General features: G+C 66.6%; 49 protein-coding genes and 2 tRNA genes (1 of these 51 cut by a window edge). 28 read left to right on the top strand and 23 right to left on the bottom strand.

Translation table 11 applies throughout. The annotated features are described in order from the left end of the window. Nucleotides 1–917, bottom strand: partial view of a methionine ABC transporter ATP-binding protein gene (locus CGK74_RS00255; protein WP_094266426.1) — the 5' portion only. It extends 112 nt beyond the left edge of the window; 917 of the gene's 1,029 nt are visible here — the first part of the coding sequence; it begins with the start codon at nt 915–917; the stop codon falls past the left edge of the window. Between the two features lie 217 nt (nt 918–1,134). On the opposite strand from CGK74_RS00255, the gene dusB reads away from it, so the two are divergent. The 6 genes from dusB to hemF all read left to right on the top strand — a co-directional run bounded on the left by dusB (nt 1,135) and on the right by hemF (nt 6,789). Then, nucleotides 1,135–2,169: a tRNA dihydrouridine synthase DusB gene (gene dusB, locus CGK74_RS00250; protein WP_094266362.1), complete on the top strand. Its 1,035-nt coding sequence runs from the start codon at nt 1,135–1,137 to the stop codon at nt 2,167–2,169. Further along, nucleotides 2,166–2,405: a helix-turn-helix domain-containing protein gene (locus tag CGK74_RS00245; RefSeq protein WP_004262710.1), complete on the top strand. Its 240-nt coding sequence runs from the start codon at nt 2,166–2,168 to the stop codon at nt 2,403–2,405. The genes dusB and CGK74_RS00245 overlap by 4 nt, the downstream gene beginning before the upstream one ends. A gap of 114 nt (nt 2,406–2,519) precedes the next feature. Continuing rightward, on the top strand, nt 2,520–4,109 hold the full coding sequence (gene purH, locus CGK74_RS00240; protein WP_094266360.1) for a bifunctional phosphoribosylaminoimidazolecarboxamide formyltransferase/IMP cyclohydrolase: 1,590 nt from the start codon (nt 2,520–2,522) through the stop codon (nt 4,107–4,109). Between the two features lie 31 nt (nt 4,110–4,140). Then, nucleotides 4,141–5,418 (top strand): phosphoribosylamine--glycine ligase, encoded by a 1,278-nt coding sequence (gene purD, locus CGK74_RS00235; RefSeq protein ID WP_094266358.1) that lies wholly within the window; start codon nt 4,141–4,143, stop codon nt 5,416–5,418. Between the two features lie 123 nt (nt 5,419–5,541). Further along, complete coding sequence (locus tag CGK74_RS00230) at nt 5,542–5,874, top strand: YegP family protein (RefSeq protein WP_240498578.1); 333 nt, start codon at nt 5,542–5,544, stop codon at nt 5,872–5,874. A gap of 6 nt (nt 5,875–5,880) precedes the next feature. Then, nucleotides 5,881–6,789: an oxygen-dependent coproporphyrinogen oxidase gene (hemF, locus tag CGK74_RS00225; protein ID WP_094266354.1), complete on the top strand. Its 909-nt coding sequence runs from the start codon at nt 5,881–5,883 to the stop codon at nt 6,787–6,789. A gap of 100 nt (nt 6,790–6,889) precedes the next feature. Here the strand turns inward: hemF and CGK74_RS00220 are convergent, their stop codons facing one another. From CGK74_RS00220 to hemC, 4 genes are read right to left on the bottom strand one after another with little or no spacing between them, the layout of a single operon-like run. Then, nucleotides 6,890–8,104: a heme biosynthesis HemY N-terminal domain-containing protein gene (locus CGK74_RS00220; protein WP_094266352.1), complete on the bottom strand. Its 1,215-nt coding sequence runs from the start codon at nt 8,102–8,104 to the stop codon at nt 6,890–6,892. Nucleotides 8,105–8,114: 10 nt separating this feature from the next. Further along, nucleotides 8,115–9,353, bottom strand: a complete 1,239-nt coding sequence (locus CGK74_RS00215) for a uroporphyrinogen-III C-methyltransferase (RefSeq protein WP_094266350.1) — start codon at nt 9,351–9,353, stop codon at nt 8,115–8,117. A gap of 9 nt (nt 9,354–9,362) precedes the next feature. Beyond that, complete coding sequence (locus CGK74_RS00210) at nt 9,363–10,166, bottom strand: uroporphyrinogen-III synthase (protein WP_094266348.1); 804 nt, start codon at nt 10,164–10,166, stop codon at nt 9,363–9,365. Between the two features lie 21 nt (nt 10,167–10,187). Next, nucleotides 10,188–11,120 carry a hydroxymethylbilane synthase gene (hemC, locus tag CGK74_RS00205; protein ID WP_094266347.1) on the bottom strand — a complete coding sequence of 311 codons (933 nt, stop codon included), beginning with the start codon at nt 11,118–11,120 and terminating at the stop codon, nt 10,188–10,190. Between the two features lie 94 nt (nt 11,121–11,214). On the opposite strand from hemC, the gene CGK74_RS00200 reads away from it, so the two are divergent. Further along, on the top strand, nt 11,215–11,670 hold the full coding sequence (locus CGK74_RS00200; RefSeq protein ID WP_094266345.1) for a thioredoxin domain-containing protein: 456 nt from the start codon (nt 11,215–11,217) through the stop codon (nt 11,668–11,670). A gap of 60 nt (nt 11,671–11,730) precedes the next feature. Continuing rightward, nucleotides 11,731–14,481 carry a phosphoenolpyruvate carboxylase gene (ppc, locus tag CGK74_RS00195; protein WP_094266343.1) on the top strand — a complete coding sequence of 917 codons (2,751 nt, stop codon included), beginning with the start codon at nt 11,731–11,733 and terminating at the stop codon, nt 14,479–14,481. Here ppc and CGK74_RS00190 read toward each other — a convergent pair whose 3' ends face one another. After that, a complete protein-coding gene (locus tag CGK74_RS00190; RefSeq protein WP_094266341.1) occupies nt 14,482–15,255 on the bottom strand; it encodes a LytR/AlgR family response regulator transcription factor in 774 nt (257 codons plus the stop codon). Next, nucleotides 15,252–16,280, bottom strand: coding sequence for a sensor histidine kinase (locus CGK74_RS00185; RefSeq protein ID WP_094266339.1), 1,029 nt, complete (start codon nt 16,278–16,280; stop codon nt 15,252–15,254). The genes CGK74_RS00190 and CGK74_RS00185 overlap by 4 nt, the downstream gene beginning before the upstream one ends. Before the next feature lie 87 nt (nt 16,281–16,367). Here CGK74_RS00185 and argH point away from each other — a divergent pair, with 87 nt between their 5' ends. From argH to CGK74_RS00150, 7 genes are all read left to right on the top strand, one after another. Then, nucleotides 16,368–17,801 (top strand): argininosuccinate lyase, encoded by a 1,434-nt coding sequence (argH, locus tag CGK74_RS00180; RefSeq protein ID WP_094266337.1) that lies wholly within the window; start codon nt 16,368–16,370, stop codon nt 17,799–17,801. 11 nt (nt 17,802–17,812) lie between these two features. Continuing rightward, a complete protein-coding gene (locus CGK74_RS00175) occupies nt 17,813–19,099 on the top strand; it encodes a serine/threonine protein kinase (RefSeq protein WP_094266335.1) in 1,287 nt (428 codons plus the stop codon). After that, nucleotides 19,096–20,001 carry a fructosamine kinase family protein gene (locus CGK74_RS00170; RefSeq protein WP_094266333.1) on the top strand — a complete coding sequence of 302 codons (906 nt, stop codon included), beginning with the start codon at nt 19,096–19,098 and terminating at the stop codon, nt 19,999–20,001. Before CGK74_RS00175 ends, CGK74_RS00170 begins: the two co-directional genes overlap by 4 nt. Nucleotides 20,002–20,213: 212 nt before the next feature. Further along, a complete protein-coding gene (locus CGK74_RS00165) occupies nt 20,214–20,834 on the top strand; it encodes a hypothetical protein (protein ID WP_133091744.1) in 621 nt (206 codons plus the stop codon). Nucleotides 20,835–20,897: 63 nt separating this feature from the next. Next, the gene (locus CGK74_RS00160) at nt 20,898–21,131 is read left to right on the top strand and encodes a hypothetical protein (RefSeq protein WP_240498577.1); all 234 of its coding nucleotides are present in this window, start codon (nt 20,898–20,900) and stop codon (nt 21,129–21,131) included. Further along, on the top strand, nt 21,128–21,994 hold the full coding sequence (locus CGK74_RS00155; protein WP_338056354.1) for an HprK-related kinase A: 867 nt from the start codon (nt 21,128–21,130) through the stop codon (nt 21,992–21,994). Before CGK74_RS00160 ends, CGK74_RS00155 begins: the two co-directional genes overlap by 4 nt. Continuing rightward, nucleotides 21,991–23,094 (top strand): nucleotidyltransferase domain-containing protein, encoded by a 1,104-nt coding sequence (locus CGK74_RS00150; RefSeq protein ID WP_094266325.1) that lies wholly within the window; start codon nt 21,991–21,993, stop codon nt 23,092–23,094. Before CGK74_RS00155 ends, CGK74_RS00150 begins: the two co-directional genes overlap by 4 nt. Nucleotides 23,095–23,166: 72 nt before the next feature. Here the strand turns inward: CGK74_RS00150 and grxD are convergent, their stop codons facing one another. The 5 genes from grxD to CGK74_RS00125 form a co-directional block, all read right to left on the bottom strand. Next, a complete protein-coding gene (gene grxD / locus CGK74_RS00145; RefSeq protein ID WP_094266323.1) occupies nt 23,167–23,496 on the bottom strand; it encodes a Grx4 family monothiol glutaredoxin in 330 nt (109 codons plus the stop codon). 90 nt (nt 23,497–23,586) lie between these two features. After that, nucleotides 23,587–24,447, bottom strand: coding sequence for a peptide chain release factor N(5)-glutamine methyltransferase (gene prmC, locus CGK74_RS00140; RefSeq protein ID WP_094266321.1), 861 nt, complete (start codon nt 24,445–24,447; stop codon nt 23,587–23,589). Then, the gene (gene prfA / locus CGK74_RS00135) at nt 24,447–25,526 is read right to left on the bottom strand and encodes a peptide chain release factor 1 (RefSeq protein ID WP_094266319.1); all 1,080 of its coding nucleotides are present in this window, start codon (nt 25,524–25,526) and stop codon (nt 24,447–24,449) included. The genes prmC and prfA overlap by 1 nt, the downstream gene beginning before the upstream one ends. Nucleotides 25,527–25,584: 58 nt before the next feature. Continuing rightward, on the bottom strand, nt 25,585–26,838 hold the full coding sequence (hemA, locus tag CGK74_RS00130; protein WP_094266317.1) for a glutamyl-tRNA reductase: 1,254 nt from the start codon (nt 26,836–26,838) through the stop codon (nt 25,585–25,587). A 159-nt stretch (nt 26,839–26,997) separates the two neighbouring features. Further along, nucleotides 26,998–27,073, bottom strand: a tRNA-Phe gene (locus CGK74_RS00125). A 170-nt stretch (nt 27,074–27,243) separates the two neighbouring features. Between CGK74_RS00125 and CGK74_RS00120 the strand changes: the two genes are divergently transcribed. Then, nucleotides 27,244–27,912, top strand: coding sequence for a response regulator transcription factor (locus CGK74_RS00120; RefSeq protein ID WP_094266315.1), 669 nt, complete (start codon nt 27,244–27,246; stop codon nt 27,910–27,912). Continuing rightward, complete coding sequence (locus tag CGK74_RS00115) at nt 27,902–29,341, top strand: sensor histidine kinase (protein WP_094266313.1); 1,440 nt, start codon at nt 27,902–27,904, stop codon at nt 29,339–29,341. Before CGK74_RS00120 ends, CGK74_RS00115 begins: the two co-directional genes overlap by 11 nt. A gap of 75 nt (nt 29,342–29,416) precedes the next feature. Here the strand turns inward: CGK74_RS00115 and CGK74_RS00110 are convergent, their stop codons facing one another. From CGK74_RS00110 to CGK74_RS00080, 7 genes are all read right to left on the bottom strand, one after another. Next, nucleotides 29,417–31,135 (bottom strand): cation acetate symporter, encoded by a 1,719-nt coding sequence (locus tag CGK74_RS00110; RefSeq protein WP_094266311.1) that lies wholly within the window; start codon nt 31,133–31,135, stop codon nt 29,417–29,419. Continuing rightward, the gene (locus tag CGK74_RS00105; protein WP_094266310.1) at nt 31,132–31,440 is read right to left on the bottom strand and encodes a DUF485 domain-containing protein; all 309 of its coding nucleotides are present in this window, start codon (nt 31,438–31,440) and stop codon (nt 31,132–31,134) included. The genes CGK74_RS00110 and CGK74_RS00105 overlap by 4 nt, the downstream gene beginning before the upstream one ends. 150 nt (nt 31,441–31,590) lie before the next feature. After that, the gene (locus tag CGK74_RS00100) at nt 31,591–33,075 is read right to left on the bottom strand and encodes a sensor histidine kinase (RefSeq protein WP_094266308.1); all 1,485 of its coding nucleotides are present in this window, start codon (nt 33,073–33,075) and stop codon (nt 31,591–31,593) included. Beyond that, complete coding sequence (locus CGK74_RS00095) at nt 33,050–33,736, bottom strand: response regulator transcription factor (RefSeq protein WP_094266306.1); 687 nt, start codon at nt 33,734–33,736, stop codon at nt 33,050–33,052. Before CGK74_RS00095 ends, CGK74_RS00100 begins: the two co-directional genes overlap by 26 nt. 384 nt (nt 33,737–34,120) lie before the next feature. After that, nucleotides 34,121–35,764, bottom strand: coding sequence for a chaperonin GroEL (gene groL, locus CGK74_RS00090; RefSeq protein WP_094266304.1), 1,644 nt, complete (start codon nt 35,762–35,764; stop codon nt 34,121–34,123). A 53-nt stretch (nt 35,765–35,817) separates the two neighbouring features. After that, a complete protein-coding gene (gene groES, locus CGK74_RS00085) occupies nt 35,818–36,108 on the bottom strand; it encodes a co-chaperone GroES (RefSeq protein ID WP_004262792.1) in 291 nt (96 codons plus the stop codon). 289 nt (nt 36,109–36,397) lie between these two features. Beyond that, nucleotides 36,398–37,042, bottom strand: coding sequence for a DUF5610 domain-containing protein (locus CGK74_RS00080; RefSeq protein ID WP_094266302.1), 645 nt, complete (start codon nt 37,040–37,042; stop codon nt 36,398–36,400). A 201-nt stretch (nt 37,043–37,243) separates the two neighbouring features. On the opposite strand from CGK74_RS00080, the gene CGK74_RS00075 reads away from it, so the two are divergent. The 4 genes from CGK74_RS00075 (at nt 37,244) to CGK74_RS00060 (ending at nt 43,329) form a co-directional block, all read left to right on the top strand. Further along, complete coding sequence (locus CGK74_RS00075) at nt 37,244–38,470, top strand: glycoside hydrolase family 2 TIM barrel-domain containing protein (protein WP_133091741.1); 1,227 nt, start codon at nt 37,244–37,246, stop codon at nt 38,468–38,470. Nucleotides 38,471–38,536: 66 nt separating this feature from the next. Next, on the top strand, nt 38,537–40,969 hold the full coding sequence (locus CGK74_RS00070) for a Lon protease family protein (protein ID WP_094266422.1): 2,433 nt from the start codon (nt 38,537–38,539) through the stop codon (nt 40,967–40,969). 72 nt (nt 40,970–41,041) lie between these two features. After that, the gene (locus CGK74_RS00065) at nt 41,042–41,371 is read left to right on the top strand and encodes a YMGG-like glycine zipper-containing protein (RefSeq protein ID WP_094266300.1); all 330 of its coding nucleotides are present in this window, start codon (nt 41,042–41,044) and stop codon (nt 41,369–41,371) included. 155 nt (nt 41,372–41,526) lie between these two features. Continuing rightward, nucleotides 41,527–43,329 (top strand): SLC13 family permease, encoded by a 1,803-nt coding sequence (locus tag CGK74_RS00060; protein WP_094266298.1) that lies wholly within the window; start codon nt 41,527–41,529, stop codon nt 43,327–43,329. Between the two features lie 113 nt (nt 43,330–43,442). Here CGK74_RS00060 and CGK74_RS00055 read toward each other — a convergent pair whose 3' ends face one another. The 3 genes from CGK74_RS00055 to CGK74_RS00045 form a co-directional block, all read right to left on the bottom strand. After that, nucleotides 43,443–45,335, bottom strand: a complete 1,893-nt coding sequence (locus tag CGK74_RS00055; RefSeq protein WP_094266296.1) for a propionate--CoA ligase — start codon at nt 45,333–45,335, stop codon at nt 43,443–43,445. 97 nt (nt 45,336–45,432) lie between these two features. Continuing rightward, entirely contained in the window at nt 45,433–46,632 is a 1,200-nt protein-coding gene (locus CGK74_RS00050; RefSeq protein ID WP_094266294.1) for a GGDEF domain-containing response regulator, read from the bottom strand. Between the two features lie 12 nt (nt 46,633–46,644). Then, the gene (locus CGK74_RS00045) at nt 46,645–47,640 is read right to left on the bottom strand and encodes an oxidoreductase (protein WP_094266420.1); all 996 of its coding nucleotides are present in this window, start codon (nt 47,638–47,640) and stop codon (nt 46,645–46,647) included. Nucleotides 47,641–47,804: 164 nt separating this feature from the next. Here CGK74_RS00045 and CGK74_RS00040 point away from each other — a divergent pair, with 164 nt between their 5' ends. The 3 genes from CGK74_RS00040 (at nt 47,805) to CGK74_RS00030 (ending at nt 50,267) form a co-directional block, all read left to right on the top strand. After that, complete coding sequence (locus CGK74_RS00040; protein ID WP_094266292.1) at nt 47,805–48,668, top strand: HDOD domain-containing protein; 864 nt, start codon at nt 47,805–47,807, stop codon at nt 48,666–48,668. A gap of 92 nt (nt 48,669–48,760) precedes the next feature. Then, nucleotides 48,761–49,336 carry a LemA family protein gene (locus CGK74_RS00035; RefSeq protein WP_094266290.1) on the top strand — a complete coding sequence of 192 codons (576 nt, stop codon included), beginning with the start codon at nt 48,761–48,763 and terminating at the stop codon, nt 49,334–49,336. A 28-nt stretch (nt 49,337–49,364) separates the two neighbouring features. Beyond that, nucleotides 49,365–50,267 (top strand): hypothetical protein, encoded by a 903-nt coding sequence (locus CGK74_RS00030; protein WP_094266288.1) that lies wholly within the window; start codon nt 49,365–49,367, stop codon nt 50,265–50,267. Nucleotides 50,268–50,273: 6 nt separating this feature from the next. Here CGK74_RS00030 and CGK74_RS00025 read toward each other — a convergent pair whose 3' ends face one another. Continuing rightward, the gene (locus tag CGK74_RS00025) at nt 50,274–52,193 is read right to left on the bottom strand and encodes an ATP-binding cassette domain-containing protein (protein ID WP_094266286.1); all 1,920 of its coding nucleotides are present in this window, start codon (nt 52,191–52,193) and stop codon (nt 50,274–50,276) included. 141 nt (nt 52,194–52,334) lie between these two features. Between CGK74_RS00025 and CGK74_RS00020 the strand changes: the two genes are divergently transcribed. The 4 genes from CGK74_RS00020 to CGK74_RS00005 all read left to right on the top strand — a co-directional run bounded on the left by CGK74_RS00020 (nt 52,335) and on the right by CGK74_RS00005 (nt 56,591). Continuing rightward, nucleotides 52,335–54,473 (top strand): site-specific recombinase, encoded by a 2,139-nt coding sequence (locus CGK74_RS00020; protein WP_094266284.1) that lies wholly within the window; start codon nt 52,335–52,337, stop codon nt 54,471–54,473. Between the two features lie 17 nt (nt 54,474–54,490). Beyond that, nucleotides 54,491–54,565 (top strand) — tRNA-Arg (locus CGK74_RS00015). A gap of 188 nt (nt 54,566–54,753) precedes the next feature. After that, nucleotides 54,754–55,998: a tyrosine-type recombinase/integrase gene (locus CGK74_RS00010; protein WP_094266282.1), complete on the top strand. Its 1,245-nt coding sequence runs from the start codon at nt 54,754–54,756 to the stop codon at nt 55,996–55,998. A gap of 101 nt (nt 55,999–56,099) precedes the next feature. Continuing rightward, the gene (locus CGK74_RS00005) at nt 56,100–56,591 is read left to right on the top strand and encodes a hypothetical protein (protein ID WP_094266280.1); all 492 of its coding nucleotides are present in this window, start codon (nt 56,100–56,102) and stop codon (nt 56,589–56,591) included. Nucleotides 56,592–56,758 lie beyond the last annotated feature (167 nt).

Genomic DNA, 56,758 nt, shown 5'->3' with positions numbered 1-56,758 from the left:
TTGATGCTGGAGACCTCACCCTGAAGGATCGTCACCTGCACCTTGGCGCCGGCCATGATGCGGCTGAGGATGGGCTGGTAGGTCACGTCGCCGATGTAGGTCAGGCGCACCAGCGTGCCGCGCAGCTTGTCGCTCATGTAGGCGTGGGCAGGAGCGAAGCTCGCCGCAGCGAGCGCGTCGCTCTGCGCCACCATACTGCGCGTGACCGGATGCTGCGGATGCAGGAAGACGTCGACGACCTTGCCGGACTCGACGATGCGCCCACCGTCGATCACCGCGACGCGGTCGCAGATCGTGCGGATGACCTGCATCTCGTGGGTGATGAGCACGATGGTCAGCCCCAGCTGGCGGTTGATGTCGAGCAGCAGGCGCAGGATGGACTGCGTTGTCTCGGGATCGAGCGCCGAGGTCGCCTCGTCGCACAGCAGCAACTGCGGGCGGTTGGCCAGCGCACGCGCGATGCCCACGCGCTGCTTCTGCCCGCCGGACAGCTGCGAGGGGTACTTGTGACCCTGCTCGGACAGGCCGACCAGCGCCAGCAGCTCCTTCACGCGCGCGGCACGCTCGGCGGCATTGCCCTGCCCGGTCGCCTTCAGCGGCCAGTCGATGTTGTCGGCGACGGTCTTGGCGTTGAGCAGGTTGAAGTGCTGGAAGATCATGCCGACCCGGCGGCGCAGCGCGTAGAGGCCTTCGCTGTCGAGCGTGGTGATGTCCTCGCCATCGACCAGCACGCGCCCGGCCGAGGGACGCTCGAGCAGGTTCAGGGTGCGGATCAGGGTGCTCTTGCCCGCGCCCGAGCGGCCGATGATGCCGAACACCTCGCCGGTACCGATCTCGAGGTTGATGTCGGTGAGCGCCTCGACCTCGCGGCCGTCAGCCGCGCGATAGGTCTTGCGCAGGTTTTCGATACGGATCACGGCAACCACGTCCCGAACGGGAAAAAGGCGCGGATTTTACCTGCGCGCGGAATTCGGCACCATGTTTGCGCGCAAGGCGGCGACACAGCCGTTCGTGCTTTCCGGCCCTGCGGCGGGCCGGTTAACGAACTCGGGGTTGTACCGGCGCAACGGCAAGCGCGCCCAAGCACTTGAGCTATGAGGTAAAATGCCGCCTTTTCCCTCGCCTGACCCGCCCATGCAGTTCGCCGGCTTCACCTTGCGCAATAACCTTTTCGTCGCTCCCATGGCGGGCGTGACGGATCGCCCTTTCCGACAGTTGTGCAAGAAGCTGGGGGCAGGCGTGGCCGTGTCCGAGATGGTCACGTCCAACTCGCTGCTCTACGGCAGCGAGAAGACCCGTCGCCGTGCCGACCACACCGGCGAGGTCGATCCGATCTCGGTGCAGATCGCCGGCGCCGACCCGGCGATGATGGCCGAGGCCGCCAGGTACAACGCCGACAACGGCGCGCAGATCATCGACATCAACATGGGCTGCCCGGCCAAGAAGGTGTGCAACGTGATGGCCGGATCGGCGCTGATGCAGGACGAACCGCTGGTCGCCCGCATCCTCGAGGCGGTGGTCAAGGCCGTGCCCGATACCCCGGTTACGCTCAAGTTCCGCACCGGCTGGAACCGCGCCAACAAGAACGCACCGACGATCGCCCGCATCGCCGAAGAGTCCGGCATCCGCGCCATCGCCATCCATGGCCGCACCCGCGCCGACCAGTACATGGGCGAAGCCGAGTACGACACCATCGCCCACGTCAAGACGCTGGTGAAGATCCCGGTGATCGCCAACGGCGACATCACGAGCCCGCAGAAGGCCAAGCACGTGCTCGACTACACCGGCGCCGACGGCGTCATGATCGGCCGCGCCGCACAGGGCCGGCCGTGGATCTTCCGCGAGATCGAGCACTACCTCGCCACCGGCGAGCTGATGCCCCCGCCGCTGGTCAGCGAGATCCATCAGGTCTGCCGCGAGCACCTCGCCGACCTGTATGGTTTCTACGGCGACGAGCGCGGCGTCAAGATCGCACGCAAGCACATCTCCTGGTACACCAAGGGCCTGGTGGGCTCGGCGGCCTTCCGCCGCGCGATGAACCAGATTCCCGACATTCCCGCCCAGCTCGCCGCAGTGGACGAATTCTTCGGCCTGCTCGCCGAGGCCGACGCCCGCCTGAGCTACGAGACGGACCCGCAAGCCGAATACCCGCAGGAACTCGCAGCATGACCAGCCGCAGCAACGAGATCGCGGACGCCGTCGTCCGCACGCTGGACCAGTACTTCCGCGACCTCGACGGCGAAAAGCCGGCCGCCATCCACGACATGGTGATCCGCAACGTCGAGCGCCCGATGCTGCAGTTCGTGCTTGAGCAGGCCAAGGGCAACCAGACGGTCGCCGCCGAAATGCTGGGCATCAACCGCAACACGCTGCGCCGCAAGCTGACCGACTACGAACTGCTGTAAGCACGGGCGTCGCGGCGCTCGCTCGCGCCGCGCCCCCGCAAGCGCGGGCAAACTCGTGCAACTCGCAGCCAAAGACTTTTTCGCTTCTCCTTCAATCTCGCTTCCGGTCCCACGATGAACGTCACCCAAGCCCTGATCAGTGTTTCCGACAAACGCGGCGTGCTCGACTTCGCGCGCGAACTCTCCGCCCTCGGCATCAAGCTGCTGTCTACTGGCGGCACTGCCAGCCTGCTGCGCGAAGCCGGCCTGCCGGTGACGGACGTGTCGGAGCACACCGGCTTCCCCGAGATGCTCGACGGCCGCGTCAAGACCCTGCACCCGAAGGTGCACGGCGGCATCCTCGCCCGTCGTGACCTCGCCGAGCACATGGACACGATCGCCGCGCATGACATCGGCCGCATCGACCTGGTGGTGGTGAACCTCTACCCCTTCCAGCAGACCGTGGCCAAGCCCGATTGCACGCTGGAAGACGCCATCGAGAACATCGACATCGGCGGCCCGACCATGGTGCGTGCCGCGGCCAAGAACCACGGTAATGAGGACGGCGGCGTCGGCATCGTCACCGACCCGGACGACTACGCTGGCATCGTCGCCGAGCTCAAGGCCAACGCCGGCAAGCTCAGCAACAAGACCCGCTTCGCCTTGGCGGTGAAGGCCTTCACCCACACCGCGCGCTACGACTCGGCGATCTCCAACTACCTCACCGCGCTGGTCACCAACGAGGCCGGCGACGTCTCGCTGCAGACCTACCCCGAGCGCCTGCAGCTGGCTTTCGACAAGGTGCAGGACCTGCGCTACGGCGAGAACCCGCACCAGACCGCGGCCTTCTACCGCCAGCCCGGTGCAGCCGAGGGCGGCATCGCTGGCTACGCCCAGCTGCAGGGCAAGGAGCTGTCGTACAACAACATCGCCGACGCCGATGCGGCATGGGAATGCGTCAAGGCCTTCGACGCCACGGCCGCGGCCTGTGTCATCGTCAAGCACGCCAACCCCTGTGGCGTGGCCCTCGGCGCAACCCCGCTGGAAGCCTACAAGAAGGCCTTCTCCACCGACCCGACTTCGGCCTTCGGCGGCATCATCGCCTTCAACGGCGAAGTCGACCGCGCTGCCGCCGAGGCCGTCTCCGCCCAGTTCCTCGAAGTGCTGATCGCGCCGGCCTACACCGCCGACGCGCTCGAACTGCTGCGCGCCAAGCAGAACGTGCGCGTGCTCACCTGTGCGCTCGGCCAGCCCGCCGGCGCCTTCGACTACAAGCGCGTAGGCGGCGGCCTGCTTGTGCAGAGCGCCGACGAAGCCCGCATCCAGATCGCCGACCTCAAGGTCGTCACCAAGCGCGCACCGACGGAAGCCGAGATGCGCGACATGCTGTTCGCCTGGCGCGTGGCCAAGTACGTCAAGTCGAACGCCATCGTGTATTGCAAGGACGGCATGACCGTCGGCGTCGGCGCCGGCCAGATGAGCCGCGTCGACTCCGCCCGCATCGCCAAGATCAAGGCAGAGAACGCCGGCCTGCAGATCGCCGGCTGCGTGGTCGCCTCGGACGCCTTCTTCCCGTTCCGCGACGGCCTCGATGTGCTCGCCCAAGCCGGTGCCACCGCAGTGATCCAGCCCGGCGGCTCGATGCGCGACGCCGAAGTGATCGCCGCCGCCGACGAGCAGAACATCGCCATGGTGTTCACCGGCTTCCGCCATTTCCGCCACTGAGCATCGACCCCGCAGCAACACGGAGCGCCCCATGAAAGTCCTCGTCATCGGTTCCGGCGGCCGCGAACACGCGCTGGCCTGGAAACTCGCCCAGTCGCCCAAGGTCACCCGCGTGCTGGTCGCGCCGGGCAACCCAGGCACGGCGCGCGAGCCCAAGCTGCACAATGTCGCCGTCACCGCGGTGCCTGACCTGGTCGAACTCGCCCGCAACGAGCAGGTTGCGTTCACCGTGGTCGGCCCCGAGGCGCCGCTCGCGGCCGGTGTGGTCGATGCCTTCCGCACCGCTGGCCTGCCGATCTTCGGCCCGACCAAGGCCGCAGCCCAGCTCGAAAGCTCGAAGGACTTCGCCAAGCAGTTCCTGGTCCGCCACCACATCCCGACCGCCAAGTACCGCACCTTCTCCGACGCAGCAGCTGCGCACGCCTACATCGACGCCGAGGGCGCGCCGATCGTCATCAAGGCCGACGGCCTTGCCGCCGGCAAGGGCGTGGTCGTGGCAATGAACGCCGAAGAGGCGCACGCCGCGATCGACATGATGCTGCTCGACAACAAGATGGGCGATGCCGGCGCACGCGTCGTCATCGAAGAGTTCATGGAAGGCGAGGAGGCCAGCTTCATCGTCATGGCCGACGGCCGCCACGCGATGGCCCTGGCCACCAGCCAGGACCACAAGCGCCTGAAGGACGGTGACGAAGGCCCCAACACCGGCGGCATGGGCGCCTACTCGCCTGCCCCCGTGGTGACGCCCGACGTGCATGCGCGCGTGATGCGCGAGATCATCAATCCGACGCTCGCCGGCATGGCGGCTGACGGCCTGCCCTACACCGGTTTCCTTTACGCCGGCCTGATGATCGACGCCGCAGGTCATCCGCGCGTTGTCGAGTTCAACTGCCGCATGGGCGACCCCGAAACGCAGCCGATCATGATGCGCCTCAAGACCGACCTCGCCGACCTCGTCGAAGCCGCGATCGCCGGCAAGCTCGACCAGACCGAAGCCGAATGGGACCGCCGTTTCGCCCTCGGCGTGGTACTGGCTGCCGCAGGCTACCCCGACAGCCCGCGCAAGGGCGATGTCATCACCGGCCTGCCCGGTGGCGAGCTCGAGGACGCGCACGTGTTCCACGCGGGTACCGCCGAACAGGACGGCCAGATCGTCACCGCGGGCGGTCGCGTGCTGTGCGTTACCGCGCTGGGCGACAACGTGCGCACCGCGCAGAAGCGCGCCTACGAGGTGGCCGACGGCATCAGCTTCGACGGTCGCCAGTATCGGCGCGACATCGGCCATCGGGCGCTATCTCGCAAGAACTGAGCACTCCGGACCACCGGCAACGATCGGCGCAGGCATCCGCCAGCGCTGACATCCTCCGCTGTCACGACTATCCTATGGCCGTGCGCATATCCCGTGCGCACATTCACAGTCATGGAGGCGCGGATGTCCGTCAAATTCGAGATCACGAAGAACGACAAGGGCGAGTTCTATTTCAAGCTGCTCAATGGCGACGGTAAGACCCTGCTGCGCAGCGAGGGCTACAACGCCAAGACGAGTTGCACGAACGGTGTCGAATCGGTGCGCAAGAATGCCGGCGACGACAAGCGCTACGACATGAAGACGGCCTCCGACGGTCGTCCTTACTTCAACCTCAAGGCGAGCAATGGCCAGATCATCGGCACCAGTCCGATGTTCGCCGATGCCGCCGCCTGCGAAGCGGCGGTCGCCGCCACCAAGGCCGGCGCAGCCGATGCGCCGGTCGATGACAAGAGCTGATCCACGATGAACCCTGCCACCGTCAAACCCTGGTTTACCGACCTTCAGCAACGCATTGTCAGCCGTCTCGAAGCCTTCGACGGCATGGCCTTCAAGGCCGATGGCTGGGAACGTCCGGGAGGCGGTGGCGGGCTCACCCGCGTGATCGAGGACGGCAACTTCTTCGAACGCGGCGGCGTCAATTTCTCGCATGTGATGGGCGACGGCATGCCGGCGTCCGCCACGGCCCACCGACCGGAACTCGCCGGCCGGCGTTTCGAGGCAATGGGTGTGTCCCTGGTGCTGCACCCGAGAAACCCCTATTGCCCCACGGTGCACATGAACGTGCGCTGCTTCGTCGCAATTGCCGAAGGCAAGCCGCCCGTCTGGTGGTTCGGCGGCGGCATGGACCTGACGCCCTATTACCCGTTCGAAGAGGACGTGCGCCACTTCCACGCGACCTGCAAGGCGGCGGTGCTGCCGTTCGGCGGGGAAGCGGAATATGCGCGCCTGAAGGACTGGTGCGACCGCTATTTCTTCCTCAAGCACCGCAACGAACCGCGCGGCGTTGGCGGGCTGTTCTTCGACGACCTCGGCGCCGACGGCAACACGGACTACGACACTGCCTTCGGCCTGACGCAGTCGGTGGGCAATGCCTTCCTCGATGCCTATCTGCCGATCATCGAACGCCGCAAGGATGTTCCCTACGGCGAACGCGAGCGCGACTTCCAGGCCTATCGGCGCGGACGCTACGTGGAGTTCAACCTGGTATTCGACCGCGGCACGCTGTTCGGCCTGCAGTCGGGCGGGCGCACCGAGTCGATCCTGATGTCGATGCCGCCGATCGTGAAGTGGCGCTACGACTGGCACCCCGAGCCGGGTTCACCCGAAGCCCGGCTCTACGACGAGTTCCTGAAACCGCGCGACTGGGCCTGAAACTTCGGCTCGATTCCCGGCGCTGAATCCGGGCTCTGCCGCACCGGGGGCGCTCGCGCCACGCTAGGCGCGCGCCCCGTCCGGGCAAAGCTCGGCAGGCTTACGCCGGCAACAGCGCCACAGCGGACCTTTGCTTGCCGGCCACGATCTCGGCGGCTGCACGGTAGTGCTCTTGAGCATCGCCGGTTCGCTCCAGTTTCTCAAGCAGGTGCGCAAGCGCCAGATGCGCATCGACCGTTGCCCCGTGCTGGACCGACGCTTCCAGATAGCTCTGCGCCTTGCCCCACAACTGCGCGTTCAGGCAGAGCTGACCCAGCGCAAACAGCAGGCCGGCATCGCGCGGCTGCTTCGGCAACCAGCCTTCGGCTTTCTGCAGGCAGGCGCGCACATCGCCTTCACCCACCGCGCAGCAGGCGTACTGGCGCGCAAGCCCCGAATCCCAGCGTTCGTCGAGCAAGCGCTCGACCTGCTTGCGGGCCAGCTCGCCCCGGCCGACTGCGGCCAGCAGCGGCAACACGCGCTCGATCAGCCCTCGATCCTGCAACTCGATCGAGGGAATGCCCTTCCAGTAAGCGACCAGCGCATTGCCGTCGCCCGCCAGCTCGCGCATGCGCTCGACGTGACCTCGGCGCAACATGGGCGCGGCCTGCTCGTCGGTCAGCGCCTTGTGCTTGCGCAGTTGGCGCACCGTCTGCACCAGTTCTTCCCAGCGCCCCAATGCCGAAGCCACTTGTGCCTCCAGCCGCAGCATGGCGATGTGGCGGTTCCCGCTCGCGCGCAACGCGGCCAGCTTGGCCGCCGCCTCATCAAACTGACGCGCCTCGATCGCGAGCTCGGCCTCGGTCATCAACCGCGCGACCTCGCCCTGCGCACCATGCTCAGCCGCATGCCCCAGCCATTCGCGGTAGCGCGGTTCGTCCTGCAGCGCATGCGCGGCGCGGGCCGCGATCAACGCGGCCATCGACGAGCCCTCGCCCGTCTCATAGGCGCGTGAGGCCGACTTCAGCGACTGCGAGAAGCGCCCCTCGAACAGCGCATTGATCGAATCGTTCAGCGCACGGCCGGCCCGGGCGCGGCGACGGCGTTCGCGCCACTGCGCCACACGGCCGGGCAACTGGAGGGTGCGACTGAAGATGCGGACAAGGGCATACACCAGCGCAAAGCCCACGACCACGATGACCACGAGCAGATTGAGCGACAACTGCACGCGCCACGGCGGCGCCACAAGCAGCACATAACCGTCGTTAAGCCCGGCAACCATGGCCACGCCGACGGCAACGGCGAAGATGCCGATCAGCCAGATCAGGGTACGCATCTTCGCCCCCTCAACGCGCCGGCGCGTCAGACGCGCCTGTCGACGCCTCGTCCGCCGCAGGCCCGCTCGGCTCGGCAAGCGGCGCGGCCGGCTGAAGCGGACGGTCCGCACGCACCTGCATGGTCCGCAGCGCGGCAAAACTGTCGGTCAGCGTCGGCAGTTCGGTGCGGATCGCGACCGCCTCGAGTTCCTTCAACTCCTGCAGCGCCATCTGCACACGTTCGTCACGCAGGTCGAAGAAGCGCTCGATCCACCCCCTGGCCTGGGCGAGGTCAGCCGAGTAGGTCCGGCCGTCCCGCGCGAGCAACGCGAGGCGCGCCGTGAGCAGGCGGATCTTCAGGTTCTCGCGCAGGAAGGTGTTCTGCGCCGGCGCGAGCAGGACCGGGTCGCTCTGATCCAGCCGCTCCATGCGCACCAGCCCGCGCACCTCGCGCCACACATCGTCGAACAGCTCACGCGCGTACCCGAGCGTCCTGGCCGTCCAGTCTCCGGCCGTCGCATCAACCTGAGCCGTCGGTGCCGGCGTCTCAACCTCCGTCGCGGGGAGCTGCCCCTCAAATGCAAGCGGCATCGCGTCGGCACGCTCGAGCAAGCGCTCGAGCCGCAGACCCAGGCCGGGCACGTCGAGCACCGGCTGCAGCTTGAGGGCCTCGATGTCGCGCGCAAGCGCACGCCGCAAGGTCGCGTACTGTCCACGGTCGTACGCGGCAAGGCGCGCCTCCGCCTGCTGCAGGGCAATCAATGCGGCCTCGAGATTCCCCGCCAACTGCAACTGCTGGGCCGCGAGCGCAACCGCCTGTTCGACTTCGGCAACCACACTGTCCTCGCGCGAACGCGAGAACTCCTGGTACATCGCTTCCAGTGCCGAAGCCTGACCTTCGGTCGCCTCCACCTTCGACTCCAGCGCACCAAGCTTGCCCTGCAGCAAGGCGATCGTTTCCTGCTGCTGGCGCACGATGCCGCGCGCCTCGGTGGCTACGCTCTCTCCTTCGGCAAGGCGGCTGGCGAGCGTCTCGCGCAACTGCGCCGCCTGTGCGTGGGTATCGCGCGCCTGCCAGGCAGACCATGCCGCGGCGCCACCGGCCGCGAGCGCAACCAGCAGGGCCCACCAGGCCACCGTCTGGCGTGCCGACGCGGGTGCGGAAGGCGCGGCGGCCTTCGCGGTCGATTGGTCGGACATTGCTTCGTCCTTGCGGGAAGTTTGGGCAGCGCCCGGCGGCTGGGTCAGTGCGGGGATTTCGTCGTTCATGGCCAGAGTTTAACCAAAGTGCCTCGTCAGTGCCTGCAGCAGCCCGTCATCACCGGCAGGCGTCTCGATGACCACGGCAAAGCCCGCCTCCCGCGCTTCGGCGGCGATGCGGGCATGGGATGCAAACACCGGCACCCCATGCAGGGCACGTAAACCTTCGGCGCCAAGCATGCCGCCAAGATTGCGTACTCCCTCGCTGCTGGTCAGCAGCAGGGCGTCAAGCTCGCCGCGCGCTGCCGGTTGCAGCAGGAGTCCAGGATCGAGCGGCGGGCAGTAGCGCCGGTAGCAGGTGACATATTCGACGTGAGCGCCCCGTTCGCGCAAGGTGTCGCGAATCAGGTCGCGTCCGCCGTCACCACGAAAGATGACTACCCTACGACCACGGACCGCCTCGGCGGAAAACTCGGGCAGGGCGAGCACCGACTCGCTGTCGAAGCCGTCCTGCGGCACCACCGGATCGCGAAAGCCGCGCTGCAGCAGGACCCGCTCGCTGCCCTTGCCCACCGTCGCCACGCGCAGACCGGCAGGCCATGCCCGGCGAGCCAGCACGAACTCGAGCGCATGGTGTATCGCGTTCGGACTGACGAAGAAGGCCAGATCGAATTCGTCGAGGCGCGGAACGATTGCCTCGAGCTGAGCAGGATCGGGCGCGGGCGCAATCGCCAGCACCGGGAAGCGAATTGCCTTTCCGCCCGCTGCCTCGATGCGCCGGCACAGGCTGTCGGCCTGCTCCAGCGGTCGCGTCACGACCAGAGTGCGCCCCACAAGCGGGGCGGACTTCTCATGGGAAGCCGACGGTTTGTCGATGCGCATGCCGGAGGCTGGCACCAACGCTCAGCCGAGGTCGGCGAGGATCGCCTCGGCGCCCTGCGCGCGCAGGTCTTCTGCCAGCGCCCGGCCCAGGGCTTCGGCCTCGGCCGGCGAGCCCTCGCGCTCGGCGCGCACGATCTCGCTGCCATCGGGACGGGCGACGAAGCCGCGCAGCCAGACCTTGCCCTCGCGCATCAGCGCATAGGCGCCGAGCGGCACCTCGCAGCTGCCCGCAAGCGCGCGCGCCACGGCGCGTTCGGCCAGCACGCAGGCGGTGGTGTCGGCGTCGACCAGCGGCTGCAGCCAGCCGATCACGTCCTTGCGCGCGGCCAGGCACTCGATACCGAGCGCGCCCTGCCCGGCCGCCGGTAGCGACACTTCGGCCGGCATCACCGAGCGGATACGTTCGCCCAGCCCCAAACGGGTCAGGCCCGCTGCGGCCAGGATGATGGCGTCGTACTGGCCCTCATCGAGCTTGCGCAGGCGGGTATCGAGGTTTCCGCGCAGGCTGGTGACGCCAAGGAAGGGGTACTGAGCATGGATCTGCGATTCGCGGCGCAGCGACGAAGTGCCCACCACCGCCCCCGGCGGCATGTCGGCAAGACTCTCGTAGCGGCTCGAGACGAAGGCGTCGAGCGGTACTTCGCGCTCGGTGATGCAGGGCAGCGCGAACTCCTCGCCCATCACCATCGGCACGTCCTTCATCGAATGCACGGCGATGTCGGCACGGCCGTCGAGCAGCGCGGTCTCGAGCTCCTTGACGAACAGTCCCTTGCCGCCCACCTTGGCCAGCGGCCGGTCGAGGATCTGGTCTCCACGGGTGGTCATGCCGAGCAGTTCGACACGGCAGCCGGGATACAATCCCTCGAGGCGGGCCTTGATGTGCTCGGCCTGCCACAGGGCGAGGCGGCTTTCACGGGTAGCAATGACGATGCGCTCGGGATTCGCTTGGCTCACGATTGGGATCACTCAGGAACAGGATTCGATCATGCCGGGGAGGCTCGACTTTCGCCGCACCGCAGCATCAGGGTTCGCACCAATGGTGCGCAGGATGGCCGCGATTCTAGCATGCGTGCCGATCGCACTTTCGGCTGCACCACCGGCCTTGCCCAAGGCCAGCGACCTTGCAAGCGACGCGGCAACGATGCGCAGCGAGCGAGTGCCGATGGTGGTGCTCTACAGTCAGGCCGGCTGCAGCTACTGCGACACGGCGCGAAGCTATCTGGTGCCCATGTCGGCACCCGAGGCGCAAGGCCGGCGCGCCCTGTTCCGCCAGATCGACATCGACTCCGATGCCGCACTGGTCGATTTTTCGGGCGCCCGGTCGACGCACCGCGCCGTGGCGAGGACGCAGAAGGCACGCTTCACGCCGACCGTGCGCGTGTTCGACGCCTACGGTCGCGCCGTAGGTGACGACATCGTCGGCATGCGGCTCGAGGATTTCTACGGCCAGTATGTCGAGAACGCGATCGACGAGGCGCGCCGCCGCATGGGCGCCACCGACTGAACACTCCGTCAGGTCCCCGATGGGCGCCTGCGGCCAACCAACCTCACAGCCCCATTCGAGATGACCCAGGACAAAGACGCACCGCTGCGTGAAGATATCCGCCTGCTCGGCCGCCTGCTCGGCGACACCGTACGCGACCAGCAAGGCGCAGCCGCATTCGAGCTGATCGAGCGCATCCGACAGAACTCCGTGCGTTTCCGCCGCGACGACGACATCGTCGCGCGGCGCGAACTCGAGGACATGCTCGACGCCCTGTCGCGCGACCAGACCATCCAGGTCGTGCGCGCCTTCAGCTACTTCTCGCACCTGGCCAACATCGCCGAGGACCAGCACCACATCCGCCGCTCGCGCGCGCACCTGATCGCCGGCTCCGCCCCGCGCGAGGGCAGCCTCGCGCACGCGCTCGAGGCGGCGCTCGCCAGCGGCACGACCGACGCCGCGGGGCTGGTCGACTTTTTCGACACCGCCCGCGTTTCGCCCGTGCTCACCGCCCACCCCACCGAGGTGCAGAGGAAGAGCATCCTCAACTGCGAGACGGTGATCGCCCGCCTGCTCGACGAGCGCGACCGCATGCAGCTCACCCCCGAGGAGTCCGAGGCCAACCTCGAGGCGCTGCGCCGCGCGGTGCTCACGCTGTGGCAGACGCGCATCCTGCGCACGGCCAAGCTGTCGGTGATCGACGAGGTCAACAACGGCCTGTCGTACTTCGACACCACCTTCCTGCGCGAGCTGCCGCGGCTTTACGCCAGCCTGGAGGACCGCCTCACCGCTGCCGCGCCGGGTCTGGCCGGCGCCGAGCTGGCCAATTTCCTGCAGGTCGGCAGTTGGATCGGCGGCGACCGCGACGGCAACCCCTTCGTCACCGCCGAGGTACTCGACAAGGCGCTGGCGATGCACGCTGCCGTGGCGCTCGAGTACTACCTCAACGAGCTGCACACGCTGGGCTCGCAGCTGTCGATGAGCCAGGGCTTCGTCAGTGCCTCGGACGCGCTGCTGGCGCTGGCCGAGCGCTCGGGCGACCACTCCCCGCACCGCAGCGACGAGCCCTACCGCCGCGCGGTGTCCGGCCTCTACGCCCGGCTGGCCGCCACCTACCGCGCACTGCTCGGTCACGAGCCCGCGCGCCACGCGGTCGCCCGCGCCGAACCCTATGCCGATGCGGCTGCGCTGTCCGAGGATCTCGACACCCTGCACCGCTCGCTGGTAGCCAACGGTTCGGCCGCGCTCAGCCGCGGGCGGCTCCGCCAGCTGCGCCGCGCGGTGAAGGTGTTCGGCTTTCATCTGGCGCCGATCGACCTGCGCCAGAACTCGGACGTGCATGAGCGCGTGGTGGCCGAGCTGCTCGAGATCGCCCGCCCCGGCACCGATTACCGTGCTCAGGACGAGGCCGGCCGCTGCGCGCTGCTGCTCGAGGAACTGGCCACCGCGCGCCCGCTCGCCTCGCCCCACGTGCGCTACTCGGACGAGACCGAAGGCGAACTGGCGATCTTCCGCACGGCGCGCCGCGCGCACCAGCGCTATGGCAAGGCGGCGATTCGCCACTGCATCATCTCCAAGACCGACGACGTCTCCGACCTGCTCGAGCTGGCGGTGCTGCTGAAGGAAGCGGGCCTGTTGCGCCCGCTGGAGAACGCGCTCGACGTCGACATCGTGCCGCTGTTCGAGACCATCGGCGACCTGGAGAACGCCGCCGGGGTCATGGAGCGCCTGTTCTCGCTGCCCATCTACCGGAACCTGCTGGCCGCCCGCGACCAGACCCAGGAGGTGATGCTGGGCTACTCGGACAGCAACAAGGACGGCGGCTTCCTCACCTCGGGCTGGGCGCTGTACAAGGCCGAGGGCGAGCTGGTGGCGACCTTCGCGCGTCATGGCGTGCGCCTGCGTCTCTTTCACGGCCGCGGCGGCTCGGTGGGCCGCGGCGGCGGGCCGAGCTACCAGGCCATCCTCGCCCAGCCCGACGGCGCGGTGCAGGGCCAGATCCGCCTCACCGAGCAGGGCGAAGTCATCGGCGCCAAGTACGGCAACCCGGAAGTCGGCCGGCGCAACCTGGAGGTGCTGGTCGCGGCCACGCTCGAGACCAGCCTGCGCCCGGCCGGCGCCGAGCCCACGCCGCCCGCGTTCATGGACGCGATGCAGGCGCTGTCGGACGCCGCCTTCACCACTTACCGCGGCCTAGTGTACGACACCGAGGGCTTCGAGCGCTACTTCTGGGAATCGACGGTGATCAGCGAGATCGCCGCGCTCAACATCGGCAGCCGCCCGGCCTCGCGCAAGAAGAGCACCGCGATCGAGGACCTGCGCGCCATCCCCTGGGTCTTCAGCTGGTCGCAGTGCCGGGTGATGCTGCCGGGCTGGTACGGCTTCGGCAGCGCGGTCAGTACCTTCCTCGCCCAACACCCGAAGGACGGCCTGGCGCTGCTGCAGCGCATGTACCGCGAGTGGTCCTTCTTCGCCACGCTGCTCTCGAACATGGACATGGTGCTCGCGAAGAGCGACCTGGCGATTGCCAGCCGCTACGCCGACCTGGTCAAGGACGTGGCCCTGCGCGAGGCGATCTTCGGGCGCATCCGCGCCGAGCACCAGGCCACGGTCGAAGCGCTGCTGCAGATCACCGGCCAGCGCGAGCTGCTCGAGGCCAACCCGCTGCTCAAGCGCTCGATCCGCAACCGCTTCCCCTACCTCGACCCGCTCAACCACGTGCAGGTCGAGCTGCTGCGCCGCCACCGCGAGCACGGCGACGATCCGCGCATCCGCAACGGCATCCACATCTCGATCAACGGGATTGCCGCGGGACTGCGCAACAGCGGCTGATCAGAGACCGAGCGCCTGCCTCACCACCGGCCACTGCCGGCGGCTGACCGGCAGGCGCTCGTCGAGGCCCTTCAGCAGCACCTCCCAGTGACCCTCGCCGTCGCCTTCGCCGACACGCTCCACGCCCTGCACCGCATCGCGCGCCACCAGACAGTTGCGATGTACGCGCAGAAGGCGCTGCGGGAATTCCTGCTCCAGTTGCACCAGTGATTCGTCGAGCAGGTAGTCGCGCTCGGCCGTGCGCGCAGTCACGTACTTCAGTTCGGCCTTCAGGTAGATGACGTCGGCCACCGGTAGCAGCAGGATTCGTCCGCGCTCGCTGACACTGAAGTGCCTGCGCTCGCCCGGCGCCAGTGCTGCGAGATCGGCCACCGGCGCAGGTCGGCGCTGGCGCAACTTGGTCAGCGCCATTGCCAGCCGTTCGGCACGGACCGGCTTGAGCAGGTAATCCACGGCCGCCAGCTCGAAGGCTTCAACCGCGTACTGATCGTAGGCCGTCACGAAGATCACGGCAGGCGGTGACGGCAGGCGCGGCAGATGACGCGCGAGCTCGACGCCATCCATGCCCGGCATGCGTATGTCGGCCAGCACCACGTCCGCAGGCTGCAGTTCGAGCAGGCGCAGCGCCTCGACGCCATTGGCAGCCATACCGACCACCGTCGTAGGCTGCATGTCGGCGATGTCGCCCAGCAGGTCGCGCAACCGGCTGCGCGCCGGGCCCTCGTCATCGACGATCAGCACGCGCAGGGCGTCACTCGGGGGCGAGATCGTCATCCCTTGGCACTCCGGAAAGGCAGGCGGATACGGACGCGATAACGCCCATCGGCGCAGTCGATCTCCACCCCCGCCTCGAGGTCGAAGAAGAGCATCAGTCGTTCGCGAATGTTGTCGAGCGCCATGCGGTTGCCGCTGTGATGCCGCCCCGCGTCGCAGACCGGATTGTCCACTTCGATGCGCAGGCTGTCGCCATGCCGGCCAAGGCCGACCACGACTTCGCCTGGACCAGTCGAAGGTTCTATGCCGTGATATACCGCGTTCTCCAGCAGGGGTTGCAGCAGCAACGCCGGCACCCGCGCCTGCAGCAGTGCAGCGTGGTCGGCCGAGCCGGGCGCCGGCATCTCCCAACGCACGCTCAGACGATCGCCCAGCCTCAGGCGCTCTAGGTCGATGTAACGCTCGCACAATGCTAGCTCGTCACCCAACGGCACCAGGTCACGATTCTCCTGCATCAGTGCGCGGAACAGGTCCGCCAATTCTTCCAGCGCGCGCTCGGCGCGGCGCGGATCGGACCGGATCACACCGAGCACGCCATTGAGGCTGTTGAACAGGAAATGCGGCCGGATCCTCGCCGTCAGCGCCTGCAGCCGCGCCTCGGCCAGCGCCGGCGAAAAGCGCCGACTCCGATACTCGAAATACATCAGGCACAAGGCCGTCGCCGCGAGCGCCCAGACGAGGTGACGGAACAGGCTGTCGCCACCGCCCAGCAGCGGGTAGCTCAGCGCCACGGACAGCACCACGACGCCCAGCAGCACCGCGGTCGCCGCGCGCGGCGGCAGGGACGCCAGCCGGGGCGATACGAGATACAGCATCAGCACCGCGAGCAGCAACGGGAACTCGACGCGACCGGCCATCAGCGTCAATTCGGCTGCGAGCCGTGGGCCTTCGTCCACCCGGATCAACACGGTGACGAGCGCGAACAGATTCACCGCCAGCAGCAGCCGCAGGATCACGCCCAGGTTGCGAAAGTCAGGCATGGCGCCGGCGCCGAGCGGCATGGTCTTTTGCTTTATACTTTTCATCGTTCTTTCCTGCCGCGACAGCGGCGGAGTCCCCTCATGCCAGGCCAGCCGGACCCGGCCAGCCGACATCTTCTTGCGACACGCATTATGACAGACACCACGACGCCGGCCGCTGGCGGCAACGAACCCGCCAAGGCCTGGTCCGGCCGCTTCACCGAACCCGTTTCCGATCTCGTCAAGCGCTACACGGCCTCGGTCTTCTTCGACCAGCGCATGGCGCGCCAGGACATCCGCGGCTCGCTCGCGCACGCGAAGATGCTCGCCCGCCAGGGCATCATCGGCGCGGCCGACCTCGCCGACATCGAGCGGGGCATGGCCCAGATCAAGGGCGAGATCGAGCGCGGCGAGTTCAGCTGGAACCTCGACGACGAGGACGTCCACCTCAACATCGAGAAGCGCCTCACCGCGCTGGTCGGTGACGCCGGCAAGCGCCTGCACACCGGCCGCAGCCGCAACGATCAGGTGGCCACCGACATCCGCCTGTGGCTGCGCGACGCGATCGACCAGATCCTCGAACTGATCCGCGAGTTCCAGAAGAACCTGCTGGATGTTGCCGAGGCAAACGCCGACACCCCGATGCCCGGCTTCACCCACCTGCAGGTCGCCCAGCCGGTCACCTTCGGCCACCACCTGATGGCCTACTACGAGATGAGCCGGCGCGACGCCGAGCGCTTCGCCGACTGCCGCAAGCGCGTCAACCGCCTGCCGCTCGGTTCGGCCGCGCTGGCCGGCACCAGCTATCCGATCGACCGCGAGTTCGTCGCCGCCGAGCTCGACTTCGACGAGGTCTGCTTCAACTCGCTCGATGCCGTCAGCGACCGCGACTTCGCCATCGAATTCTGCGCTGCCAGCGCGCTGCTGATGACGCACCTGTCGCGCTTCTCCGAGGAGCTGATCCTGTGGATGAGCCCGCGCGTCGGCTTCATCGACCTCGCCGACCGCTTCTGCACCGGCTCTTCGATCATGCCGCAGAAGAAGAACCCGGACGTGCCCGAGCTGGTCCGCGGCAAGACCGGGCGCGTCAACGGCAGCCTGATCGCCCTGCTGACGCTGATGAAGGGGCAGCCCCTGGCCTACAACAAGGACAACCAGGAAGACAAGGAGCCGCTGTTCGACACCGCCGACACGGTGATCGACACCTTGCGCATCTATGCCGACATGATCACCGGCATCAAGGTCAAGACCGAAGCCATGCGCGGCGCGCTGACGCAGGGCTACGCGACTGCCACCGACCTGGCCGACTACCTGGTCAAGAAGGGCCTGCCCTTCCGCGACGCGCACGAGGCCGTGGCGCTGGCGGTGCGGGCAGCAGACGTCAAGGGCTGCGACCTGCCCCAGTTCTCGCTCGACGAGCTGCGCATCGCCATGGCGCATGTGCCGGGCGCAGCCGAACGACTCGGCGACGACATCTTCGCCGTGCTGACGGTCGAGGGCTCGCTCGCCTCTCGCCGCCACATCGGCGGCACGGCGCCCGAGCAGGTGCGCGCGGCGATCACGCGCGCGCGCCAGCACATCGTCTGACGAGCACCGCCATGGCGGCGGAACGGATCGGCAAGTACGAGGTTCGCCGCCAGCTGGGCGAAGGGGCCACCAGCGTCGTCTATCTGGCCTGGGACCCCTTCAACCTGCGCGAAGTCGCCATCAAGCAACTGCGCCCCGAGATCCTGCGCGACCGGGAGCGCGGTCGGCTGCATCGCCAGCTGTTCCTGAACGAAGCCGCTTTTTCGGGACGACTGCACCACCCGCACATCGTGCAGATCCACGACGCGGTGGTGGACGACCACAACGCCTACGTCGTGATGGACTATGTCCCGGGCGGCACGCTCGAACGCCTGACGCGAGCGAGTTCGCTCGCCGCCTTCGAACGCGTGATCGAGATCATCTTCAAGGCCAGCCGGGCGCTGGACTACGCCTTTCACCAGGGCATCACGCATCGAGACATCAAGCCGGCCAACATCCTGCTGATGACTCCCGAAGGCAGTGACATCCGCGTCTCCGACTTCGGTGCCGCCCTGCACACCGCCCAGGAAACCACGCAGATCGCAGGCGTCGGCTCACCTGCCTACATGTCGCCGCAGCAGGTGCGCGAGGTGCCGCTCGACCATCGCACCGACATCTACTCGCTCGGCGTCGTGATGTTCGAATTGCTGACCGGACGCCTGCCGTTCGAGAGCGACAACAACTACACCCTGCTCTACCGCATCGCCAACGACACTCTGCCGAAGCCCTCCGAGCTGCGTCCGGATGTGCCGGAGGCGCTCGACGCGATCGTACGGCGGGCCACCGAACGCGACGTCGAACATCGCTACCAGAGCTGGGCGGAGTTTTCGCACGACCTCGCCCTCGCCTTCCGCAACCACAGTGTCGAGATCACGCGCGGCTCGATCCCGGACACCGAGAAGTTCGAAGCCCTGCGCGCGATGCATTTCTTCCGCGAGTTCGCCGATGCCGAACTGTGGGAAGTCATCGGACTGAGCCAGTTCAGCCGCGTCCAGCCCGGCACCCTGATCATGCGCGAGGACGAAGGCGGCGACTCGTTCAGCTTCATCCTGGAGGGCGAGGCCCACGTCAAGCGGCGCGGCCACCTGCTAAACATCCTGACGGCCGGCGAATGCTTCGGCGAAGTCGCCGTCTTCTCGGCGGCAGGGGGCGTGCGCTCCGCATCCGTAGAGGCCGTCACCGAAGTCAGCCTCATCACGATTCGGGCCCAAGCGCTGCGCCGCGCCAGTGACACCTGTCGCATGCGCTTCTACAAGGCCTTCCTCGAAGTCCTGGCGACCCGCCTGTCGCTTGCTACCGCCCGCATCACCAACGTATGAGCCACCCTGCACTTCCCCTCATCGAGCACGCCATCCGCCAGCGCGTCGGCAGCGCGTTCAGTATCCGCGACGTCGCCCCGGTCGGTGGCGGATGCATTCACGAAGCCGTCGTCGTCGCGGGCGACCGCGAGCGCTTCTTCGTCAAGCTCGGTAATGCGGCACGACTGCCGATGTTCGAAGCCGAAGTCGACGGCCTGCTTGCGCTCGCCGCCGCAAACTGCTTCCGCACGCCGGCACCAATCGCCTGTGGCGCGGACGAAGCGCACGCCTTCCTCGTGCTCGAACACCTCGCGCTCCGGCCTCTGCACTCGACCGATGAGGGCACCCGCTTCGCCGACACTCTCGTCCAGCTGCACCGCACGACCGGCACGCGTTTCGGCTGGCGGCGAGACAACTTCATCGGCAGCACGCCGCAGCGCAACACGCCGGCCGACAACTGGGCGCTGTTCTTCGTCGAACACCGCCTTCGCCCCCAGTTCGCGCTCGCCCGGCAGCATGGCTTCAGCGGCGAACTCCAGAAACAGGGCGAGCGCCTGTTCGAGCGCGTACCCGCACTCTTCCTCGACTACCGCCCTGCAGAAAGCCTGCTGCATGGCGACCTGTGGCACGGGAACGCGGCAGTCCTCGAGGATGGGACTCCCGCGATCTTCGACCCCGCCGTTCATTACGGCGACCGCGAGTCCGATCTGGCGATGAGCGAACTGTTCGGCGGATTCCCGGGCAGCTTCTACGCCGAGTACCGCAAGGCGTGGCCGATCCACGAAGACTACCCGCGACGCAAGGACGTCTACAGCCTGTATCACATGCTGAACCACCTGAACCTGTTCGGCCGCGGATACCTGGGGGAGGCGCTGCGGCTGACCACCCGCCTGAACGAGGCACTATCGGTGTGGCGGCACTGACGGCAGATCGCACTGGGAGGGGCCGGCCCGCTTGTCGGGATTTCTTACACTGCCTGACCGCCGTTGGCACCCGACGGACGCGACAACACTGTCTATCAATAACTTATGGCCGTTTTCGGAGTCCAGGCGTGAGATTTGCTACGTTCACGGTACAGTCGCCCTGACAGCAAGACATATGCGGCTATAATTTGCTTGAAGCCGACGAGAATTCCATGAGGTTGATTATGACAAACGCCCCCCAAGACAAATCCATTGAGCAACGACGACGTGTGCTCAAGGGTGCATTGGGCGCGTCCACGGTCGTCACCCTCGGGTATGGCGCTCCGGTCGCAGCCGCGTCGCTGAACTGCATCGCGAAAGTCGACGGCGGCTACCCTGCCGGCTCGAACCAGTTCTTCCTCGGCGATCAGCCGCCCGACCTCACCCCGGGTAACTGGGCGTGGCGACAGGTTCCCGTCAATATGTACGCTCCGCCGGTGGTGGCTGCTCCGCCGGCCACGGGGGGGCAGCCCGGCAAGGGCAAGGGTAGGAAGAAGGATTCCGACGAGCAGTCGGCGCCGGAGGCAGCGAGTGACGCGGTGGAAGGTTTCGAGGTCAGCAATCTCGTCTATTCGACCACGCCACCCCATGACCCCCTCGTCGGTGTAGAGGCGCAGACCGCAGCCGGTTACCCGAAAGTGGGCTGGGTGCTCGTCTATTTCGACGAGAACGGCGAAGAGATCGGCACCTATCCCGCCTACACGATGGACGGAGACGGTTTCGCGCCGGCATCCGAGTCCTGCCTCAACTCGATCAACCCGGGCGCTGCGGGCAACTACACCTACGGCGGCTGACGGGACGCATTGATGCGAGCAGGAAATGGGGCGCTCGCCTGGCTTCAGGAACACTGCCCGTCCTTGGACGGGCAGTTTCTTTTTCTGGACCCGCTCTGGCTGGACACGCATCTGCTCAGCGAAGGCGCGGTGCTGATCCTGCGCGAGGCGGCAGCCGCAATCGACGACGATCGCCTGTCTGCGTTCGAGCACGAGATTGCCGACATGGGCGGCTGGCCGCCCGGTCTGGAGCGGCTTGTGCGCAGCCTCGCGACGCTGCCGGTGTGCGCCCCCGTCGGGACGCGAGGGACGGCGTGAGACGCTCGCATCGCATGTTCGATCTCGGCGCGGCACGCATCGCGGTTCGTTCGCCCATCGAGAGCTTCCACCAGCAACTCGACCTCGTGTATCGGGATTACGGCGAGGAGGACCCCGCCGGCTTCGCCGACGTGCGCGTCGCACTGCTTCCGGGCCATCCCTTGCGGCTATGGAAACGGCAGATCGCACTGTGGTCCGAAGGCAGCCGCCCGTTCGAGCCCTACCCGGTTGGCAGCGGCCTCCCGCTGTTCGAATGGGGCGGCAACTGGCTGCTCGCACAAAGGCTGAACGCCTATCTGCTGTTGCACGCAGGGGTGCTCGCGCGCAACGACCGCGCACTGATCCTGCCCGCCGCACCCGGCTCGGGAAAAAGCACGCTGACCTGCGCGCTGCATCTCGCCGGCTGGCGCTTTCTGTCGGATGAGTTCGGCGTGCTCGATCCGGACAGTGGCGATCTGCTGCCACTGCTCAAGCCCGCCGCACTGAAGAACCGCTCGATCGGCATCATCGGCCAGCACCCGCGCGCCAGGCTCGGCCCCGTCTTCCACGGAACGCGAAAGGGCGACGTGGCACATTTCGTTCCACTGCGCGACAGCATCGCCGACCGCCACCGCCCGGCGCGCCCCCGCCTGATCATCTTCCCTCGCTTCCGGGACGGTGCGGCACTGTGCTGTACCCCCATTCACACGGCGGATGCTGCCATGCGGCTGGGGTTGAACAGCTTCAACTACCGCACCCTCGGCACGGTCGGTTTCGACGCTGTGGTACGCCTTGCCCGCGCGACACGCGCCTTCGAGCTGGAGTACGGCGACTTGTCCGCTGCCATCGCACACATCGACGCCCTGTTCGCGGAGCATGCATGAAGCCGCCCCTCTCCCGCGAGCTTCAGTTGCTCCTGCGCGCGCTGAGCGCCCCCCTGGACACCGACATCACCACCTGGGAGCGCCTGCTGCGGTTGGCGCGCATGACTGCGCTGCACGGAAGACTGGCGGCGGCCAACCGCGACAACCCCACGCTGCCGGCGCCGGTGCGGCGTCACCTGCTCTCCGCCGAACGGGTCTGCGCCTTCAACAACCAGATGCTGCGGGCGGAACTCACTGAGCTCGCGGCACTGTGCGATGGATCGTTCCCGGTGCTGGTCGTGAAGGGCGGCGCCTACGCCCTCCAGGGCCAGCGGTTCGCACGCGGACGCTTCGTCTCCGATGTCGACCTGCTCGTTCCGCGCGACCACCTGCGGGCCATGGAGCAAGGCTTGCGGGCGGCAGGGTGGGTACCGGCCCAACTCGACCCGTATGACGAGCGCTATTACCGTGACTGGAGCCACGAAACCCCGCCCATGCGCTTCCCGGGGCGGTTCCTTGAGGTCGATCTGCATCACGCGATCACGCCCGTCACCGGAAGCCTGTGCTTCGACCCGGCACAGCTATTCGACGCGAGCGTGCTGCTGGCGGACTCCCCATTCCGTGTCCTGTCTGCAGAGGACCAGGTACTGCATGCCTGCGTGCACTGTTTTCAGGATGGTGACCTCGCGCTGCGGGTCCGCGAAGTGGTCGATATCGACGGACTCGTGCGCGCGGCGGCCACACAGGACGGCTTCTGGAAGCGACTGCTCGAACGTGCCGGACAACTCGGTCTGCAGCTTCCGCTGTGGTATGGCCTGCACTTCGCCCATGCGTGGATGGAGACGCCGCTGGCACCGGGCGCGCTGGACGCCCTGCCTGGCCCCTCCACGCTCTCACGCAGCCTGATGGACAGGCTGGTCCCGCTTGCCATGCTGCCCCACGACCCCGACCATCCGCCACCGGCGCCGGTACGCGTCGCACGACTTGCCATGCTGGCTCGCTACCACCTGCAGCGCATGCCGCCATCCATGCTGGTGCCTCACCTCGCGCGGAAGGCGGCATTGCGCCTGCGCGGTCGCTTTACGCGCACCCCGGCGCAGAAAACAGAAAGCCAGCCCTGAAGGCTGGCTTTCCACGGACAACATACGCTGCGCTAGACCTCCCACGCACTGCGCAAGGCAGGCGGGGCAGCCTCAGGCAGCGTCGACTACGCCCGCATCCTTCAGCATCTGCTGCAGTTCACCGCTGTCGTACATCTCGCGCATGATGTCGCTGCCGCCGATGAACTCGCCCTTGATGTAAAGCTGGGGGATGGTCGGCCAGCTGGAATAGTCCTTGATGCCCTGACGGATGTCGTTGTCGGCCAGCACGTTGACGGCCAGCACTTCCTTCACACCACAGGCTTTCAGGATCTGAACGGCGGCGGACGAAAAGCCGCACTGCGGGAACTGGGGCGAACCCTTCATGTAGAGAACCACGTCGTTGCTGGTGACCTGGTCGCGGATGACGTCTTGGATGCTCATGATGGTTGGGGCCTGAAAAGTTGAGTTTAATAGTCGGGTAATTCTAGTAACGCAACAGGAGTGCGTCAATATCGGCAACTCGGCAGCGACTCAGTCGCGCCCGAGCCAACGCCCTCCCGAGACGCGCTCGATGCCGGCGATGTCCTTCCACGAGGCGATCGCCGCGAAACCGGCGTCGGCCAGCAGACCGCGCACCGCCGCCGCCTGGTCGTAGCCATGCTCGAGGAACAGCCAGCCGTCGTTCTCCAGCCGCGACGGCGCCCGCATGACGATTTCCTCCAGATCATCGAGGCCGCTCGGTCCCGCCGCCAGCGCACCTGGCGGCTCGAAGCGCACGTCACCCTGCTCAAGATGCGGATCAGCCGCAGCGATGTACGGCGGGTTGGCAACGATCAGGTCGAAGCGCTCATCGCCCAGTGCGGAGAACCAGTCGCTCTGCACGAAGGACACGCTCGCACCGAGCCGTGCGGCGTTGGCCATCGCCACCCACAATGCCTCGCGAGAACGGTCCAGCGCGGTGACATCCGCCTCATCCAGTTCGAGCGCCAGCGTGATCGCCAGCGCGCCGCTGCCGGTACCCATGTCCAGCACCCGCATGCCCTTGCGGCCGGCAGCATGCGCCAGCGCCAACTCGACCAGCAGCTCGGTATCGGGACGCGGAATCAGCACTGCCGGGGTGACCAGAAATTCGCGGCCGAAGAATTCGCGCTCGCCGGTGAGATAGGCAACGGGTTCGCCCGCCACGCGGCGCTCCACCAGGTCGCGATACGACGCCCAGTCCTCGCTCCCCAGGCGCTGCTCGGGCCAGGCAACCAGCCGCGCCGCCGGGCACTGCAGCACATGGCGCAGCAGCACCCGTGCGTCCATCAGGTCGATCCGCGCCCGCGCCCAAGCCAACGCACCGGCGATGTCGACGCTGTCGGGCGTCGCGTTACGCGCGTGCTCGGTCATCACTCGTCCGCCAGCGCCGCAAGCAGCTCTGCCTGGTGCTCCAGCGTCAGTGCCGCGACGAGCTCATCCAGTTCGCCCTGCATGACGGCCTCGAGCTTGTAAAGGGTCAGGTTGATGCGGTGGTCCGTCACCCGGCCTTGCGGGAAATTGTAGGTGCGGATACGCTCCGAGCGGTCGCCGCTGCCGATCAGGCTCTTGCGCTGCGCGGCTTCGGCACTCTGCTGCGCTCGCACCTTCGCGTCGTACAGGCGCGCCGCCAGCACCGACATGGCCTGCGCCTTGTTGCGGTGCTGCGAGCGGTCGTCCTGGCACTCGACGACGATGCCAGTCGGGATGTGGGTGATGCGCACAGCAGAGTCCGTCTTGTTGATGTGCTGGCCACCGGCACCTGAAGCGCGGAAAGTGTCGATGCGCAGGTCGGCCGGGTTGATATCGACCGCAGCCACCTCGTCGGCCTCGGGCAGCACCGCGACCGTGCACGCCGAGGTGTGGATGCGGCCCTGCGTCTCGGTCACCGGCACGCGCTGCACCCGATGGCCGCCGGATTCGAACTTCAGCCTCGAGAACGCACCACTGCCGACGATGCGGGCAATCACTTCCTTGTAGCCGCCCAGGTCGGACTCACTCGCTGACACGATCTCGACCTTCCAGCGCTGGCGCTCGGCATAGCGGGAGTACATGCGCAGCAGGTCGCCGGCGAACAGTGCAGCCTCGTCGCCGCCTGTTCCGGCGCGGATCTCGAGGAACAGGTTGCGTTCATCGTTGGGGTCGCGCGGCAGCAAGGCGCGCTGCAGTTCCTCCTCCAACTCGGCGATGCGCGCCTCGCCCGCCGCCAGCTCGACTTCGCCCAGTTCGCGCATCTCGGGGTCAGCAAGCAGCTCGCGCGCAGTCGCGCAGTCGGCCTCGGCCTGGGTGTAGGCCGCATAGAGCAGAACGACCGGTTCGATCTCGGCGCGCTCGCGCGACAGATCACGGAAGGCGTTCATGTCGCGTGCGGACTCCTCGGCCGCCAGGGTGCGGTCCAGCTCCTGGAGGCGCGCAGCGAGATGCTCGAGTTTGTCGCGAATGCTCTGTTTCATGAATGAATGGTGCGCAACCGTCACCCCGCAGGCGGGCGCGGCGGACAGTCGTCCTGGGCTAGCCCTGGCGAGGGAGGTTGAAGAGCTGTTGCACGAGCTGGCCGACTTCGGCCTTGTGCTCGCCCTCGGCCTGGTTGAGGTAGCGGGTCGGCCCGTGCATCAGCTTGTTGGTGAGGCCGTGCGACAGCGCCTCGAGCACCTTGTGCGGGTCCTCGCCCTTGGCGAGCAGGCGCATCGCGCGCTCCAGCTCGGCCTGACGCAGCGTTTCGGCGTGGTCGCGCAACGCGCGGATGGCGGGCACCGTGACGCGGCCGGCCATCCAGTGCAGGAAGCCTTCGACGCGCGTGTCGATGATCTGCTCGGCCTCGATCACCGCTTGCTGGCGGGACTCCATGCCGGCCTCGACGACCTGAGCCAGGTCATCGACCGTGTACAGGAAGACGTCGTCGAGCTCAGCGATCTCGGGTTCGATATCGCGCGGCACGGCGAGGTCGACCATGACCATCGGCCGGTGGCGACGGGCCTTGACCGCGCGTTCGGCCATGCCGAGCCCGACGATGGGCAGGGGCGCGGCCGTACAGGAGACGACCACGTCAAAGCGCGGCAGCATGTCGCCGATCTGGTCGATACGCATGGTCTGCGCGCCGAAGCGCGCCGCCAGGGCTTCGGCGCGCTCGGCCGTGCGGTTGGCCACGGTCATGGACTTCGGCTGCGCGCCGGCGAAATGCGCGGCGCACAGTTCAATCATCTCGCCGGCACCGATGAACAGCACGTGCTGGTCGGCGACCCGCTCGAAGATGCGCTCGGTGAGATGCACGGCGGCGGCGGCCATCGACACGGTGTTGGCGCCGATCGCGGTGGTGGAGCGGACTTCCTTGGCCACCGCAAAGGTGTTCTGGAACAGCTTGTGCAGCAGCGTACCCATCGTGCCTGCCTCTTCGGCGTGGCGCACGGCATCCTTGACCTGGCCGAGGATCTGCGGCTCGCCGATCACCATCGAATCGAGTCCGCTGGCGACCCGGAACACGTGGCGCACGGCATCGCGTTGCGGATAGGCGTACAGGTAGGGCGAGACGTCGTTGAGCGAGACCTGATGGAAGCGCGCCAGCCAGTCCGCCGCATGCTGCGGCTGCTCGGCAGCGAAGTACAGTTCGGTGCGATTGCAGGTCGACAGGATTGCGGCTTCGCGCACCGAATCGGCATGCGTCAGATCGTGCAGGGCCTGCCCCAGCCGCTCAGGCTGGAACGCAACGCGTTCGCGGATGGCGAGCGGTGCCGTGTGGTGATTCAGGCCGAGGGCGTAAAGCTGCATTCGAGATCTGGCTAAGTCGGCGCACTGCGACGCGATGCCGCGGATTATAGCATCGCGGTTTCCGCCCAAAACTTGAGCGGAATCAGCCACTTTCCACTTGCGATTGGACCGCTGAAAGCAAAACGGGCCGACACATGGTCGACCCGTTCGCGAAGTTCTTGGTGGCCAGGGACGGAATCGAACCGCCGACACGCGGATTTTCAATCCGCTGCTCTACCAACTGAGCTACCTGGCCGAAGAGGTCCGCATTATAGCCCTAACTAGGACTCCGTCAAGATAAATTTTTCATTTTCTTCCATGCCCCGCCGGCCCCAACTCAAACTGTGCGGCACGCCACACAGCCCCGCCCGCTGCGCGCTACGATGTCGCTCGCACGACCCAAGGGCCCGGTCGATAGAGGACACGATGCGCGTACTGCTGGTTGAAGACGACCCGACCTTGGCGGGCGGAATCACTGAATTCCTGCGCGGCCAGGGGGACGAAGCCTGCCACGAAGCGGATGGCCTGGCCGCCGACCGGCGCCTGCAGGACGAGGACTTCGACTTCGTGCTGGTCGACGTGGGACTGCCCGGACTCGGTGGCTACGAAGTCGTGCGCCGGATTCGCAGTCGCGGCCAGCGGCTTCCGGTGATACTGATCACCGCGCGCGACGCGCTCGACGACCGGATCTACGGACTCGATCTCGGCGCCGACGACTATCTCGTCAAGCCCTTCCAGCTCGCGGAACTGACCGCACGCATGCGCGCCGTGCAGCGGCGAGGAGGCGCCACGGGCGCACCGCCGCTGAGCTTTGGTCCGCTGCAGCTGGACGCCGAAGGACGACTGGCTGAGCTCGACGGCGAGGCCCTGGCGCTGACCGGGCGCGAATGGGACATCCTCGAAGCCCTCGTGCGAGCCGACGGGCGCACGGTGGCACGGGAACGCCTGCAGGGCGACGGTAGCGCCAACGCGCTGGAAGTGCACGTGTCGCGTCTCCGTCCCCGGCTCGAAGCGGCGGGACTCCTGATCCGCACGGTGCGCGGCTTCGGCTATCGGCTCGAACGACTGAAGGATCGAGGCGACGGTGCAGCCTAGCCTTCGCCGCAACCTACTGCAGGCGCTTGCCGGCCCGACCACGCTGTTGATCCTCGCCGCAGGTGCCGTGGCCTACGGCACGGCCAAGGGTGTCGTCAACAGCGCGTACGACCAGAACCTGCTCAACCTCGCGCACGGCGTCGCAAGTCACGTCCATCCGATCGGCAATTGGTCCGAGCTGCACCTTCCGGCCGAAGCTGAACGCATACTGCGCACCGACACCAGGGACGAAATCTTCTTCCGAGTGCGCGACAAGCAGAATCGCGTGCTGGGCGGGGATGCCGATTTCCCCATACTGGACGACCTCGATCCAGCCTCGACCTTGCCGATCCCTTACCAGTCCGAGTTCGCGACCGGCGCGAACAGTCAGCCGCCGAAGCTCCTGCAGACGACGGTGTTTCGTGAGTTGGAATATCGGGGCGAGCCGGTGCGCGCCGTGCGCCTGTACCGAAGCGTGGGCGACGGCGGCATCTACGTCACGGTGGGGGAGACCCTGCACAAGCGCCGGGACGCGATGGATAGGTTGCTGCTGGGCTTCGTCTCTGCCAGCGTGCTGCTGGCGCTCGCCGCGGCCGTCGCCGCGCGCTTCGGCATCCCTTCCGGCCTTGCCCCGCTGCAACACCTGGCCGACTCGTTGCGCAGACGCGCCGGTACTGACCTGTCCGCGATCGACCTCGCCGCCGTGCCCGACGAGATCCGCGAGGTCGTTGGTGCGCTCAATGCCTTGTTCGAACGCCTGCGCAAGGCCAGTGCCCGGCAGCGCGAATTCCTGCAGGACGCAGCACACCAGTTGCGCACGCCGCTCGCCGGATTGCAGATGCAGCTCGAGTTGCTCGAAGCCCGGCCGCTGGACGAGACCGCACGGGCCCACCTGCGGAGTTCGGTCGATCGCGTCACCCGGCTGGCAAACCAGCTGCTGGCACTGGCGCGCGCCGAGTCTGGTGGCCGCATGCTCGCGGACGCCACGCCGGTCGAACTGGCGCCGCTGATCGACGACCTGGTCGAGGGCTGGCTGGAGATCGCCGACCGCCGCGGCATCGATCTCGGCATCCAGCGCGAGGCGGTGAGCCTCGTCGGCGACCCCACCCTGCTGCAGGAGCTGATCTCCAACCTGATGGACAACGCACTGAAGTACACGCCCGCCGGCGGCAGCGTCACCCTCCATTGCAGTCCGGCGCCCGACGGCCGCAACATCGAGATCGAGGTCGCGGACACCGGTCCGGGCATCCCCGAATCCGTCCGCGAACAAGTGTTCGAGCGCTTCTATCGCCACACCGGCACGACCGTGGGCGGCAGCGGGCTCGGGCTGCCGATCGCGCGCGAGATCGTGCGCTGCCACGGCGGCCACATCACCCTCGCCGACGGCGCTCACGGGCATGGCACGGTCGTTCGCGTCAGCCTGCCCGCCTCGAACGACAGGGGGCGGTGAGCCCTCGCTCACCGCCCCCTGTCCTGCCGCACGCCCTTGGCCCTTCCCGCTTGAGGAAGGGGCCAGGGATACGAATCAGTGGCTCGATGCCGCCGCAGCGCCGATGCCAGTTTCCGCACGCACCCGCTGCGCGAGATAACCGGCGCGGTCTTCACGGGCACGCGCGCTGCTGTCGAGGATCGAGAACAGCCAGATGCCGATGAAGCCGGCCGCCATCGAGAACAGCGCGGGCGACGTGTAGGGGAAGAGCGCCGACCCCTTCGGATTGCCCAGCGTGACCTCCCACACCGACGGCGACACGATCGTGAGCGCCACCGCGGTGATGAGGCCGATGAAGCCACCGATGGTCGCGCCGCGCGTCGTGCAGTCCTTCCACAGCACCGACATGAACAGCACCGGGAAGTTGGCCGAAGCGGCGATCGCGAAGGCCAGCGACACCATGAAGGCGATGTTCTGCTTCTCGAACGCAATGCCCAGGATGACGGCAACGAAACCCAGCACCAGCGTCGTGATGCGCGACACCTTCAGCTCGGCAGCCGAGTCGGCCTTGCCCTGCTTGAACACCGTGGCGTAAAGGTCATGCGACACCGCCGAGGCGCCGGAGAGCGTCAGGCCGGCAACCACCGCCAGGATGGTGGCGAAGGCGACCGCCGAGATGAAGCCGAGGAAGACGTTGCCGCCGACCGCGTTCGCCAGGTGGATCGCCGCCATGTTGCCGCCGCCCATCAGGCCGCCCTTAGCATCGAGGAAGCTGGGGTTGGTGGACACCAGCACGATCGCACCGAAGCCGATGATGAAGGTCAGGATGTAGAAGTAGCCGATCCAGGTCGTCGCCCAGAACACCGACTTGCGCGCCTCCTTGGCGTCCGGCACGGTGAAGAAACGCATCAGCACGTGCGGCAGGCCTGCGGTGCCGAACATCAGCGCCATGCCGAAGGAGATGGCCGAGATCGGGTCCTTGATGAAGGAACCCGGTCCCATGATGGCCTGGCCGAGCAATCCGGCCTCCTCTGCCGTCTTGCCCCCGGCGATCGCACCCTCGGTCTTGATGCGCACCGCGTCGGCGAACAGCGCCTCGGGCGAGAAGCCGTAGGCAAGCAGGACCATGAAGGCCATGAAGGAGGCGCCGCCCAGCAGCAGGCAGGCCTTGATGATCTGCACCCAGGTCGTCGCCGTCATGCCGCCGAACAGCACATACACCATCATCAGCGCACCGACGATCACGACCGCCATCCAGTACTCGAGCCCGAACAGCAGCTTGATGAGCTGGCCCGCGCCGACCATCTGCGCGATCAGGTAGAAGGCCACCACGACCAGCGTGCCCGAGGCCGCGAAGGCGCGGATCGGCGTCTGCTTGAAGCGGTAAGCGGCGACGTCGGCGAAGGTGAACTTGCCGAGGTTGCGCAGCTTCTCCGCCATCAGGAAGGTGATCACCGGCCAGCCGACAAGGAAACCGATGGAGTAGATCAGGCCGTCGTAGCCGCTGATCATCACTGCCGCCGAGATGCCGAGGAAGGACGCGGCCGACATGTAGTCGCCGGCGATCGCGAGCCCGTTCTGGAAGCCGGTGATGCCGCCGCCGGCGGTGTAAAAGTCCGCCGCCGACTTGGTCTTCGCCGCGGCCCACTTGGTGATGTACAAGGTGCCCAGCACGAACACGCCGAACATGATGATCGCGGTCCAGTTGGTCGCCTGCTTCTCGGCCTGGCCAAGGTCACCCCCGGCGGCGAGCGCAACGGCAGACAGTGCGGCCAGCGCCACCCCTGTGGAGATACGTGCGAGATGAGCGTTCATTTGCCGCTCTCCCTGACGATATCGGCGGTCAGCGCATCGAACTCGGAGTTCGCGCGGCGCACGTAGATGCCTGTGATGATGATGGTGAACGCGATGACGCCCAGGCCGACGGGAATGCCGACGGTCATCACCCCCTCGCCGAGCCGGACGGCCAGCGACTCCCTGCTGAACGCGATCACTGCGATGTAGCCGTAGTACACGACCAGCATGATGATCGTCAGCAGCCAGCCGTAGGACGTACGCGTCCCCACGAGCTTCTGGTATTTCGGATTGGCGGTGATTTTCTTCACCAGATCGTCTTCCATGTTTCCCCTCCTCGCCTTTTAAGTGAACCCGCCGGGCAAGCGCCCAGTCCGGCAAAAGGTAGGGGCGAAGACTTACATTCCGCTTACGCGATCATAAAAATATCTTTTAATAACAGATGCTTAACGCAATCTTAACGCTAGCTGAACACATCAGCCCAGCGGATAGACGTCGCCCTGCACGGCCGGCGGCGCCTGCAGGTGGGTGCGCGGAAAGACGACGCGCGCGAGCGTGCCCTGCCCTGCAGGGTTTGCGTCCAGCGTGACTGTGGCGCGGTGCAGCTCGGCGATCTCGCGCACGATCGGCAACCCCAGGCCGGAGCCATCGACGCCGCTGCCCAGTACGCGATAGAAGCGCTCGAACACCCGCTCCCGGTCGGCGTCGGGGATGCCCGGGCCGGTATCCTCGATCTCCAGGATCGGGGACCCGGCGAAGCGCGTGCGCAAGGTGACATGGCCGCCGCGCGGCGTGTACTTGACCGCGTTGTCCACCAGGTTCTTCACCAGCTCGCGCAACAGCACGGCATTGCCTTCGACGAGCAGTGCGGCTTCGCTGCCCTCGGCACCCAGATCGATGTTCTTGGCCTGCGCGCGCGGAAACAGCTCCAGCGCCACCTCGCGCACCACGGCACCCAGGTCCACCGGCTCGACCGCATACAGCTTCTCGAAGCTCGCCTCGGCCCGTGCCAGCGACAACAACTGGTTGATGAGGTGAGCGGCACGGTCCGTACTCTCGGCAATGTGGGCGAGCGACTGCCGCAGTTGCTCGGGATCGGTCTCGTGCAAAGCGAGGTCGGTCTGCATCTTCAGGCCGGTCAGGGGTGTGCGCATCTGGTGCGCAGCGTCGGCGATGAAGCGCTGCTGTGCCTGGAGGTTCTCTTCCAGCCGCGCCATCATGTCGTTGAAAGCGATGATCAGCGGGCGCACCTCCTCGGGCACGCTGGCCGGCGCCACCGGTGACAGGTCGGTCGGACGCCGGCGACGGATCAGGCTCTGCAAGCGGTTCAGCGGCGCGATGCCGCGCGACAGGCCCACCCATACCAGCACCACGGCCAAGGGGATGATCGCGAACTGCGGCAGCAACACCCCGGTCACGACTCGCGACGCGAGGTCGCTGCGTTTGTTGCGCGTCTCGGCCACCTGCACCAGCACCAGGGGCGACTCATCGCCCTCTCCCGGACGCAGCAGCCGATAGGCCACCCGCGTCTCCTCACCGTGGATGATCTCGTCGCGGAACAGCACTTCCTCGCCCACCGGGCCGACAACACCCTGCGGCCGCGGGATCTCGGGGTCCCCGGTGATCGTGACGCCCTGCTCGTCCGCCACCTGAAAGTACAGCACGTCGTCCTGGTCGGCGCGGAACAGCGCTCGCGGCGGCGCCGGGAAATGCACGACGATCTGGCCATCGGCGAGCGTCACCAGGCGCGACAGCGCGCGCACGCTGTCGGCCAGCGCGAGGTCGTAGGGCTGGTTGGCGATGTTGTCGGCAACGTTGTGGGTGACGATGATCGAGATCGGCCACAAGAACAGCAGCGGCGCGAGCATCCAGTCGAGGATCTCGCCGAACAGCGAATTCGGCGGCCCGGATCGCCTCGGGGCGGCGGCCGCCTTCTCAGGCTTTCGTCGCCGGGACCGCATCCGAGTTTTCCAGGCAGTACCCCAAGCCGCGAACGGTCACGATGCGTACCCCACTGTCCTCCAGCTTCTTGCGCAGGCGGTGGACATAGACCTCGATGGCGTTGCTCGAGACCTCCTCGCCCCACCCGCACAGGTGATCCACCAACTGGTCCTTGCTGACCAGGCGGCCCACCCGCAGCAGGAAGACTTCCAGCAAACCGATCTCGCGCGCGGACAGGTCAAGCACCTGGCCGTCCACCTTCACCACGCGGTCGGCCTGGTCGTAGGACAGCCGCCCCAGTTCCAGGCACCGCGCCTGCCCGGTGCCGCGACGCGTCAGCGCACGGACCCGCGCTTCTAGTTCCGGTAGCGCGAAGGGCTTGGTCATGTAGTCGTCCGCCCCCGCATCCAGGCCACGTACGCGGTCATCGACACCGTCCTGCGCAGTCAGGATCAGCACCGGCAGCGCCGATTTGCGCGCGCGCAGGCGCTTGAGCACCTCGATGCCGCCCAGGCGCGGCATCCCGAGGTCGAGAATGAGCAGGTCGTAGGGCTGGGAGGCCAGGGCAGCGTCGGCTTCGATGCCGTTATCGACATGGTCCACCGCGTAACCGCTGCGCTTGAGGGCACGACCGATGCCGTCGGCAATCACGGGATCATCTTCGGCAAGAAGAATGCGCATGAAATTCCGGATGTAAGTTACGTGTAAGCGGTTACGCCTAGCATCGGCTCCGCTGTTCTCCTTTTGCTCGGTCATCGGGAGCATGCCAGGCCCGGCCTCGGCATGCTTCAGGGAGCGGCCAGGTCAACCGGTCGCCGCTCCCTACCGACTTTTCTTCGACGCATCCCCTCGCCTTTCATCCTGCGGGCCTCCGCCCCGGGGTCGCGTCGTCAATCCTTCCGAGTTCTCAAGATTATCCCACGGTTTGCGCAAGCGTCCGTGATCCCTGCACGCTGTCCGCCATTCGTGCAATCGGCCTCGCGTAAACGACGAAAGCCCCGCTTGCGCGGGGCTTTCGCCTTGAAGCTGATGCAGCCCCGGCGAACCGGGACCGCAGACCGGACATTACATGCCCATGTCCATGCCGCCCATGCCACCCATGCCGCCCATCGGGGGCATGGCCGGCTTGTCTTCGGCCAGCTCGCCGACCATGCAGTCGGTGGTGAGCATCAGGCCGGCGACGGACGCGGCGTTCTGCAGCGCGGTGCGGGTCACCTTGGTCGGATCCAGCACGCCCATTTCGACCATGTCGCCGTACTCGCCGGTCGCGGCGTTGTAGCCGAAGTTGCCCGAACCTTCGACGACCTTGTTCACCACCACCGAGGCTTCGTCACCGGCGTTGGCGACGATCTCGCGCAGCGGCTGCTCCATGGCGCGCAGCACGATCTTGATGCCGGCGTCCTGGTCGTGGTTGTCGCCCTTCAGGCCGGCCAGGTTGGCGCGGGCACGCAGCAGCGCAACACCGCCGCCGGGGACGATGCCCTCTTCCACCGCAGCGCGGGTGGCGTGCAGGGCGTCTTCGACGCGAGCCTTCTTCTCCTTCATTTCGACTTCGGTCGCGGCACCGACCTTGATCACGGCAACACCGCCGGCCAGCTTGGCCACGCGTTCCTGCAGCTTTTCACGGTCGTAGTCGGAGGTCGCCTCCTCGATCTGCACGCGGATCTGCTTGACGCGGGCTTCGATGCGCTCGGCCTGGCCAGCACCGTCGATGATGATGGTGTTTTCCTTGCCGACTTCGATGCGCTTGGCCTGGCCCAGGTCGTCCAGGGTGGCCTTTTCCAGCGTCAGGCCGACTTCCTCGGCGATGACCTGGCCACCGGTCAGGATGGCGATGTCTTCCAGCATGGCCTTGCGACGGTCGCCGAAGCCCGGGGCCTTGACGGCGCAGGTCTTCAGGATGCCGCGGATGTTGTTCACCACCAGGGTGGCCAGGGCTTCGCCCTCGACGTCTTCGGCGATGATCAGCAGCGGACGGCCGGCCTTGGCGACTTGCTCCAGCACCGGCAGCAGGTCACGGATGTTCGAGATCTTCTTGTCGAACAGCAGGACGAAGGGGTTGTCGAGGATGGCAACCTGCTTGTCCGGATTGTTGATGAAGTAGGGCGACAGGTAGCCGCGGTCGAACTGCATGCCTTCGACGACGTCCAGCTCGTTGTTCAGCGACTTGCCGTCTTCGACGGTGATGACGCCTTCCTTGCCGACCTTGTCCATCGCGTTGGCGATGATGTCGCCGATGTCGCTGTCGGAGTTGGCCGAGATCGAGCCGACCTGGGCAATTTCCTTGTTGGTCGAGCAGGGCTTCGACAACTTCTTCAGCTCTTCGATGGTGGCGACGACGGCCTTGTCGATGCCGCGCTTCAGATCCATCGGGTTCATGCCGGCGGCAACGAACTTCATGCCTTCGCGCACGATCGCCTGGGCCAGCACGGTGGCGGTGGTGGTGCCGTCACCAGCGATGTCCGAGGTCTTGGAAGCGACTTCCTTGACCATCTGCGCGCCCATGTTCTCGAACTTGTCCTTCAGTTCGATTTCCTTGGCGACGGAGACACCGTCCTTGGTCACGGTCGGGGCGCCGAACGAGCGCTCCAGCACCACGTTGCGGCCCTTCGGGCCCAGGGTCACCTTGACCGCGTTGGCCAGGATGTTGATGCCGGCGACCATGCGTTCGCGGGCGGAATCACCAAACTTGACTTCTTTAGCTGCCATTCTTCAGAACTCCGGAAATGTTTCGGTTAGCGTTTCTGGGATTCGGGGGAGGCTCAGGCCTCGACCACGCCCATGATGTCTTCCTCGCGCATCACGAGGAGCTCTTCGCCTTCGACCTTCACGGCCTGGCCGGCATACTTGCCGAACAGGACCTTGTCGCCCACCTTGACGGCCATCGGACGCACCTTGCCGTCGTCCAGGATCTTGCCGTTGCCGACAGCCAGCACTTCACCCTGATCGGGCTTCTCGCCGGCGCTGTCCGGGATCACGATACCGCTGGCGGTCTTGCGTTCGGCTTCCAGACGCTTGACGATCACGCGATCGTGCAGGGGACGAATCTTCATCGAGTTCTCTCCTATCTACGGTTCAACTGTTTGGGTTGATTGATTCGCGGGCAGACCCGCAGGCAAATTCGCAGTGAGCTCCGGCGCAGCGCGATCGCTATCGCCCGAAGCTTGTTAGCACTCACCGCCAACGAGTGCTAATAATAGGGACGGGGTTTGGGGATTTCAAGGGCGGGTCGGGCGAAAATTTTTCTCGCCCGCACTTTGCCGCAGGAACGGGAACGCTTCGCAAGACAGCCCCCTTCCGGCGGCTGCCCCGCGCGGCCGCGCGCAGCGCAGCCACAGCCAGTCAGGATTCGGGCGCCCCGGCTTGCGTCTGCGTTTCGACCGGCTTGAGCGCTTCCAGTCGCGCGCTGAGGAAATCATCGAAGCCCTGGCTCACCAGGCTGTAGGTCTTGCGCACCCCGGCCTCGATGTCGCCCTCGAATACGTTCAGGCCACTGAGGATATCCGTCGCCTCCTTGTAGCCCTGCTCGAAGCCGCCGCGGACGAGACCGACAAAATCGCGCAATACGGTCTCGGCGTCCTTGTCAGGATATTGCTCGGCATAGCGGTCGAACAGCCCCGTGGCGAACGAGAGGATCCGTTCGGCCGTCGCTTCGGGCGAGTTGTCCCCCTGCACCGCGTTCTGCAGTGCCAACTCGCCCAGTTCCGGCTTCAGGATCTCGTTGATCTTCTCCAACGCGGCACGGAACAGCAACGCCTGGCTCTCGTTGCCCGCATTGATGGCCACACTGAGCGAGGCCTGCAGGATCTGGACATTGCTCTCTGCCCGCACGTCCTCGTAGCGAGCACTAACGGGCCTCACCTCGTCGCGACGATTCGTGCTGCTGGCTGCCCCCCGTGCGGGATCGAGGGCCGCAGCGGATGAGCCGGCGGATACGTTGAATATGGCCATGACACTCTCCTTGTCGATAGCAGGCTTCACTTTCATTCTAGACGCCGCCTGCGCGACGGAAAGTTCGGGTGCCTTGCCCGTTCCTGCTGACGCGCGCACGCGGTGCGGAAATCGAACTCGGAGACCAGGCAGCGATCACACCGCGCGGCAACCTGCGTCACGCAGGCTCTGCCGCACGCCGGCCGCCACGCTGTCCAGCCCCGCTTGTCGCCCCCACAACCCCGAGCCCGTCACCCCATGCGCCTGACCACCCCTCCCGTCCGCCAGCTACTGGCCCTGCTGCTCGTCTGTGCGAGCTGGCTGCTGTCCGCACCTTCTGCCATTCACGCAGCCGGCCCGCAATGGCACGGAGCGGCCTTCGAGGGCGATCGCGCCAGTCTTGCCCGCTTGGCCGCCGCGGGAGCGCGGGTGGTGCGTGTCTATCGACAAGAAGACGCCTGGGTACTCGACGAAGCCCATCGGCTCGGCATGAAGGTGGTGATGGGGCTGTGGCTGGAGCACCCGCGCCACGGCTTTCGCTACGACGACCCGGCAGCGGTGAAGCGGCAGGAACAGGCACTGCTCGATTTCGTCGCGCGCCATCGCCACCATCCTGCCCTGCTCGCGTGGGGCGTCGGCAATGAGGTGGAGACCGACGCGGCCGACCCGATGCCACTCTGGCGCGAGGTCGATCGCCTCGCCGGCCTCATCCGGCAGGCAGACCCGGCCCATCCGACGATGATGGTCGTGGCCGACACCGGCATGGAGGCTTTTCGCGCCCTCGCCGGCTGCTGCCCGAACGCGGACCTGCTGGGCATCAACGTCTATGCCGGTGCGGCGTTCGACCTGCCGCAGCGTCTGCGCGCCGCCGGCATAACGAAACCCGTGGTGGTCGCCGAGCTGGGCCCCCTCGGCCAATGGCAGGCCGGACGCAAGCCCTGGGGCGCACCGGTCGAGCTGACAAGCACCGAGAAGGCACGCTTCTTTGACGACGCCCTCGCATTCCTCAAGACGCAGGCACAAATCCGCGGGGTGTTCCCTTTCCTGTGGGGCGCGAAGCAGGAGCAGACGGGCACCTGGCACGGGCTGCTGCTGGCCGACGGCAGCGCGACGGCAATGAGCGACGCGGTGACGTCGGCCTGGGGCGGGCGACCGGGCACGCCAGCGCCGGTCGTACGCGGCATCGGCATCGCCGCCGACGTCTTCACGCCGGGGGCGGAAGTCTCGGCCGGCATCGACGCAGCAGCCATCGACGACACGCCATTGCGCACCGAATGGCAGGTGCTTGCCGAGGCCACCGACCTGCGCAAAGGTGGCGATGCCGAAACGCAGCCCGAACGGGTCGATGTCCGCGTGCTGCATGCGGATTCCGCCAGCGTGCGCTTCGTCGCACCCTCGCGGCCCGGCCCCTACCGCCTCTTCATCACCGTGCGCAACGCTCAGGGAAAAGCGGCCACCGCCAACCTGCCCTTTCTGGTGCGCTGAACGCGCGCTGCATTCCATTGCCCCGCGCGGTTTATGATGGCGCAAGAAGAACAGCAAGGTCCCGCAATGCACGTCGCCCCGCTGCCTCCGGAACGTCTCCGAACCGTCTGCGACCCTTCTTCCCTCGGGTTCACGTCCACTGCCGAGATCGACGACGCCGACGTCGGCTTCATCCACGACCGCGCGATCGGCGCCATCCGGCTCGGGCTGGACATCGAAGGCCCCGGCTACAACCTCTTCGTACTCGGCGATGCCGGCAGCGGACGACACGACATCGTCGCCCGCCTGCTCGCGGAAGAACGCCACCACGGCACGCCGCCTGCTGACTGGTGCTATGTCTGGAACTTCGCCCACGCCTCGCAGCCGCGGCTGCTGCGCCTGCCCTGCGGGCGCGGCGCGGGTTTTCGCAGCGACATGGAGCGCTTCGTCGAGGAGCTGATGCCTGCGATCGGCGCGGTGTTCGAGAGCGACGACTACCGTAACCACATCGAGGCCCTGCAGGAAGAAGCCAAGCAGCGCGAGGAAACCGCCCTGCGTACGCTCGGCGACGAGGCGCAGAAGCTCGGCATTGCCCTGCTGCGCACGCCGCACGGCTTCGCCTTCCTGCCGATGAAGGATGCGGAGAGCACGCTGTCGCAGGACGAGTTCGAGGCGCTGCCCGAAGCGCGCCAGAAGGAACTGGGCGACAACATCAAGCTGCTGCACGAACGCATGCACCGCCTGATGGGCGGTGACTTCCCGCGCTGGCGGCGCGAACTGCAGAACAGCATCCGCGATGCGGGACGCGACGCGCTCGGTGTCACCGTGCAACACATGATCGAGGAACTCAAGCCCACGTATGCCGACCTGCCCGAGGTCGGCGCCCACCTCGACGCTGTGCTGCAGGACATCATCGCCAGCGGCGAATCGCTTCATGCCTCGCCGCACGCCGACGAGGACGCGGACACCATCACCTACTCCGGCACGATCACCGTACAGCGCTACCTGGTGAACCTGCTCGTCGAAAACCCGGTCGACGGCACACGTCCGGTCGTGTACGAGGACCATCCGACATTGCAGAACCTCGTGGGCCGCATCGATCATCTGGTGCACATGGGCACGCTGGTCAGCAACTTCACGCTGATCAGGGCCGGCGCCCTGCACCGCGCCAACGGCGGCTTCCTGGTGCTCGACGCCGTCAAGCTGCCGTCCCAGCCCTTCGCCTGGGAAGGCTTGAAGCGCGCGCTGAAGTCGGAGCGGCTGCGCATCGAGTCGCTGTCCGAGCTGATCGGCGTCACCGGCTCGGTGCAGCTCGAGCCCGAACCGATGCCGCTCGATCTGAAGGTCATCCTGATCGGCGAGCGCCTGATCTACTACCTGCTGGGCCAGTACGACCCCGAGTTCGCCGCGCTCTTCCGCATCAATGCCGACATGGAAAGCGAGATCGCGCGCACACAGGACAGCACGGCCGCCTATGCGCGCCTGATCGCCGCCCTCGCGCGGCGCGAGTCCCTGCCCCCGCTGTCAGCCGCCGCCGTGGCAAGGCTGATCGACGATGCCGCGCGCCTCGCGGGCGACGCCGAGCGCCTGAGTGCACGCACCCAACCCATCGACGACCGCCTGCGCGAGGCGGCGCATTTCGCCACCGCGGCCGGCAGTGCGCAGATCGAACGCGAGCACGTGGATGCCGCGCTGGCCGCACATCGCCAACGCCACGAGCGCGTCCGCCTGCACTACCAGCAGGAAATCCAGCGCGGCCAGTTGCTGGTTGACACCGACGGCGAGCACATCGGCCAGGTCAATGGCCTGGCGGTCGTGCCGCTCGGCTCGGACAGCTTCGCCCATCCGGTGCGGATCACCGCCACGGTGCGCGTGGGCGAAGGCGAGGTGATCGACATCGAGCGCGAGGTCAAGCTCGGCGGCCCGATCCACTCGAAGGGCGTGCTGATCCTGTCGTCCTTCGTCGCGTCACGTTTCGGCATGATCCTGCCCCTGTCGCTGAAGGCGAGCCTGGTGTTCGAGCAGTCCTACGGCGGTATCGAGGGCGACAGCGCCTCGCTGGCCGAACTCGCCGCGCTGCTGTCGGCGCTGGCCGGCGTACCGATCCGGCAGTCGATCGCCGTCACCGGCTCGGTCAACCAGTTCGGCATCGTGCAACCGGTGGGCGGCATCAACGAGAAGATCGAGGGCTTCTTCGACCTGTGCGCGGCCCGCGGACTGACCGGCGAGCAGGGCGTGCTGATCCCGCAGGCCAACGTATGCAACCTGATGCTGCGCGAGGACGTCGTTGCTGCCGTGCGCGACGGTCACTTCCGCGTCTGGGCGGTAGCCGAGGTAGACGAAGCGCTGGAGCGCCTGACCGGGCTGCCCGCCGGCGCCCCCGACTCGCACGGCCAGATGGCGCCCGAGGATTCGGTCAATGCCCGCGTGGTCGCGGGGCTGAAGAAGCTGGTGCAGTTGCGGCGCGAGTTCAATGCATCGGTTGCGGGTCGCCGCAGTGACAAACGCAACATTTCCTGACATGCGGCGATCGACAGCCGGTCCGCGCGCCCCGTAACATCCGCACATCATCACAACCTGATCGGATCTGACATGCGCAACTGCCTCAAGCCCCTGCTTCCCGCCCTTCTATCGCTCCTGGTCGCAGGCACGGCCCAGGCCGGTGGCTCGACCGCGCTCGGTGGCGCCATCGGCGGCGGTGCTGGCGCCGTGATCGGCGAGGCGATCGGCGGACGCGAAGGCGCCATCATCGGCGGCGCAGTGGGCGGCGGCGTAGGTGCCGCGGTCGGCTATGACAACGAAGACCGCCGTGTGCGGGAACCGGTGCGCGTCGAAGAGCGCCGCTACTACGAGGATCGCCGCCACGCGCCGAACCGCGGCACGTTCTGCCCGCCGGGACAGGCCAAGAAGGGAAACTGCTGACACCCGGCCCTGCTTGCTGACCGCGCGCCCGGCTTCCCTGAAGGAGCGGGCGCGCGAGTCATTGCACTCGAATGAATAAGTAATCCACTTTTTGATCTAAAACAGTCATAAGGCTGGCGGTAAGCTTCGACGCTCTGTAGCGCCTGACCGCCACCATGCTTCTGCCGGAAACCCTCGCCGCGCCTTTCGTCGGCCTCGTCCTCGTCGTGCTGTTCGTCGCCTTCGTGCGCGAATGGCTCAAGCCCGACGTCGCGGCGATGGCGGCTGTCGCCGTCCTGCTGGCCAGCGGCGTGCTAAGCGCACGCGACGTGGTCGGCGTGTTCGGCAACAGCGCGCCGATCACCATCGCCTGCCTGTTCATCATCAGCGGAGCCCTGTCGCGCACCGGTTGCGTCGACACGCTGGGCGAATGGCTGTCCGCGGCCGCTGGCGGCAGCGAACGCAAGCTGTTGTTCGCACTGATCGCCGCCAGCCTGCTCGTCTCGCCTTTCATCAACAACACCCCGGTGGTGATGGTGATGATCCCGGCGGTGATCGCGGTCGCCAGTCGCAGCGGCCTTGCGCCCTCGCGCCTGCTGATCCCGCTTTCCTACGCCACCATCATGGGCGGCCTGGTGACCCTGGTCGGCACCTCGACCAACATCCTGGTCGACGGCGTCGCCCGCACCCAGGGACTGGCGCCCTTCACGATGTTCGAGATCAGCCTGCCCGCCATGCTGATGGCCCTGGTCGGCAGCACCTTCATGCTGATCTTCGCGCCACGCCTGCTGCCGGTGCGCGAGACCCTGACCCAGCAGTTCACCGGCAGCGGCGACCGCTGGTTCATGACCGAGCTGTTCGTGCCCGAAGGCTCGCACCTGGCCGGCAAGTCGCTGCGCGAGGCGCGCCTGAGCAATGGCACCATTCAGGTGCTGAACCTGGTGCGCGGCGAAACCGAGCGTCACTCTCCCGACCCGGCAACCCGGATCGAGGTCGGCGACCGCATCGTCGTGCGCAGCCGCAGCAACGCCATGATGGAGCTGCGCAGCACCGACCTCGTCGGCCTGCAGGCCCAACCCGGTGCCGATCCGCACGAACTCGAGACCCTGCGCCGGCGCGACGTCGTCATGGTGGAGGCGATCGTCGGCCAGACCTCGCGCTACATCCAGCGCCCGATCTGCGACCTCGACCTGCTCGCACGCTACGGCATCCACCTGATCGCAGTGCATCGCCGCGACGCCTCCTTCTCGCAGATCGGCGACGATTTCCAGCTGTCGGGTGGCGACGTGCTGCTGGTCGAAGGCACGCCGGCGCAGATCAAGCGCTTTTGCGACAACGGCGACCTGTTCGCCATCACCGAGGGGCGACAACTCGCCAGCCGACGCCACAAGGCACCGCTTGCGCTCGGCACCATCGCCGGCGTGATGCTGCTCGCCACCCTGAATGTGATGCCGATCGAAGGACTGGCGCTGATCGGCGCCGTCGCCGTCATCGTCACCGGTTGCATCACCAGCGATGAAGCTTACAAGTCCATCGAATGGCCGATCCTGACGCTGATCTTCGCGATGCTCGCGATCAGCGTCGGCATGCGCAATTCGGGGCTGGACACCCTGCTCGCCGGCCAGCTCGCCAGCCTGGGCGACGGCCTGTCGCCGTGGATGATGCTGTCGCTGGTGATCCTGATCACCTCGCTCGCCACCGAGGCCCTCAGCAACAACGCAATCGCCGTGCTATTCACGCCGGTCGTGATCGGCCTCGCCCAGCACATGGGGGTCGATCCGCGCCCCTTCGTCGTCGGCGTCATGTTCGCAGCCAGCTGCAGCTTCGCCACGCCGATCGGCTACCAGACCAATACGCTGGTCTACAGCGCAGGCAACTATCGATTCAGCGACTTCGCCCGCCTGGGCGTCCCGATGAACCTCATCACCTGGCTGCTGTGCAGCGTGCTGATTCCGCTGTTCTGGCCCTTCCACCCCTGAGGCCGGCAGGCGACAACGCGGCGTCGGAAAAACAAGACGGGGGCACGCATGCCCCCGCCTTCATCTGACAAGCGTCGTGCAAGGCGCCAGCCAGAGCCGGCGCCCGCCTGCGATCAGCCCTTCAGCACCGACTTGATCTGCTCCAGCGTGCTCGGATCGTCGATCGTGGTCAGGTCGCCGGCATCGCGGCCTTCGGCCAGCGCCTGGATGGAACGGCGCAGCATCTTGCCCGAACGCGTCTTGGGCAGGCCGTTGATGAAATGGACGCGGGCCGGGCGGGCGATCGCCCCCAGGCTTTCGTCGACCTTCTTCATCACTTCCTTCTCGAGCGCGGCACGCTTCTCGGGCGTGTCGACGTCGGTGGCGTTCTTCACCACCGCGAAGGCCATCGGCATCTGACCCTTCAGCTCGTCGTGCACGCCGACCACCGCCACTTCGGCGATCGCCGGATGGGTCTGCACCGCTTCCTCGATCTCGCGCGTGCCGAGACGGTGACCGGCGACGTTGATGACGTCATCCATGCGGCCGAGGATGGTGTGGTAACCCTTCTCGTCCTTGATACCCCAGTCGGACGAGGAATACACCACCGGGTCGGTGAACAGGCTGAAGTAGGTACTGACGAAGCGCTCGTCCTGCCCCCACACGGTCGACAGGCAACCCGGCGGCAGCGGCGGCACGATGCCGACGATGCCCTTCTCGTTGGCGCCGCACTCGGTGCCATCCTCGCGGAAGATGCGCAGGTCGTAACCGTAGACCGGGAAAGCAGGCGAGCCGAGCTTGATCGGGCTGTCCTCGACGCCACGGCAGATGGCAAGCATCGGCCAGCCGGTCTCGGTCTGCCAGTAGTTGTCGATGACCGGGATACCGAGCTCGCTCATGATCCACTGGTGCGAAGTCTCGTCGAGCGGCTCGCCAGCCAGGAACAGGTGCTTGAGCGAGGACAGGTCGTACTTCTTGAGGAAGGCGGGGTCCTGCTTCTTCAGCACGCGCACCGCGGTCGGCGCCGAGAACATCACGCTGACCTTGTACTTCTCGACGATCTGCCACCAGATGCCGGCATCCGGGCGCAGTGGCGTGCCTTCGTACATGATCGTGGCCATGCCGGCGATCAGCGGGCCGTAGATGATGTAGCTGTGACCGACGACCCAGCCGATATCCGAGGTCGAGAACATGGTCTCGCCTTCGCCACCGGTGAAGATGTGTTTCATCGACGCAGCCAGAGCCACGGTGTAGCCGCCGGTGTCGCGCTGCACGCCCTTGGGCTTGCCGGTGGTGCCGGACGTGTAGAGGATGTAGCTCGGCTCGGACGACTCCAGCCACTCGACCGGCACCTTCGCGTCCATGTGCTTGGCGCGCAGCTCGGCGTAATCGACATCGCGGCCTTCGACGCGCGGGAAGCCCTTGTCCAGACCGCGGTCGACGATCAGCACCTTGGCGGGCGGAAACTCGGCCAGCTTGCAGGCTTCGTCCACGAGGTGCTTGTACGGCACCGGCTTGCCGTTGCGCATGCCCGCGTCGGAGCTGACCATCAGCACGGGCTTGGCGTCATCGATGCGCGTGGCGAGCGAGCCGGCGGCAAAACCGCCGAACACCACCGAGTGGATGGCGCCGATGCGCGCGCAGGCCAGCATCGCGAATGCGGCCTCGGCAATCATCGGCATGTAGATCAGCACGCGGTCGCCGCGCTTGACCCCGAGATCCTTGTAGATTGCCGCCATGCGCTCGACTTCGCGCTGCAGTTCGGCAAAGGAATAGACCTTCTCCTCGTTGGTCTCGGTGGAGATGTACACCAGCGCGCGGTCGTTGGGGCGCGTGGCGGCGTGGCGGTCAACTGCATTGAAGCAGAGGTTGGTCTCACCGCCCTTGAACCACTTCACGAAAGGCGGCTTCGAGAAGTCGCAGATCTGGTCGGCGGGCTTGTTCCAGTGCACGAGCTGCGCCTGCTCGGCCCAGAATCCGTCACGATCCTCGATCGAGCGGCGGTGAAACTGCTGGTAATCGGTCATTGCTTCCTCTCCCTATTCGATTCCCTGTCTTGCAAATGACGTGCCGCCCGCAACGCCGCGCCGGGAAAGCGCCTGCGCCACGTGCAGCCACTTCGACTCAGATGGTGGTCTGTGTGCCGTCCATCTCGTCACTGCCGGTTTCCGGCTTATATTGGTATTGTTCGAGTTGCTCCAGCGGCAACCCGCAGTGAAGGCGTGATTCTATCAACTCGAGCAGCGGCATCAGCGTACCGACGATATCGGGCAACCGCGCCTCCACCTCCTTCGAGGTACCGGCGCGCAGGTGGCGCAGGGCGGCATCGATGCTGCACAGCCGCGTCGTGCTGCCCGACAGCGTTGCCTGATCGACCAAGCCGCGGTCAGACACGACGCAGTTGCCGCCTTGACGCTGCCCCTGCTGCACCCGTGCGCGCGCAGCGGCGAGCATTTCGCTGACCTTGCCCTTGCCGTCGACTGCGGAGTTGGCCACCCCGATGGTGACCGTGACGCGGATACGCTCCTCGCGGTAGGCCATGACCAGCTTTTCCAGGCTGGCGCGCAGGCGCAACGCGAACGCGCAACTCGACGTCATGTCGATGCCTGGCGACAGCAGCGCGAACTGCGACGGCGAATGCTTGGACAGGCTGTCTTCGGCGCGGATGCGCCCGGTAACGATCTTCGAGATCTTGCGACCGATCAGCTCGACCACATGCAGGCCATAACGCTCGACCAGCTTGTCGAACTGATCCAGTTCGATGACGAGCGCGGCGATCTCGGTCTCGCGGCGGCGCGATTCGGCCATCGCCTGTTCGCCGTGATGCTCGAGGTAGCCGCCTGTCACGAGCCCCGTCTCGGGGTCCTGCGGACTCTGCCGCGCAAGCGCCGCACGGCTCTCCTCGAGCTCGTTCTGCGTCTTGGCCAGACGAACCAGGGAATCCAGCGTCGCCAGAAGCTCGACGGTGCCTACCCCCTTGGGGATGAAGCCGTTGGCCCCCAGCTTCAGGGCCCGCTCCCGCGCGTTCTCGTCCTCGTCGCCCGAGATGATGACGACAGGCAGGTTGCGCACCCGTGCCACCTTGGAGCCGCGGATGCGCTCCAGCAGTCCGAAACCGTCCAGCCGCGGCATGCCGATGTCCGTAACCACGAGATCGATCGCCGGATCGACCAGCAGCGCCTCCCAACCGGCCTCGCCGTCCGGCTCCTCGCGGGCGTCGAAGCGCCCCCGGATATGCTTGATGATCGATGCGCGCACCATGCGCGAGTCGTCCACGACGAGCACGCGGGCCATCTTGTCGTCTGCAGTCGTCACCGGCCACATCTCCCGAGCACCTCAGGCACCAATCCGCACGACCGTACGGCCCTTGATGCGTCCCTGGATGAAATCATCGAAAGCGCCCGGCAGTGCATCGAAATCGATCGTGCGCGTGACCTTCGCGAGGTGGCGCGGCTTGAGGTCGGTGGCCAGACGGTCCCACACGCGCTGACGGGTGGGGAAACCCATGTAGCCCGAGTCGATGCCGAGCAGGCTGACCCCCCGCAGAATGAAGGGGAACACCGTGGTGTTGATGTTGAAGCTCGCAGCGTTGCCAATGCTCGCGACCGTGCCGGCCTGCTGCATCGTCGCCAGTACCCAGTGCAGGATCTGGCCGCCGACGTTGTCGACCGCCCCCGCCCACTGCGCGGCCTCGAGCGGGCGCACCTTGTCGAAGTCGATCTCCGAGCGCAGCTTGACCTCGGCTGCGCCCAGCTCGCGCAGATAGTCGCCTTCGGACGCCTTCCCGGTCAGGGCGACCACGTGGTAGCCAAGCTGCGCCAGCATGTCGATGGCCAAGCCGCCCACGCCGCCCGTCGCGCCGGTGACGATTACCGGCCCGTTGGCGGGCGCGAGGCCGTTGTCCTCCATCCGCACCACGCCCAGCGCGGCGGTAAAGCCCGCCGTGCCCAACGCCATCGCCTCGAACAGATCCAGCCCCGCGGGCAGCGGCACCACCCAGCCAGCGGGCACGCGCGCGTACTCGGCATAACCGCCATGATGCGCAACGCCAATGTCGAAGCTGGTCGCGATGACCTTGTCGCCCACCCTGAAGCGCGCATCCGTGCTGTCGACCACCTCGCCCGACAGGTCGATGCCACCCACGCACGGGAAGCGCCGGATGATCTTGCCCGCCCCTGTCGCAGCCAGCGCATCCTTGTAGTTGATGCTCGAGTAGTGCACGCGGATCGTGACCTCGCCGTCGTCCAGTTGCTCAGGGGCAAGGGTCGCCATGCGGCTGACGACCTTCCTGTTCTCGTCCTGGTCGATCAGGTAGGCCTTGAACGGACTCATGCAGGCAATCTCCTCGTGGCGTGACGTATTCATTCGCTTGTACTGCGATTCAGCGTGATTATAGCCATATACCCGACGCGCCCCGTCGTGTCGCTTCGGGGTCGCTTCAGTTCGCGCGCATTTGGACGATAATCGTCGCAGCCCTCCCACTCAGGTCGCTGAACATGAGCCAGCTGGTATCGCCCCTGCCGACCGTCGGCGACTATGTCGCCTACTTCTCGCATCAGCCGCTGCCGGTGCTGCGACGGACCGTCCGCGAACTCGACGCACTGCGCGCCGACATGGACCGGGTGGGGGGTCGCCAGATCGCGGCCGTCGTGCTCAGCGACCCTCTGATGACGATGCGGCTGCTGACCTACCTCGAAACCCATCGCCGCCAGTCGCAGAACCACGACATCACGACGATCGAGCGCGCCGTGATGATGCTGGGCGTGGAGCCGTTCTTCCGCCTGTTCGATCAGCTCCCCACCGTGGAGGAGGCGCTGAAGGCTTCGCCGCAAGCGCTGGTGAAGGTGCTGCGTGTCATCGCGCGCGCCCGGCGCGCCGCCGACCTTGCGCGTGAGTTCGCGATCGCCCGTCACGATCTCGATGTCCAGGAGATCACCGTCGCCGCCGCCCTGCACGAGGCGACCGAGATCGTGTGCTGGGTCTTCGCGCCTGCGCTCACCGAGCGGGTCTATGCGCTGCAGCTCGCGGACCGCACGCTGCGTTCGGCGGATGCGCAGCGCCGCGTGTTCGGCGTCACCGCCGCCGAGATCCAGCTCGAACTCATTCGCGCCTGGCGCCTGCCCGCGCTGCTGGTGCAGCTGCTCGACCCCTCGCTCAAGGACGACCCGCGCGTGCGCACCGTCATGCTCGCCACGCGCACGGCCCGGCATCTCGCCCGCGGCTGGGACGATGCCGGCCTGCCCGACGACCTTGCCGACCTTGAAGCATTGGTGCGCCTGCCGCGCGAGAGCCTGCTCGCGCGGCTCGGCGCCCCCGAGGAAGCGCGCGCGCGGCTGCTGGCGCCCCCCGAGCCCGACTGAAGCGATCCCGCATGCGCGCCAGCGTGCGCCATGCAACAGTCGCCGAGCGTGAGCCCGTGTAACATGCCACGGTCAAATCCGGAGCGCATTCGATGAGCATCACCGCTGCAATCATCCTGGGCCTGATCGTCGTGGCCCTGGCCTATGGCGTGCTGGTCTACAACGGCCTCGTGAGCCTGAAGCACAATGTCGCCAAGGCCTGGGCCAACATCGACGTGCTGCTCAAGCAACGCCACGACGAGTTGCCCAAGCTGGTCGAGGTCTGCCGCCAGTACAAGCAGTTCGAAGAAGCGACGCTGACCCGGGTCACCGAGGCGCGCGCCCGCGTCGCCCAGGCACGCGAGGCACACGACGTGCCCGCGCTGGGTGCGGCCGAGGGGCTGCTGCGCGCCGGGCTGGGGCAGATCTTCGCGGTTGCCGAAGCCTATCCGGAGCTGAAGGCGAACGAGCACTTCATGCAACTGCAGACGCGGATCACCGCACTCGAAAACGGCATCGCCGACCGGCGCGAGTGGTACAACGAGGCGGTCAATGTGCACAACGTGCGCATCGACCAGTTCCCCGACCTCATCGTCGCGCGCATGTTCGGGTTCGATGAGCAGGCCCTGCTGCAGTTCGCAATGGCCGAGAAGGCCGACGTGGACCTGAAGGCCCTCTTCAACGCCTGATCGACGCCATCGTCAGGGCCCCACACGCATGCTGGTTCGCCTCAGGCAGCGGCGGCTTGAAACCGCCCTGCCCTTGGTCCAGTTCGCTGCAATTGCGGTCGCAATCCATGCCGACACCGGATGGGGCAGCGTCGCGGCGCTGGCCGTTCTGCTGGCAACGGGCTTCTTCGGCTGGATGCGCTCCATCCGCCACGCCCGCCTGATCCACGATACACCCTCCTCGCGCATTGCCTCTGCCGCGCAGGGCTACGTTGAGTTGCGCGGCCGTGCGCGCGCGCTGGGCGGCACGCCACTGCTGTCGCCGGTGAACGGCCTGCCGGTACTGTGGTATCGCGTCGTGACCGAGCGCAAGCGCAGCGACGGCAAGTGGTATCGCGTCTCCACCGCCGAGAGCGACACCTCCTTCCTGCTGGAGGATGGCAGCGGCAGTTGCGCCGTCGACCCCGAAGGCGCGGAGATGATGGTGGGGCGTTGCGACGTTACCACCCGCGGTAACACCCGCTACACCCAGCACGCCCTGATCGGCAACGACACGGTCTACGTGCTCGGCGACTTCGCCACCCTCGGCAGCATCGACCCGGACTTCAACGTTCGCGAGCAGGTGCGCGAACTGCTGGCAAGCTGGAAGAAGGACCACCCCCGCCTGCTCGAACGCTTCGATCTCGACGGCAATGGCGAACTTGACCTGCAGGAGTGGGAACTCGCCCGCCAGCAGGCGAGGCGCGAAGTCGAGCGTCGGCGCGACGAGGCGATGGCTGCGCCCGAAGCCCATATCGTTCGCCAGCCGACCGACGGCCGCCTCTACCTGATCTCGGATTTCGACCCCGAGCGCATCGCCCGCCGCTATCGCTGGCTCGCACTCTTCCACGTCGTGCTGTTTCTCGCGGCCATCGCTGGCCTGGCGTGGTTCAGCCAGGTGGGGATCATCTGATCCGGCTCAGGACGCTGCGGCGCGCGCTTCCAGTTCTTCCCAGCGCAGCATGGCCGCCTCGATCTCGGCCTCCACCGCCTCCAGACGCGCCTTGACCTGAGCAACCTCTTGCGGCGCCTGCTGGTAGAGGGCGGGATCAGCCATGCGTGCATGCAACGCGCCCTGCTCTTCCTCCAGCGCGGCAATGCGGTCCGGCAGGGCCTCGAGCTCGCGCTTGTCGTTGAAGGACATCTTCGCAGGGCGAACCGCCTTCGCCTCGACGGAGCGCGGCTTGTCGGCCGGTGCCGGGCTGCGCCGGGCGCTCTCCCGCGCCGCGGCCTCCTCGGCCCGCGCAGCCTGCACACGCTGCCAGTCGCCATAGCCGCCGGCATATTCGCCCCAGACGCCGTCACCCTCCGCGGCGATCACCTGGGTAACGACGTTGTCGAGGAAGGCGCGGTCATGGCTGACGAGGAACAGCGTGCCGTCGTAGCCCGCCAGCAGTTCCTCGAGCAGATCCAGGGTCTCGATGTCGAGGTCGTTGGTGGGCTCGTCCAGCACCATCACGTTGGCCGGCCGCGCGAACAGCCGCGCCAAGAGGAGGCGGTTGCGCTCGCCGCCGGAGAGCGACTTGACGGGCGAGCGCGCACGCTGCGGCGCGAACAGGAAGTCGCCGAGGTAACCGATGACGTGCTTCTTCTCGCCGCCGATCTCGACGAAGTCCGAGCCCGGGCTGATGACTTCGGTCAGCGGCAACTCCGGATCGAGCTGGGCGCGAAGCTGGTCGAAATAGGCCACGCTCTGGCGCGTGCCGCGCCGCACCGAGCCTTCGTCGGGCTCGATCTCGCCCAGGATGAGCTTGAGCAGCGTGGTCTTGCCCGCGCCATTGGGGCCGATGAAGCCGATGCGGTCGCCACGCAGGATGCGGGTGGAGAAGTCCCGCACGACCGTGCGATCACCATAGCGCTTGGTGACGTGAGTCAGCTCGGCCACCATCTGGCCGCTCTTCTCGCCGCGGTCGACCGCGAGGCTGACATTGCCAAGCCGGTCGCGGCGCGCTGCCCGCTCGCGGCGCAGGGCCTCGAGCCGGCGCACCCGCCCCTCGTTACGGGTGCGGCGAGCCTCCACGCCCTTGCGGATCCACACCTCCTCCTGCGCGAGAAACTTGTCGAAGCGTGCCGACGCCTTCTCCTCGGCCTCGAGTTCCTCCGCCTTGCGCCGCTGGTAGTCCGAGAAACGCCCCGGATAGCTGGCGAGATGGCCGCGATCGAGCTCGATGATGCGGGTGGCGACGTTGTCGAGAAACACGCGGTCGTGGGTGATGACGATGACTGCCCCGCGAAACTCGCGGATCAGGCTCTCGAGCCACAGGATGCCGTCCAGGTCGAGGTGGTTGGTGGGTTCGTCGAGCAGCAGCAGGTCGGGTTCGGCCACCAGCGCACGCGCAAGGGCCACGCGTTTGATGCCCCCGCCCGACAGGCTCGAAACCTTTGCGGCAGGATCGAGTCCGAGCCGGGCCAGCATCTGCTCGACGCGCTGATTCAGGCGCCAGCCTTCGGCCGCCTCGACCGCGTGCTGCAGCGCATCGAGCCGGGCCATGGCCTCGGGGCTGGCCTGTTCCGCCACCGCCAGCATCGCGGCATGGTAGTCGACCAGCAACTGCGCGGCAGCACCCAGGCCGTCAGCCACCGTGCCGAAGACATCGCGCTCGAGATCGAAGTCCGGCTCTTGCGGTACGTACGCGGTCACCATGCCCGACTGGCGCCAGATCGTGCCATCATCGAGCGCCGCCTGCCCCGCAAGCGCGCGCAGCAGGCTGGACTTGCCCGAGCCGTTGCGCCCGATCAGGGCGACACGCTCGCCCGGTTCGAGCTGAAACCCCACGTGGTCCAGCAGATCGACGTGCCCGAAGGCGAGACAGGCGTTATCAACGGACAGCAGGGGCATGGGAAGAATGTGGCCAGGTCGGCCGGTGATGATTGAAACCGAATTTTAGCCGCCCACTGCCAATCGGGGCGGATTACCCGATAATGCACCGCACAATTGTCGTCATGTCGGCGATCAGCAACCTGTAGGAGCCGATGATCGATGGAAAGCACGCTTCAGCGCTTTGCGCATGCCGATGAAGACCCGGTCGCCCTGTGGGCAGCCCTCGTCAATCGCCTGCGTCCACGCCGCGCCAGCCAGATCGACAAGGCCACCGAGAACCTGCGCACCCTCACGCACATCCTCGCGCGCCGCACCGATCTGCTCGCCGACGTGCGCGCATCCTTCCTGCGCCTGTTCGCCGAACGCAAGCAGGTGTCGCTCTACGTATCGTCGGGGCTTCTGCCTTCGACCGGATTCTTCTCCGAAACCTCCAGCCGCATCTCGCGCCGCCTGCTGCCCGACGTGCTCGACACCAGCTACCTGCGCGATGTGGTGTCGGCCGTGTTTCACCGCGCCGACGACGAGGTCTGGGTCAATGGCATCGCCGACGAGGTGTGGCTGGACTTCCTCGCCACGCTGGTCGGCGAGGAAATGCCCATGGCCGAAATCGACGCCGGCCCCCTGCCGCCTGCCCTGGCGGAGATCCTCGAAGCCTTGCGCGTGCTCTCCTACCACGTGTCGGCGATCGGGCTGGATCCCGAACTGGTGCGGATCGACCCCAACCTCGAGGAATACGAGTCGCCCTTCCTTGCGCAGAACGCCGAGCTCCTGACCTATATCGAGCACTACAGCGCCTGGTGGACCACCCCCGGTGCGCTGGTGACGGACGACGCCCATCTGACCGTGATGCTCGGCCAGTGCGACGAAGTGCTGCAGCGGGTGCGAAAGCGCGCGACCAAGATCGGCACCAGTCTCACCCTCACCTTCAAGCTCGAGCGCCTGCGCCAGCACCTGGACCGCATCGACGAACTGGTGTCGATGCTGAAGGAGTTGCGGGAACGCCGTGTCGTGCAGGACCTCGCACCGCGCATCGTTCGCCTGTTCAAGACCCTGGTACGCGCGGAATGCCGCAAGAACCATCTGACCGACTACTGGGGCAAGAACGTCGAGATCCTGTCCTTGCGCATGACGGAAAGCGCGAGCAAGACCGGTGAGAAGTACATCACCAGCACGCGCAGCGAATACTTCGGCATCCTCGGCTCAGCCATGCTGGGCGGACTCATCATCGCCTTCATGGCGGGCATTAAGGTCGTGCTGGGCAACCAGGGCCTGGCACCGCTGAACGAGATGCTGGCTTTCTGCCTCAACTATGGCCTCGGCTTCGTACTGATCCACATGCTGGGCGGCACGGTCGCTACCAAACAGCCTGCGATGACGGCGAACGCGATCGCCGCCTCGATCGGCGAGGCGCGCGGCCACTCCCGCGACCTTGAAGCGCTGGCCGATCTCATCGCCCGCACGGTGCGCAGCCAGCTTGCAGCCATCCTCGGCAACATCGGCGTCGCGATCCCCATGGCCATCCTGATCGGTCTGGCGATCCAGAGCACCACCGGAGCCCATTTCGTCACGCCGGAAAAGGCGCATCACCTGCTCGGCGAGGTCGACCCGCGCAGTGGGGCGCTGTTCTTCGCCGCAGTGGCGGGCGTGTGCCTGTTCCTGTCCGGGCTGATCGCCGGCTACTACGACAATCTGTCGGCCTACAACCGCATCCCCGAGCGCCTGCTGCAGTTGCGCTGGCCGCGCCGCTTGCTGGGCGAAGCGCGCATGCGGCGCATCGCGACCTATGTCGAGAACAATCTCGGTGCGCTCGCCGGTAACTTCTTCTTCGGCTTCCTGCTCGGCGGTGCCACCGCGCTGGGCGTGCTGTTCGGCCTGCCGCTGGACATCCGCCACATCGCCTTCTCGTCCGCCTATGTGGGTTACGCGGCGACCGCGCTCGATTTCTCGCTGCCGTGGCAGGCGGCGACGCTTGCGCTTGGCGGCGTGCTGCTGATCGGCCTGGTCAACCTCGCGGTCAGCTTTTCGCTGACGCTGTCGGTGGCGATGCGCGCGCGTCGCATCAGCTTTGCCCAAGGTCAGAATCTGGGCCGCCTGCTGCTGCAGCGCCTGCTGCGCCGACCGCAGGACTTCCTGCTGCCTCCGCTGCGCAACCCGGCGCCTGCTGCACCACACACCGAGACCGGCAGGGAGGCGCCGCTCACCGAAACCCGCGCCGCACTCAACGCCAGCCCCAAGCCGGCCCCCAGCACAGCACCGGGCACCACCCCGCCTATTGGTGAGCCGCCGCCGAACAGCTAGAATGCGCGGCCTGCAGTCTCGTCATAGTTCAATGGATAGAACGGGCGCCTCCTAAGCGCCAGATCCAGGTTCGATTCCTGGTGACGGGACCACCACAAAGCATCAAGCAGCATCGCCTCACACCAGAAACCCGCATCGTTACTGGCCTTTCGGGTTTTTTGTTGTCTCAATCAGCCCCAAGTGGCACCATGTCAATACCGTCACAGCGACGGTATTTTCGACGGTACACACAGCAGCAGTTCGATACCGTCACAAAAAATACCGTCAGCCGGAGATCGACATGCCGCTGACCGACACTGCAATCCGCCAAGCCAAGCCCGCCGACAAGCCCATCAAGATGACCGATGGCGACGGGCTCTTCCTGCTGCTGCAGCCCACAGGCTCCAAGCTCTGGCGGTACGACTACCGCTTCGCTGGCAAGCGGAAGACACTAGCGATCGGCGCTTATCCAGCCGTCAGCCTTGCTGCAGCACGGAAGGCGCTGGCGGCCGCGCGCGAGCAACTTGCCTCGGGCGTAGATCCGGCAGCTACCAAGAAGGACGCAAAGCGCGCCGCCCGGCTCGCCGCCGAGAACTCATTCGAGGCCGTTGCCCGATCCTGGTGGGCCTCGTGGAAGACGAGCCGCACCGAGGGCACAGCGCACGCCGCCATCCGGGCGCTTGAGAACCACGTTTTCCCGCACATCGGAAGCACGCCGATCACCTCCGTGCAGCCGGTCGACGTGCTTGAGCTGCTGCGCAAGATCGAGGCGAAGGGCGCAACCGACATGCTCAAACGAGTCCGCGCGCGGATCGGCGAGATCTACATCCACGCGATTGCGAACGGGCTCGCAAAGAGCAATCCGGCCGAGGGCCTTCACAAGGCAGTGAAGCCGCATCAAGGCGAACACAGGCCAGCACTGCGCGCAAGTGAGCTGCGCGAGTTCTTCATCCGCCTGGACGCGGTACGCATCTCGAAGCCGATCAAGCTCGCGATTCAGCTCCTGACGCTGACCTTCGTTCGCCCTGGTGAACTGCGGTGTGCGCAGTGGCATGAATTCGACCTCGAAGCCGGAACCTGGACGGTCCCCGCCGAGCGTGATCGTAGCCGCGGGCTGACCGGCATGAAGATGCGCGAGGAACACGTCGTGCCGCTTTCCTGCCAAGCGGTGGCAGCACTAAGGGAGCTGCAAGACCACACAGCCGGAAGCGACCTGCTCTTTCCGAACCGCAACGGCCAAGGCCGGCCGATCAGCGAGAACACGATCAACAGCGCCTTGCGTGCGATGGGCTATCAGGCCGGTCAGGTGACCGGGCACGGCTTCCGAGCCACAGCAACCGGCGCGCTCCTAGAGTTGGGCTATCGACCTGACGTGATCGACCGCCAGCTCGCCCACCGCGAGCGGAAACAAGTATTCGCGGCCTACAGCCACCATGCGCAGTTCATGGCCGAGCGCCGCGCGATGATGCAGGCGTGGGCGGACCACCTAGACGCGCTGCAGACAGGCGCGAAGATCATCCCGTTCCGCAACGGTGCGAACGGTTAGGACGGTTGAGATTTGCCGCGCCTACTCCGACGTTAGGAAAACCGGGGTCCCTTGCCCGGCAGGTGCGGCACCAGCTTTCAAGGGCAAGCGCAAAGGGAAGCATGATGTTCTCACCAGAGCATGCAATTTGGAGGTTTGCCTATGTGGCTGACAGGCTTGACGACTGGCTTCTGTATGCCGAAGAGTTGGTACAAAAGTGGTCAATTCAGGACAAGAATGAAATAGAGCTTCAAAAGGACTTTGATCTGGTAATTGCCTCGCTCTTACTGAAAGATGGCTTGTTGCCCGCGTCGGCAAACGCGGCTTTTGCTGACGCCGTGCTTTCGGAAATTGCGAAGGCGGCTGCCAATGAAGCCATAGTCAAACGCCTGTGCAATCCAGAAAAGCCCGGCCGAAAGAAGATCAGCAAGCAGGAAGCCTTCCACAGATCATGGGCGGTAACTCAGCGCATTCGGGAAGGCATGACCGCCAGCGCGGCTTACAAGGAGGTGGCTGAAAAGTACTGCAAGGCTCCCGATACCATCCGGCGAGAGTACGAGCGAGCACAAAAGGAAAGAAATAAACGAAAGGTGGCCGGGGAAAACACCGGGTAATTTCCCCGTAGGCACCCCGATAGCCGTTCTTCAAAGTTCGTCCCAAGCCGCACCAAATAGGGACGAACCATGAACACCAGCACATCCGCAGCCGCGCTGAAAACACACGGCGCCAGTATCAAGGGCTCTATGCCGTTTCCAGTGGAAATTGACTTCTCAACAAACAT

The organism is Thauera propionica (assembly GCF_002245655.1).
In the GTDB taxonomy this organism is placed as follows: domain Bacteria; phylum Pseudomonadota; class Gammaproteobacteria; order Burkholderiales; family Rhodocyclaceae; genus Thauera; species Thauera propionica.
This window is presented reverse-complemented; position numbering and strand designations above follow the sequence as displayed.

Bases quoted from the DNA above. Each gene is read 5' to 3' on its own strand.
- CGK74_RS00215 (WP_094266350.1), bottom strand. From the start codon at position 9,353: ATGAACGACGAAATCCCCGCACTGACCCAGCCGCCGGGCGCTGCCCAA.
- CGK74_RS00065 (WP_094266300.1), top strand. From the start codon at position 41,042: ATGCGCAACTGCCTCAAGCCCCTGCTTCCCGCCCTTCTATCGCTCCTG.
- CGK74_RS00060 (WP_094266298.1), top strand. From the start codon at position 41,527: ATGCTTCTGCCGGAAACCCTCGCCGCGCCTTTCGTCGGCCTCGTCCTC.
- hemA (WP_094266317.1), bottom strand. From the start codon at position 26,838: ATGCAGCTTTACGCCCTCGGCCTGAATCACCACACGGCACCGCTCGCC.
- CGK74_RS00005 (WP_094266280.1), top strand. From the start codon at position 56,100: ATGATGTTCTCACCAGAGCATGCAATTTGGAGGTTTGCCTATGTGGCT.
- prfA (WP_094266319.1), bottom strand. From the start codon at position 25,526: ATGAAACAGAGCATTCGCGACAAACTCGAGCATCTCGCTGCGCGCCTC.
- hemF (WP_094266354.1), top strand. From the start codon at position 5,881: ATGAACCCTGCCACCGTCAAACCCTGGTTTACCGACCTTCAGCAACGC.
- CGK74_RS00035 (WP_094266290.1), top strand. From the start codon at position 48,761: ATGAGCATCACCGCTGCAATCATCCTGGGCCTGATCGTCGTGGCCCTG.
- CGK74_RS00200 (WP_094266345.1), top strand. From the start codon at position 11,215: ATGGCCGCGATTCTAGCATGCGTGCCGATCGCACTTTCGGCTGCACCA.
- CGK74_RS00040 (WP_094266292.1), top strand. From the start codon at position 47,805: ATGAGCCAGCTGGTATCGCCCCTGCCGACCGTCGGCGACTATGTCGCC.
- purD (WP_094266358.1), top strand. From the start codon at position 4,141: ATGAAAGTCCTCGTCATCGGTTCCGGCGGCCGCGAACACGCGCTGGCC.
- CGK74_RS00025 (WP_094266286.1), bottom strand. From the start codon at position 52,193: ATGCCCCTGCTGTCCGTTGATAACGCCTGTCTCGCCTTCGGGCACGTC.
- argH (WP_094266337.1), top strand. From the start codon at position 16,368: ATGACAGACACCACGACGCCGGCCGCTGGCGGCAACGAACCCGCCAAG.
- CGK74_RS00210 (WP_094266348.1), bottom strand. From the start codon at position 10,166: ATGCGCATCGACAAACCGTCGGCTTCCCATGAGAAGTCCGCCCCGCTT.
- CGK74_RS00050 (WP_094266294.1), bottom strand. From the start codon at position 46,632: ATGTGGCCGGTGACGACTGCAGACGACAAGATGGCCCGCGTGCTCGTC.
- CGK74_RS00110 (WP_094266311.1), bottom strand. From the start codon at position 31,135: ATGAACGCTCATCTCGCACGTATCTCCACAGGGGTGGCGCTGGCCGCA.
- dusB (WP_094266362.1), top strand. From the start codon at position 1,135: ATGCAGTTCGCCGGCTTCACCTTGCGCAATAACCTTTTCGTCGCTCCC.
- CGK74_RS00075 (WP_133091741.1), top strand. From the start codon at position 37,244: ATGCGCCTGACCACCCCTCCCGTCCGCCAGCTACTGGCCCTGCTGCTC.
- CGK74_RS00045 (WP_094266420.1), bottom strand. From the start codon at position 47,640: ATGAGTCCGTTCAAGGCCTACCTGATCGACCAGGACGAGAACAGGAAG.
- CGK74_RS00095 (WP_094266306.1), bottom strand. From the start codon at position 33,736: ATGCGCATTCTTCTTGCCGAAGATGATCCCGTGATTGCCGACGGCATC.
- CGK74_RS00245 (WP_004262710.1), top strand. From the start codon at position 2,166: ATGACCAGCCGCAGCAACGAGATCGCGGACGCCGTCGTCCGCACGCTG.
- prmC (WP_094266321.1), bottom strand. From the start codon at position 24,447: ATGACCGAGCACGCGCGTAACGCGACGCCCGACAGCGTCGACATCGCC.
- CGK74_RS00165 (WP_133091744.1), top strand. From the start codon at position 20,214: ATGAGGTTGATTATGACAAACGCCCCCCAAGACAAATCCATTGAGCAA.
- grxD (WP_094266323.1), bottom strand. From the start codon at position 23,496: ATGAGCATCCAAGACGTCATCCGCGACCAGGTCACCAGCAACGACGTG.
- CGK74_RS00220 (WP_094266352.1), bottom strand. From the start codon at position 8,104: ATGCGTACCCTGATCTGGCTGATCGGCATCTTCGCCGTTGCCGTCGGC.
- groL (WP_094266304.1), bottom strand. From the start codon at position 35,764: ATGGCAGCTAAAGAAGTCAAGTTTGGTGATTCCGCCCGCGAACGCATG.
- CGK74_RS00190 (WP_094266341.1), bottom strand. From the start codon at position 15,255: ATGACGATCTCGCCCCCGAGTGACGCCCTGCGCGTGCTGATCGTCGAT.
- CGK74_RS00030 (WP_094266288.1), top strand. From the start codon at position 49,365: ATGCTGGTTCGCCTCAGGCAGCGGCGGCTTGAAACCGCCCTGCCCTTG.
- groES (WP_004262792.1), bottom strand. From the start codon at position 36,108: ATGAAGATTCGTCCCCTGCACGATCGCGTGATCGTCAAGCGTCTGGAA.
- CGK74_RS00055 (WP_094266296.1), bottom strand. From the start codon at position 45,335: ATGACCGATTACCAGCAGTTTCACCGCCGCTCGATCGAGGATCGTGAC.
- CGK74_RS00185 (WP_094266339.1), bottom strand. From the start codon at position 16,280: ATGAAAAGTATAAAGCAAAAGACCATGCCGCTCGGCGCCGGCGCCATG.
- purH (WP_094266360.1), top strand. From the start codon at position 2,520: ATGAACGTCACCCAAGCCCTGATCAGTGTTTCCGACAAACGCGGCGTG.
- CGK74_RS00105 (WP_094266310.1), bottom strand. From the start codon at position 31,440: ATGGAAGACGATCTGGTGAAGAAAATCACCGCCAATCCGAAATACCAG.
- CGK74_RS00100 (WP_094266308.1), bottom strand. From the start codon at position 33,075: ATGCGGTCCCGGCGACGAAAGCCTGAGAAGGCGGCCGCCGCCCCGAGG.
- CGK74_RS00070 (WP_094266422.1), top strand. From the start codon at position 38,537: ATGCACGTCGCCCCGCTGCCTCCGGAACGTCTCCGAACCGTCTGCGAC.
- CGK74_RS00175 (WP_094266335.1), top strand. From the start codon at position 17,813: ATGGCGGCGGAACGGATCGGCAAGTACGAGGTTCGCCGCCAGCTGGGC.
- CGK74_RS00120 (WP_094266315.1), top strand. From the start codon at position 27,244: ATGCGCGTACTGCTGGTTGAAGACGACCCGACCTTGGCGGGCGGAATC.
- CGK74_RS00230 (WP_240498578.1), top strand. From the start codon at position 5,542: ATGTCCGTCAAATTCGAGATCACGAAGAACGACAAGGGCGAGTTCTAT.
- ppc (WP_094266343.1), top strand. From the start codon at position 11,731: ATGACCCAGGACAAAGACGCACCGCTGCGTGAAGATATCCGCCTGCTC.
- CGK74_RS00020 (WP_094266284.1), top strand. From the start codon at position 52,335: ATGGAAAGCACGCTTCAGCGCTTTGCGCATGCCGATGAAGACCCGGTC.
- CGK74_RS00080 (WP_094266302.1), bottom strand. From the start codon at position 37,042: ATGAAAGTGAAGCCTGCTATCGACAAGGAGAGTGTCATGGCCATATTC.
- CGK74_RS00170 (WP_094266333.1), top strand. From the start codon at position 19,096: ATGAGCCACCCTGCACTTCCCCTCATCGAGCACGCCATCCGCCAGCGC.
- CGK74_RS00150 (WP_094266325.1), top strand. From the start codon at position 21,991: ATGAAGCCGCCCCTCTCCCGCGAGCTTCAGTTGCTCCTGCGCGCGCTG.
- CGK74_RS00010 (WP_094266282.1), top strand. From the start codon at position 54,754: ATGCCGCTGACCGACACTGCAATCCGCCAAGCCAAGCCCGCCGACAAG.